This is a genomic window from Inquilinus limosus (genome assembly GCF_051487185.1).
GTDB lineage: Bacteria > Pseudomonadota > Alphaproteobacteria > DSM-16000 > Inquilinaceae > Inquilinus > Inquilinus limosus_F.
The window spans coordinates 112,667-170,337 of record NZ_JAHVDK010000011.1; the positions used below are offsets into that span (position 1 = coordinate 112,667).

A 57,671-nucleotide genomic window follows, 5' to 3' on the forward strand; every position below is an offset into this window, starting at 1 on the left:
GCGATCCGGACGCCGGCCCTGTCCGGCTGCAGCACGCGCAGCCGCACCGGCAGGCGCAGGGGCAGGGCGCGGCCCGGCCGGTCGGTGACGATGGCGACCGGCCCCTCGGCGTCGGTCAGAACGGTCCGCCCCTCCGCCGTCTCGAACCGGCCCAGCCGTTTGGGGATCGCCCACAGGTCCCGGCCGCCGGTCAGGGAGGCAGGGCTGTCCACCCAGGCGGCGGTCACGGTGACGCCGATCCGGCGCCCCAGCCGCACCGGCACGGCGACCACCAGCTCGCCATAGGCCAGATCGCCGCCCGGCTCCCATTCCGCCCACACCGTCGCCAGCAGCGCGGTCCCGCCCCAGCCCAGCGGCCGGGCCCCGGCCGGCAGCGGCCCCGGCAGCGCCACCCGCGGCACCCGCCACAGCGCCGCCTGAACCGTGCCGCGCAGCCGCCAGGGCGGGGGAGGGTAGAGGCCTTCGGTCATGGTATCGGAGAATAACCGAGGCAGACCCGCCCCCAACCCGTCATCGCGAGGAGCGAAGCGACGTGGCGATCCATGGTGCAGCTCGTGCGGCCCTGGATCGCCTCGCCTACGGCTCGTGATGACGGGATTGGGAGTGCCGCCACCTCCGATTCCGAGATTTCAGCCGGCGAGTCCAAAACGCATTTCGATTGCGAAGTTTGCGGCGTCTCCAACTAGGTATTGACGGAAACCGGCAGAAGGACGTCTATATCTAGACATCACGGGCGTTCGGGAATCCGGTGCGCCGACTCATCGGCAAGGCCGGGGCTGTCCCCGCAACTGTAAGCGGAGTGCTCTTCCGTCGTTTTCCGAGTCACTGGCGGGGCGATCCGCCGGGAAGGCGAGGCGGAGGGGCGATTCCCGCGAGCCAGGAGACCGGCCCGTGATCGCATAGAACGTCCTCGGGCGGGGTGTCCCGTTGGTGCGTCGGTCGGGTTGCGTCGGCGTGCCGGCGCGGCGCCGACTCCGCATCTTCGGCCCAGGCCCCTCACGATCATGGGGTTTGCCGATGTCTGTCCTCCTCGAATCCGACCGCGCCCTCGCTGGCGCGCCCGCCGCCCCGGCCGCGCCCCGTGCGCCCTCGAATCAAAGGGGGGCCGAGCCGGCCTTTCAGGTGATCCGCCGCAACGGCGCCGTCACCGCCTTCGACGCCGCCAAGATCTCGGTCGCGCTGACCAAGGCCTTCCTGGCGGTCGAGGGCCCCGGCGCCGCCGCCTCGCGCCGGGTGCACGACATCGTCGAGGGCCTGACCGCCCAGATCGTCGGCGCCCTAACCCGCCGTGCCGACCACGGCCGCACCTTCCATATCGAGGAGGTGCAGGACCAGGTCGAGCTGGCCCTGATGCGCGGCGAGCATCACAAGGTCGCCCGTGCCTATGTGCTGTACCGCGAGGAGCGGGCGCGTGAGCGCGCCGCCGCGGCCAGGGCCGAAGCCCAGAACGGGATGTCCGCGGTCGCGCCGGTGCTGCACGTCACCGCCGCCGACGGCAGTCGCGCGCCGCTCGACCAGGCGCGCCTCGCCCGGCTGGTGGAGGAGGCCTGCGCCGGCCTGGCCGATGTCGATCCCGCCCCGGTCCTGGCCGAGACCCGGCGCAACCTCTATGACGGCATCAGTGAGGCCGAGCTGGCGCTGGCCCCGATCATGGCCGCCCGCACCCTGATCGAGACCGAGCCGAACTACACTTATGTCAGCGCCCGCCTGCTGCTCGACCTGCTGCGGCGCGAGGCGCTGAGCTTCGTCCACGGCCGCCCGGCCCGCGCCACCCAGGCGGAGATGGCCGAGGGCTATGCCGAGTACTTCCCGGCCTATGTGAAGAAGGGCATCGAGGTCGGCCTGCTGGACGCCGAGCTCGGCCGCTTCGACCTCGCCAAGCTGTCGGCGGCGCTGAAGCCCGAGCGCGACCTGCAGTTCCAGTTCCTCGGGCTGCAGACCCTCTACGACCGTTACTTCCTGCAGACCGAGGGCGTGCGCTTCGAGCTGCCGCAGGCCTTCTTCATGCGCGTCGCCATGGGCCTGGCCTTGCGCGAGATCGACCGGGAGGCGAGGGCGATCGAATTCTACGATCTGCTCTCCTCCTTCGACTTCATGTGCTCGACGCCGACGCTGTTCAACGCCGGCACGCCGCGGCCGCAGCTCTCCTCCTGCTTCCTGACCTCGGTGCCGGATGATCTCGACGGCATTTTCAAATCGATCCGCGACAACGCCCTCCTGTCGAAATACGCCGGCGGCCTCGGCAACGCCTGGACCCGGGTGCGCGGCCTGGGCGCCCATATCCGCGGCACCAACGGCCAGTCGCAGGGCGTGGTGCCCTTCCTCAAGGTCGCCAACGACACCGCCATCGCGGTGAACCAGGGCGGCAAGCGCAAGGGGGCGGTCTGCGCCTATCTGGAGACCTGGCACGTCGACATCGAGGAATTCCTCGAGCTGCGCAAGAACACCGGCGACGACCGGCGCCGCACCCACGACATGAACACAGCCAACTGGGTGCCGGACCTGTTCCTCGAGCGGGTCGAGGCCGACGGCCCCTGGACCCTGTTCTCGCCGGACGAGGTGCCCGACCTGCACGACCTCTACGGCCCCGCCTTCAAGACGGCCTACGAGGCCTATGAGGCCAAGGCCGCGCGCGGCGAGATCCGGGTGCACAGGCAGGTCCGCGCCCTCGACCTGTGGCGGCGCATGCTGACCATGCTGTTCGAGACCGGCCACCCCTGGGTGACCTTCAAGGACCCCTGCAACATCCGCTCGCCGCAGGGCCATGTCGGCGTCGTGCATTCCTCGAACCTGTGCACCGAGATCACGCTGAACACCTCGGATGACGAGGTCGCGGTCTGCAATCTCGGCTCGATCAACCTCGCCAACCACGTGTCCGAGCGCGGCCTCGACCGGGCGCGGCTGGAGCGCACCATCCGCACCGCGATGCGGATGCTGGACAACGTCATCGACATCAACTTCTACACCATCCCGGAGGCGCGCCGATCCAACCTGCGGCACCGACCGGTCGGGCTCGGCCTGATGGGCTTCCAGGACGCGCTGCAGACGCTGCGCCTGCCGGTGGCGTCGGAAGCCGCGGTGCGTTTCGCCGATGAGAGCATGGAGGTGATCAGCTTTCACGCCATCTCCGCCTCGGTCGATCTCGCTGCCGAGCGCGGGCGCTACCCCTCCTTCGAGGGCTCTCTGTGGAGCCGCGGCATCCTGCCGATCGATTCCGTCGAGCTGCTGGCCGAGGCGCGCGGCGGCGTGCTCGACCTCGACCGCTCCTCCACCCTCGACTGGACCGGGCTGCGCGAGCGGGTGCGGACCGTCGGCATGCGCAACTCCAACTGCATGGCGATCGCCCCGACCGCGACCATCTCCAACATCTGCGGCGTCGCCCAGTCGATCGAGCCGGCGTTCCGCAACCTCTACGTCAAGGCCAACATGTCGGGCGACTTCACCGTGGTGAATCCCGGCCTGGTCCGCGATCTCAAGGCGCTCGGCCTGTGGGACGAGGTGATGATCTCGGACCTGAAGTATTTCGACGGCAGCCTCGGCGCCATCGACCGGGTGCCGGACGACCTCAAGGCGCTCTACGCCACCGCCTTCGAGATCGACGCCTCCTGGCTGGTCGAGGCGGCGGCCCGGCGGCAGAAATGGATCGACCAGGCCCAGTCGCTGAACCTCTACATCGCCAACCCGAACGGAAGGAAGCTGGACGCGCTCTACCGTCTGGCATGGAAGCGTGGGCTCAAGACCACCTACTATCTGCGGGCGATGAGCGCGACCCATGTCGAGAAATCGACGCTGAAGGGCACCGACGGCAAGCTCAACGCCGTCGCCGCGCCGGCCCCGGTCGCGGCCGCCCCGGCGCCCGAGCCGGCGCCGCTGGTCTGCCCGATCGACGACCCGACTTGCGAGGCCTGCCAGTAGAATAGCAGGACATCTCTCCGAAACGGAAAGAGGCGGCGGTTCCAACCGCCGCCTCGCTTTTTTTGCGTCCCGGTGGCGGTCTCTGCCGGGCGACAAGGCCGGCATCATGCGTTCATACGACGCGCGGCGATCCGGAGCGTGATTTCATCGGCTGGTCTCGATCGCGGTTCGGGAGCTTTATATGGCGATCTCGACCCAGCGCGTGCTCGGCCCCGTCGGGCGCAGAGCTGCCGGCCGGACAAATCGGGCCGGCCCGGGCCTGAGCGGAGCGTCAGTGTCCCGCACCAGGCCCGCCCTCGCGGTCGCGCCGCCCGGCGGCTCGCCCGCGCCACTGGTCGAACACCACCCGCCGGCCCTGCTTGTGGCGCACGGCCATCACGCGATGCGCCGGATACAGGGCACGGCCGGCCTTGGCCAGGGCGAAGAAGGCGCGGCGGTCCGCCGCCGCGGCAGTCAGGATCCAGACGACGTCCCCGCCTTCCGCCAGATCCTCGGCCGGCGGCACGCCGGTGGCCGCGAAGCGGTCGGCGGTCGCGTGGTCGTACAGCGACCAGCCGAGATAACCGACGACCCGGGCCTCCGCGTCGCCAGCCGAGCTGTCCAGGGCAAACAGATAGTGGCCGCGCTGGATCTGCCGACTGAGGGTTCGGATCAGGTCGCTGGAGCGGAAGCTGCCGAACGGCTCGCGCCTGGCCAGGAAATTCGCGGCGAGGCCGAGCGCCAGCCAGGGGCCCGGGATCTTCTTCAGACTGATCGTCATCACAGCCCGCGCGCGTCGTCCCGCCACTGGTCACCGATGGTACCGGACCGCGTCCTGCATGCGCAATGCCGCATCGTTTCAAAGGAATGCCAGCAATGACCTCCCAGACCGTCACCATGTCGAACGTCCAGAACATCGACGGGCTCCTGTCCGGCGTGAGGTGGGCCGGGACGGTGATGACCTACGGATTTCCAACAGCCGCGGCCGATTATGGCGACTACGCCCATAACGTGGATCACGACAACAATCCCTCGACGCCGGCCGTTTCGGTCGATGAAACCGACGGCTTTTCCGCTCTGAACGCCCAGCAGCAGGCTGCGGTGCAGGCCGCCTTTGCCGAATTCCGCGACCTGACGCTGATGTCGGCGCTGCAGCAGGAGCCGGCCGGGGGCGCCGACGTGCGACTGGCTATGTCGACGACGCGCGAGCCCGGCAGCACCACCGCTTACGCGCAGTATCCAGGCAATGATGCGCTGGCGGGAGACGCCTGGTTCAACACCACCGACTACAACACGCCCCGGCTCGGAACCTACGCCTATCAGACCTTCTTCCACGAGATCGGCCATGCGCTCGGCCTCAAGCACGGCCACGAAGCCGACAACGGAAACAACACCGTTCTGAGCAGCGATCGGGACTCGCTCGAATTCTCGACGATGACCTACCGCGCCTATGTGGGCCACTCCGGCAGTGGCGGATACGGCGTCACCGACGGTCATTATCCGCAGAGCTACATGATGCTCGACATCGCGGCCCTGCAATACATGTACGGCGCGGATTTCGCGACGCGTGCTGGCGACACCGCCTATCGCTTCGATCCCGCCACCGGACAGATGTTCGTCAATGGCACCGGGCAAGGTGTTCCGCAGAACAGTGGCGGGATGAACGTCAATGTCTTGTTCCGGACCGTCTGGGATGGCAACGGAAACGACACCTATGACTTCTCCGCCTATGACGCGAGCCGGCAGCTTGCCGTCGACCTGGCGCCAGGCGGCTGGACCGATGTCGATTCCGACAGCAACTTCCAGGCTGCCGATCTGAGGGCCAGCAACCCAGGCACACAGATGGCGCGCGGCCAGGTCTTCAACGCCCTCCTGTTCAACGGCGACACCCGCAGCCTGATCGAGAACGCCATCGGCGGCGCCGGTGCCGACACGATCCGCGGCAATCAGGCCGGAAACCGGCTGGAGGGGCGCGCCGGCAACGACACGCTCGAAGGCTTCGACGGCAACGACGTGCTCGACCAGGGCTTCGGCGGCGGCGGCGCCTATGGCGGCAATGGCGACGACACGATCTGGGCCGGCGACGGGGCCGACACCATCGACGGCGGGGCCGGCTTCGACCTCGTGAACTATTCCCGGTCCAACAGCGCGATCCTGATCCAGCAGCCGAACCCCCTGGATCCTTCCTCCGGCAAGGTCATCGGCGGGTGGGCGACGGGCGACACCATGGTCGGGATCGAGCACGTCATCGGCTCGGCATTCGACGACAGCATACAACTCGGGGGCGACGGCAACAGCATCATCGGCGGCGACGGCAACGACCTGATCGATGGCGCGGGCGGCCGGGACACGCTGTGGGGCGACGCCGGCAACGACACACTCCGCGGCGGCGCCGAAGCGGATCAACTCCATGGCGGCACGGGCTGGGACATCGTGCGTTTCGGATCCGCGGTCACCATCAACCTGGCGACCGGCGCCCACTCCGGCGAAGCCGCGGGCGACACCTTCTTCGGCATCGAGCAATACATTGGCAGCACGGGCGACGACACGATGGTGGCCAACGATGCAGGGGCCGCCTATTTCGTCGGTGGGGAGGGAGTCGACAGCCTTTACGGCGGCGCGCGGGACGACTGGCTGCAGGGCGGCAAGGGCGCGGACGCGCTCAACGGCGGCGGCGGCTCCGATACGGCCTCCTATGCCGATGCGCCGGGCGCCATCATCGCCGAGATGTATTTCAGCGACGGCAGCACCACGGACGGCAAGATCCATGCCGGCGAATGGGGGTACGATACGCTGGTCAGCATCGAGAATGTGGAGGGGTCGCGCTTCGATGACTCGCTCTACGGCGACGAACGGTCGAACACCCTCTGGGGCATGGACGGCAACGACCAGCTGGAAGGTGACGCCGGCGGCAGCCCGCAGGGATCGCACGATTTCCTGCTCGGCGGTGCCGGCAACGACGTCGTCACCATCGGCATCTTCGATCATGCCTTCGGCGGGGCCGATATCGACACCGCGTCCTTCATCGGCGGCCCGGTCTTCATCGACTACAACAGCAACACCTTCCAGATCGGCGGTCTCGGCTTCGAGCTGTACGAGTTCGAGATCTACAACGGCACCGGCGGCGCCGATACGCTGTATGGCGCCAGCCACGGCGAGACGGTCAATTTCGGGGCCGGGAACGACGTCGTTTACGGGCAGGGCGGCGACGATTTCATCTATGTCGACGCCGGGGCGGACATCATGGACGGCGGCGCCGGCCGGGACACCATGGTGTTCGGGCGCGCGATGGTGGCTGACTGGCAGGCGGGCGTGCTCGATGCCGACATCGGCTCTGACTCCTGGCTCAATTGGGAGGCGATCCAGGGTTCCGCCGGCGACGACCGGATCCGCACCAACAGCTGGGGCTATGCCGTCGAGCTGCGCGGCGGGGCCGGCAACGACGTGCTCGCCACCGGCGTGACCGGCGTGGTCAGCGATACGCTCCTGGGCGAGGACGGCAACGACCAGCTCAATGGCGGGGCCGGCGCCGACATCATGCGCGGCGGCGCCGGGAACGACACCTATGTTGTCGACACCGCCGCCGATGTCGTCGACGAGTCGGCCGCCGGATCCGGCGGCATCGACACGGTGCAGGCCGCGGTCAGCTTCAGCCTGGCGGCCTCGACCACGCTGCTGGGCCAGGTCGAGAACCTGGTGCTGCTCGGCAGCGCCAACATCAACGGCACAGGCAACGCGTCGGCCAACAATCTCACGGGCAACAGCGGCGCCAACCTGCTACAGGGCCTGGGCGGCAATGACGTGCTCAATGGCGGCGCCGGGGCCGACACCATGCGCGGCGGCGGCGGGGACGACATCTATGTCGTCGACACCGCAGCCGACATCGTCGACGAATCGGCCGCCGGGTCCGGCGGCATCGATACGGTGCAGGCTGCGCTCAGCTTCAGCCTGCTGGTCTCGGCCAGGCTGCTGGGCCAGATCGAGAACCTGGTTCTGCTCGGCGGCGGGGCCATTAATGGCACCGGCAATGCGTCGGCCAACAACCTCGCAGGCAATGCCGGCGCCAATACTCTGCAGGGCCTGGCCGGCAACGACGTGCTCCGCGGCGGCGCCGGGGCTGACCGCCTAGACGGCGGCGCCGGGATCGACACCGCCAGCTATTACGCCGGCACCGCCGGGGTCGCGGTGAACCTGGCCACTGGCCTCGGCAGCGGCGGCGAGGCGCAGGGCGACACGCTGGTCGGGATCGAGAATCTCTCCGGCAGCCAGGGCAACGACAGCCTGATCGGGAACGCCGGCGCCAATGTGCTCCAGGGCTGGAACGGTGCCGACGTGCTGCGCGGCGGCGCCGGGGCTGATCGGCTCGACGGCGGCGCCGGGGTCGACACCGCCAGCTATTACACCGACACTGCCGGGGTCGGGGTGAACCTGGCCACTGGCCTCGGCAGCGGCGGCGAAGCGCAGGGCGACACGCTGGTCGGGATCGAGAATCTCTCCGGCAGCCAGGGCAATGACAGCCTGATCGGGAACGCCGGCGCCAATGTGCTCCAGGGCTGGAACGGTGCCGACGTGCTGCGCGGCGGCGCCGGGGCTGATCGGCTCGACGGCGGCGCCGGGGTCGACACCGCCAGCTATTACACCGACACCGCCGGGGTCGGGGTGAACCTGGCCACTGGCCTCGGCAGCGGCGGCGAAGCGCAGGGCGACACGCTGATCGGGATCGAGAATCTCTCGGGCAGCCAGGGCAATGACAGCCTAGTTGGGAGCGCCGGCACCAATCTGCTGCAGGGCTGGAACGGCGCCGACGTGCTCCGCGGCGGTGCCGGGGCCGACCGCATGGACGGCGGCGCCGGGATCGACACTGCCAGCTACTACACGGGCACCGCCGGGGTCACGGTGAACCTGGCCACGGGCCTCGGCAGCGGCGGTGAGGCGCAGGGCGACACGCTGGCCGGGATCGAGAACCTTTCAGGCAGCCAGGGCAATGACAGCTTGGTCGGGAGCACCGGCGCGAATGTGCTGCAGGGCTGGAACGGCAATGACGTCCTCACCGGGGCAGGCGGCAAGGACACGCTCACCGGCGGCGCCGGGGCCGACCGCTTCGTCTACGGCAGCACGGCCCAAAGCCCGATCGGGTCAGGAGCCGATCGGATTACCGACTTCAGCCGCGCCCAGGGTGACCGTATCGATCTGTCCGGAATCGATGCCAATGCCGCCGTTGCCGGTAACCAGGCCTTCAGCTTCATCGGCTCTGGCGCCTATACCCGTCATGCCGGTGAGCTGCGCTACGGCGTCAGCAACGGCACCACCACCGTCGCCGGCGACGTCAACGGCGATGGCGCCTCTGACTTCCACATTGTCCTGAGCAGTATCATCGCCCTGGTATCGACGGACTTCGTACTCTGACCGCCCCGCTGTCGGGGCCCGGTCGGCGCCAGCCTGGCCTGCAACCCGGGGCCGCACGTCACCGATCTCGGCCTGAACGACGGCACCACCGGCGACATCAGGCCGCTCGCGGTGGCAGGCTGAGAGAGTGTGCGGCGCCAAACAAGAAAAGGGATGCGCGGCCGGCAGCGCCGCGCATCCCCATCGACCGGACGCGATCTTCCAGCCTAGGAGGGAACGAGACTGTCAGGAGCGGTCTGTCGCGTGCGGTCTTCTCGGACCAACTGTCGAGACGGTTCGACCTGAGGCCTCAGAAGGCCAGGTTGATGCCGGTCAGCAGGTTGGTGGCCTCGAAATCCCGGCCCTCGCGAAAGTTCTGCTTCTCGTAGATGACTTCCGCGTAGGTGTTCAGGCCCGGCGCGAGCGTGTAGGTCAGGTTCACGCCGGCGATGTGGTTGTCCGTCAGGTTCGTGGCGCCGGTGTCGGGCTGCTCAAGGCCGTTGTTGTTGCCGGCCCAGGTGTAGGCGTAGGACACCGAGGTCAGGAACGGACCCCACTGGTAACTCAGGTCGCCGATGACGGTGTCCACCGGCTTGCTGGTCAGGTACAGGCTGGAGTAGTGGGTCCAGTTCACGCTGGCGGCGATGCCGCCCGACTTGACCCGGCCGCCGAGGGTGTAGGCCTCGAGGTCGTGATGCTCCGGATTGTTGTCGGTGGTAACGCCGTTGCCGTAGGCGGCCGTGGCGGCGAGGCGCAGACCGACGCCGCCGCCGATATCGCCGTCCCAGGCTGCGCCGCCGGTCACGACGTTCTCATACAGCGTGCTGCTGTCGTTGATCAGGTCGTTGCGGCCGCCGGGGCCGGCATGGGTCGAGCCGCCCACGACCGGCGTGAAGTCGACGCCGAAGCTGAAGCCGCCGATCGTCGGCGAGGTGTATTTGATGCGCGTGTCGTCGTTCGCCAGGCCGCCGAGATAGGTCGCATCGATCGAGTAGAACTGGCCGCCGCCCAGCGGGAAATCGCCGTCCAGCAGGTCGCCGAAATCCATGCCGCCGGCGCCGATGGCGCTGGCCAGCTCGTCATGGGCGTAGATGTAGCCGAAGTCGTCGGCGACGGTCGGGCCGTCACCGAAGGTGATGGTGCCGAAGCTGCCCTTCACATAGACATAGGTGCGGTCGACCTGGACGCCGTCCCGCCGGTTGACCGAGTCGAAGCGGATGCGGCCGCCGTATTCCAGGCCGGAATCGGTGACGTTCTTGACGTCGAACTGCATCCGCGCGTTGGTCTGGAAATCGTAGTCACGATCGAATTCGGAGTGATCGGTGTTGGAGATCACCAGCGCCGACTGTGCGGCGATGAACCCGCTGATCTTCAACTGCAGACCGGACGTCACGTTCTGATCGGCCGCCGACGCCGGCATCACCCCGATCAATGCGGTAGCGGCCAGTGCCGTACCCCCCAGCAGGACCTGCTTCATTCGCCCTCCCTCTGTCCCCGCACCGACGCGGGGCGCGCTGCACACTCGCGACGCCTGCCGGCCGTGATCCGTGACATCGAAGGCACAGTCGGGTCGGCTTCGTGGCCGCTTTGGCCAAGCGTCTGAGACAGCCGGAACCCTAGTCCCGCCCAAAATCGTAACATACATACAAAAATGTATACTTAGTCGAGACAACAATCTGTTGCCGGCGAGCCACATCCGCCGCTGGTCGCCGGGACGGCGGCCTCCGCAGGCCGGTGCCGCTGGATCATCCCTCCATGCTCAAGAAGGGTCCCGCTCCTGACGATGACGATCAGACAGCAGCGAGAAGCCTCGCGCTCAAGGGCCGCTGGCGCGGGACGGCCGCGGGCTGACGGTCACCGCCTGCCGATGGTCGAGGACAGCGCCGTGCGGACGATCTGCCAAGCGGCCTCGACCAGCCCGGCGGTGACCCGGCCGGCGGCCGGGGCGTCGCCGCGGCGGATGGCGTCGATCATCTGCTGGTTCGCCTCGATCGCGATTGCGGTCATCTCCGTCGACACCCCATAGGCCAGATGCCGGTAGCGCAGCGCCGGCTTCTGCACGATGGCGAGCAGGCGCTGCAGCACGGCGTTGCCCGAGGCCTCGTGCAGCGCCTCGGTCAGCGCGACATTGGCGTCGAAGCAGCGCTCGACGTCACCGGCCTCGAGCGCCGACTTCATGGCCGCCAGGGCGATAGAGAGCTCGCCGGCGACCGCGACCGGGTTGGCCGACCGGGCGGCGCCTTCCGCCGCCAGCGCCTCCAGTGGCACCCGGCAGGAATAGATCTGGTCGAGATCGGCCAGCGACATCGGCGCCACCCGCACGCCCTGGCGCGGCCGGCGGATCACCAGGCCCGTGCCCTCGAGCAGCCGCAGCACCTCGCGCACCGGCGAGCGGCTGATGCCGTAGCGCTCGCACAGCTCCTCCTCCACCAGCTTCGCGTCAGGGGGCAGCTCGCGGAGGATGATCTTGCGCTCCAGGAAGGCGAGGACCGTCTGTGAGAGCACCGGCCGGCGCGGGGTGCCGCTGTCTTCATCCAGGATGGCGGTCTCCATGGTCGCGCGTCAGAATCTCTGGATCTTGAGGCCGAGGACCTTCTCGGTCACCACCACGACCAGCAGCGTCATGACGATGCTGACGGTGGAGACGGCCGCGGCCTCCGGCGTGAAGTTCAGGCGAAGATAATCGAACAGCTGGATCGGCAGGGTCGAGGTTCCGACGTCCTTCAGCAGGAACGAGATCGCGAAGGTGTCGAAGGAGATGATGAAGGCGAACAGGCAGCCGCCGATCAGCCCCGGCTTGATCAGCGGCAGGGTGATGCGGAGGAAGACCTGCCACGGCCTAGCGCCGAGGCTGCGCGCCGCCAGCTCCCACGACCGGTCGACGCCCTGCAGCGAGGCCGAGACGTTCATGAACACGAAGGGCAGGGTGATCAGGACGTGGCCGGTGACCAGCGCGATCAGGTTCCGGGTGCCGATGCCGATCGCGTAGAAGAAGAACAGCAGGGCGATCGCCGTCAGGACCTCGGGCAGCAGCAGCGGCGCCAGCACGGTGATGGGGATCGCCTCCTTCGCCCGGCCGGCATGGCGGGCGTGATACAGGGCGGCGGCGGTGCCGATCGCGGCGGAGACCAGGGTGGCGACCGCCGCGACCTGCAGCGAGGTCCAGATCGCGGTGACGAACACCTCGTTGCGGAAGAACGCCTCGTACCAGCGCAGCGACAGGCCCTGCGGCGGGAAGGCCAGGAAGGCGCCGGCGCTGAAGGAGGCGCCGACCACGACCAGGATCGGCGCCAGGAGGAAGGCGTAGACCAGCCCGCAGAACACCGGAAACAGGATCGGCCGCCGCGGCTTCATGATGCCCATCGCATGCGCGTGGCCCGGGCGAACAGGACGACGCAGAGCCCGCCGGCGAGGCTGAGCATCAGGGCCAGCGCCGAGCCCAGAGGCCATTGGAACGCGTCGGTCAGCGTGTCGACCACGGTCAGGGTCATGGTTTTGACCCGCATGCCGCCGATCAGCACCGGGGTGACATAGGCGCTGAGCGCCAGCACGAAGACCAGGATGCAGCCGGACTGGATCCCAGGCAGGGCCAGCGGCAGGACGATGCGCCGGAACGCCACCCGCCGGGTGGCGCCGAGCGACCGTCCCGCCGCCTCCAACGCCGGGTCGATGGTCTGCAGCGCCGCCATGATCGGCAGGATCATGAACGGCAGGAAGACATGGGTCAGGGCGACGACGATGCCGAGCGTGTTGTACATCAGCGGCAGCGGCGCCAGCGTCAGGCCGAGCGACCGGGCCGCCTTGTTGATGACGCCGTTGTTGCCCAGGAGGATGGTCCAGCCGAAGCTGCGGACCACGATCCCGACCAGCAGCGGCGACAGCACGATGCCGTACAGCACCGGGCGCCAGCGCGACCGGCTGCGCGCCAGCTGCCAGGCGACCGGAAAGCCGATCAGCAGCGTCGCCGCCGTGGTCAGCAGCGCGATCCACAGCGTGCTGCCGAGCTGGGCCAGGTAGTAGCCGTCGGTCAGGGCGCGCTCGTAGTTGCCGAGCGTCAGCCCCGGCCCGTAGGGGGCGCCGGTCGCGGGCGGCCGGAAGCTCATCACCACGATGTTGAGATAGGGCACCAGCAGGAACACGCCGATCAGCACCGCCGCCGGGGCGATCATCAGCCAGGTCCAGGGCAACCGCCTGCGCCGGGTGGTCATGGCGCCTCCGGGACGACCCAGAGCGGCGCGGCCGGCGGCCGGACCGCCACGCGCTGCCCTTCGGCGAAGCGCGTCTGGGTCAGGCTGTGCACCTCGACCTCGCTGCCGTCGGCCAGCCGGACGCGGTAGGTGACCATGCTGCCCAGATAGTAGCGGCCCTCGACCACGCCCTCTGTGGCCGCCATGCTGACGCCGGCAGGGGCGAGGGTGATCGCCTCGGGCCGCAGCAGCGCTTTGACCGTGCTGCCCGGTGCGGTGCCGTTCAGCCCGTCCGCGGCGCAGTCGCCGAACACGGTGCGGATCTTGGCGTCGGTGCCGTCGGCCACGACGATGCCGGGCAGCAGGTTGGCCTGGCCGACAAAGCTGGCGACCCTGGCGTCGGCCGGCCGCTCGTAGATCGCTTCGGGCGCACCGGCCTGGACGATGCGGCCGCCGAACATCACCACGACGCGGTCGGACATCGTCATCGCCTCGGCCTGGTCATGGGTGACGTAGATCGTGGTGATGCCGACCCGCCGCTGCAGGTCGCGGATGAACACCCGCATCTCCTCGCGCAGCCGGGCGTCGAGATTGGCCAGCGGCTCGTCCAGCAGCAGGATGCTCGGCTCGATCACCAGCGCCCGGGCCAGGGCGACGCGCTGCTGCTGGCCACCGCTCAGCTCGCGCGGATAGCGCTCCTCCATCCCGCGCAGCTGCACCATCTCCAGCACCCGGGCGACGCGGTCGGCGATCTCGGCCCGGCCGAGCTTGCGCATCTCCAGCCCGAAGGCCAGGTTCCGGGCCACGGTCATGTGCGGGAACAGGGCGTAGGACTGGAACACCATGCCGATGTCCCGCCGTTCGGGTGGCAGGGCCGAGACGTCGCGCCCGTCGAAGGCGATGCTGCCGTGCTCGGCCTCCTCGAAGCCGGCGATCAGCTTCAGCGTGGTGGTCTTGCCGCAGCCGGAGGGCCCGAGCAGCGAGACGAACTCGCCGCTCGCGATCGACAGCGACAGCCGGTCGACGGCGCGGGCGGCGCCGAAGCTGCGGGTCAGTTCTGAAATGACGACGGCGGTCACTGGAAGGTCCGGTTCCAGCGCTCGGTCATCTCGGTGGCGTTGGCGTTCACCCAATCCCAGTCCCAGGCGAGGATCCGGCTCATCTGCTCGCCATAGACCGGCACGTCGGCGCGCAGATCCTCCGGCACCTCGACCGTGCGGTTGACCGGGGAGACGAAGAACTCCCGCGCCAGCATCAGCTGGGTCTCGGGCGACAGGATGAAGTCGATGTACTTGTAGGCCAGCTCGCGCGCCGGGGCGTTGGCGCAGATGCTGAAGGTCTGGTCCCACATCAAGAGGCCTTCCTCCGGCACGATGCATTCGACCGGCAGGCCCTGGTGCTTCAGCCGCGCGATCTCGCCGAAATCATAGGGCGCGACCACGATCTCGCCGGTCGACATCAGGGTCGACATGTTGAAGTCGGTCTGCAGCACGGGGGACAGCTGGCCCAGCATCTCGAAGGCCTTGTCCAGGTCCTGCGGGCCGCTGCCGAACAGTTTGCCGGTCAGCATGACCATCGCCTTGCCGGCCGAATTGACGATGTTGTAGAGGCCGATGCGGCCCTGGAACTCCGGATTGCTCCACAGATCCTTCCAGGATTTCGGCGGGGTCTGGACCAGGTCGGTCCGGTAGCCGAGGCCGAGCGGCGAGATCATGCCGACGGCGGCCCAGCCGTCGCCGGTCTGGGCGATCGGGTACAGGTCCTTGTAGTGGGGCACCAGCGAGAGGTCGAACTTCTCGAAATAGCCCTCCTTCCGCAGCAGCGAGGCGAAGACCTCGTTCATCATCACCATGGAATAGGGCGGGTGGTCCTTGCCGGCCGCGCGCAGGGTCGAGGTGAAGGTGCGGCCGAAGCCGATGTCGAGCTTCGCCTTGGCGCCAGTCGCGGCCTCGAAGGCGGGCACCAGGCTCTGGCGCCAGAACGCCTCCCAGACTCCGCCATAGGTGGTGATGACCAGCTCCTGGGCCGCGGCCGCCAGGGCCGGGTAACGCAACATGGCCGGGCCCATGAGGGCTGCGCATGCCATGACAACCTGCCGACGGGTGGGCTGCATCTCTCTGGTCTCCGCTGTTCGTGGCCTCGCTGTGGACCGCCGACCTGGGCGGCGCCTCCCCGGGGACCTCTGCCGGGTCCCTTCATTGCGTTCAGGATGCTTTCTTGCGGTACTCGTAGTTCTTGTTCAACCGGTCGAGCAGGTAGTCGCCGTAGCGAACCGGCGGGTGGCGCGGAACCTCGCCCGGCGTCAGGAGGGCGGCGGGGCAGTCGACCACCGTGTCCATCGACGGGTCGTAGAAGAAGGGCTGGGAATAGCGCTCGCGGCCGCTGAGGTTGAGCACCCGGTGCGGGGTCGAGGCGAAGCGGTCATTCGACCAGCGCGCCAGGATGTCGCCGACATTCATCACGAAGGTGTTCGGGATCGGCGGCGCCGGGATCCACTCGCCGGCGCGGTTGCGCACCTCGAGCCCGCCGACGGAATCCTGAGCCAGCAAGGTGATGAAGCCGTAGTCGGTGTGCGGGGCCGATCCGAACAGACCCTCCTCGCGGCGCTGCTCCGGGTAGTGGAGAAGCCGGAGGAACAGCGTCGGCCGGTCGAAATGCGGCAGGAAGTAGGTCGGCGGCAGGTCCAGCGCCTCGGCGATCGCCACCGCCATGTCCCGGCCCAGGGTGGACATCGCCCGCATGTAGTCGAGCGCCGCCTGCCGCAGCTCCGGGATCTCCGCCGGCCACTGGTTCGGGCCCTGCAGCGGCTCGCCCAGCGCCGGGTCGTCCTCCGCCAGGTCATGCATCACCATCAGGGATTCGCTCTGGTTCGGCTTGGTAACCGTGGCGACGGAGGAGGTGACGATGGTCGAGGTGCTGAACGGCATGTAGCCGCGATGTGCGTCGTTCATGCGAATGCGCAGCTTGGCCTCGGCCGGCAGGTCGTGGAACCGCACCGACAGCCGGTGCAGCCGCTCGCCCAACTCCGCCGGCACGCCGTGATCGGCCAGATAGACGAAGCCGATGGTCTCCAGCGTCCGGCGCAGCTCGGCCACCGTACCGGCGCGGTCTTCCGACTTGCCGCCGCGCAGCGGCGACACGTCGAGCACCGGGATATTCGAGAATTCTCCCCGACCCATGCGCAAGCTCCCCTGTTTCGGATATTTGTATACAGAAACTCGTTTCTGTATACATTTTTCTAACAAGCAAGGAGGCGGGTTTGCGCGAAACCATCATCATCGACACCGATCCGGGGCAGGACGACGCCTTCGCCATTCTGCTGGCGCTGGCGTCGCGGGAGCTCGAGGTGCTCGGTCTCACCACGGTCGCCGGCAACGTTCCCGTCGCCGTCACCGCCGCGAATGCCCGGCGGGTCGTGGAATTGGCCGGGCGGCCCGAGATCCCGGTCCGGGCCGGCTGCGAGCGGCCGCTGCTGCGCCCCGCCCGCTTCGCCGAGGAGGTGCACGGCAAAACCGGCATCGACGGCTGGGACTTCCCGGCCCCGGCGCGGCCGCCGGAGCCCGGCCACGCGGTCGACTGGATCATCGAGACGCTGCTGGCCCGGCCCGACGGCGCCACCACCCTGGTGCCGATCGGGCCTCTGACCAACATCGCCATGGCGCTGCGCCGCTGCCCGGCCGTCATCCGGAAGATCCGCCGCATCGCGCTGATGGGCGGTGGCTTCTTCCAGGGCGGCAACATGTCCCCGGCGGCGGAGTTCAATATCCTGGTCGATCCGGACGCCGCCGCCATCGTGCTCGGCGCCGGCATCGACCTCGTCGCCGTACCGATCGACTGCACCTATGCGGCGCCGACGCCGGACAGCTGGATCGCGGATCTAGAGGCGCTCGGCACTCGGGTCGGGGCCGCCGGCGCCGGGATGATGCGGTTCTTCCAGCGCTTCGGGAACGAGAAATACGGCACCGCCACGCGGCCGCTGCACGACGCGCTGGCGGTCGGCACTCTGCTGTGGCCGGACCTGTTCACGGGACGGCGCTGCAATGTCGAGATCGAGACGGCATCGCCGCTGACCCTCGGCATGACCGTCGTCGATTGGTGGGGCATCTCCGGCCGCCCGGCCAACTGCCTGTGGCTGACCGGATGCAATGCGCCGATCTTCTACGCGCGCATGCTGGAGCGTCTGGCCACGCTCGGCTGATGCCCGGGCGATCGATGCGCGCGACGCCTGAGGCGTCGTCGATCGCGGTTTCGACGGATCGAATACCGCTTGAAGAAGCTCCGATATGCTCCAGATCTACAATCTGGCCTAAGTGGTGGAACCGCCCGGCGGGATGCCAGCTTCTGCCGCTCTCTCTCGGCCATGAGGTCTCGCTCCACGCCCGGCGGCCGGATGGCGGGCTGCGCCGCATCCGCATCCTGCCCTAGGATTCGGTCCGCGATGCCATGACACTCCCGCCTGTGCATCGGGCCGGCACGCCACCGGCTGACCTCGGAGGTCTCCATGCCCGCGCCGAACAGCCCGCTGCTCCTCGACCTGTACCAGTTCACGATGATGGCGGCCTATCTCGAGCACGGCATGACGGCGCCGGCGGTGTTCGAGTTCTTCGTCCGCAAGCTGCCGGCCCGGCGCGGCTTCCTGATGGCGGCCGGGCTCGAGCAGGCCCTCGATCATCTCGAGGGGCTGCGCTTCGGCGACGACGATCTGCGGTATCTGGCGCAGACCAATCGGTTTTCCGCTGACTTCCTGAATTACCTGGCCGGCTTCCGCTTCTCCGGCGATGTCGACGCCATGCCGGAGGGCACGGTCTTCTTCCCCGACGAGCCGGTGCTCCGCGTGACAGCACCGCTTCCGGAAGCCCAGATGGTCGAGACCCGCCTGGTCAATCTGCTGCAGTTGCAGACGGTCATCGCGTCCAAGGCCGCCCGGATGGTGCTGGCCGCGCCCGGCAGGCGGCTGGTGGATTTCGGCCTGCGCCGCGCCCATGGCGCCGAGGCCGGGCTGCTCGCAGCCCGGGCTGCCTATCTCGCCGGCTTCGCCGGCACCGCCACGCTGGCGGCCGAGCAGCGCTTCGGCATTCCCGCCTTCGGCACCATGGCGCATTCCTTCATCCAGGCCCATGACGACGAGAGCCTGGCCTTCGAGCGCTTCGCCCGGGCGCGGCCGCGCGACCTGGTCCTCCTGATCGACACCTATGACACCGAGCGCGGTGCGCAGCGCGTCGTCGAGCTGGCGCACCGGCTGGCGCGGGACGGCATCACCGTCCGCGGCGTGCGGATCGACAGCGGCGATCTCGCCGAGCACGCCCTGAAGGTGCGGGCGATCCTCGACGCCGGCGGGCTGGGCGGTGTTCGCATTTTCGCGAGCGGCGGGCTGGACGAGGACGATCTGCAGGCCTTCACGGCCCGGGCGGTGCCGATCGACGCCTACGGGATCGGCACCAGCCTGACGACCTCCTCCGACGCCCCGGCCCTCGACTGCGCCTATAAGCTGCAGGACTACGACGGGACGCCGCGCCGGAAGCGTTCGGAGGGGAAGGCGACCTGGCCCGGCCGGAAGCAGGTCTGGCGCCGATACGACGCCGATGGAGTCCTCGCGGGCGATGTCGTCTCGCTGGAGGCGGAGCAGGCCGACGGTCGGCCTCTGCTGCAGCCGGTCATGCGCGGCGGGCTTAGGCTGGCCGGCCTGCCGACGCTGGAGGAGGCGAGGCGACACGCCGTCGGCGAGCTCTCCTCTCTGCCTGCCGCTCTCAAGCAACTCGAGACTGCGGCGCCCTCCGTCAGGATCAGCGAGGGTCTGCAAAGGCTGGCCGAGGCTTGCGATCGCCGGGACCCGCTCGCGCCGCGGTGAGAGAGCAGGCCCCGCCGGGCTCAATCCGACATCAGCACCTGCGCGACCGAGACGCTGACGGACCCTGGTCTCAGGAAAGAATGGATCAATATTCCTTCAGGATTCGTTCCGGCCGATTTCCTGAAGAGGCGATGGTTCATGCGCCCGCAGACCGTGATGATCGCCCTGGTGCTCGTGATGTCCGGATGCGGGCAGGGGTCGCCGCCCCAGGTCGAGATGTCGACCGAGGTTGCGGCCGAGTTCGAGCGCCTGAGGACCGATTTGATCCGGGAGGTTCCGGACCTGATCCCGGATACGGCCGAGAGCGAGCGCCGGTGGGTGGTCCTGGCCGAAAGAGCCGTCGCGGCGGGCCGCAGGCCGATCGTCCGGCCGCAGCTGCTGATCATCGTCGACCGTGACCCGGCCGTGCAGGAGATGCGTATCCTGCTGGCAAACCCGTCCGGCGCATGGCGGAGCCTCGGGGGTACCAGGGTCTCCACCGGACAGGAGGGTCGGCACGGCTATTTCCTGACGCCGACCGGCGTGTTCCCGCACACCGATGCCATTCTCGACTGGCGGGCCGAAGGCACGTTCAATGCCAACAATATCCGTGGCCTCGGGCTCGAGGGCATGCGCGTGTGGGATTTCGGGTGGCAGCGCGCCGAGCGGGGTTGGGACGGCGGGGAGAGCGATATCCGGTTGCTCCTGCACGCGACAGATCCGGACACCCTCGAGCAACGCCTCGGACAGGCGGCTTCGAAGGGCTGCGTGCGCATTCCCTCGGCGATGAACCGCTTCCTGGACCGCCATGGCGTGCTCGACGCCGACTATGAGGCGGTCGCAAGGTTCGACAGCCGCATCGAGGCCCTGCTGCTTCCCGACCGCAGGCCGACGCCACTCGCCGGGAACATGCTGGTGGTCGTCGACTCCGGAAAGATGTCGCAGGCCTGGGCCACCTCCCGACCCGGAGGGTGACATAGGCTCTGCCGGTGCAGCGGAGCGGGTTGGTCCTCGGAGGATCGGCTTGACGGGCGTCAGCCGACACCATCCGGGACCGGGGACGGAACCAGCACGGCCGCCCCGGTCAGCCGGCCATCGCGGAGCCGGGCCAAGGCTTCGTTCGCCTGGTCGAGCGGCACGGCGTGGGTCTCGATGCGGATCGGCACCCTCGCGGCCACCGCCATGAAGGCTTCGGCATCCTGGCGCGTCAGGTTGGCGATCGCTCGGATGCTCCGCTCGGGCCACAGCAGCGCATAGGGGAAGCGCGGGATATCCGACATGTGGATGCCGGCGCAGATCACGCTTCCGCCTTTCCGGACCGTCCGCAGCGCGGCCGGCACCAGGTCGCCGACAGGGGCGAAGATGATGGCGGCATCGAGGGGCGCCGGCGGCGTCTCGTCGGACCCGCCGACCCAGGCGGCGCCGAGGCGCCGGGCGAAGGCCTGGGCATCGCTGTCGCCGGGCCGGGTGAAGACCGCGACCTCTTGGCCGCGATGATGGGCGATCTGGATGACGATGTGGGCGGAGGCGCCGAAGCCGTAGAGGCCGAGTCGTGGCGCGTCGCCGGCCAGGCGCAGGGTTCGGTAGCCGATCAGCCCAGCGCAGAGGAGGGGAGTGGCCTCGATATCGCCGTAGCGCTCCGGGATCGGGACGCAGAACCGCTCATCGGCCCGCGCGTATTCGGCATAGCCGCCATCGAGCTGATAGCCGGTGAAGCGCGCGCTGTCGCAGAGGTTCTCCTGGCCGCGATGGCAGAATTCGCAGCTGCCGCAAGCCCAGCCGAGCCAGGGCACGCCGACCCGGTCGCCGATCCTGAACCGGGTGGCGGCGCTGCCAAGGGCCGTCACCCGGCCGACGATCTCGTGTCCCGGCACGACCCTGGGCTTGGGCGAGGGCAGCTCGCCATCGACGACATGCAGATCGGTGCGGCAGACGCCGCAGGCCGAGACGCGGATCACGATCTCGGTCGGGCCCGGGACCGGGAGCGGCAGGTCCACAGCTTCGAGCGGCGCCCCCGGCCGTATCAGAACCATCGCCTTCATGGGCATGTCCTCGACGGCATTTCGGCCGGCGTGACGACCGGCCAGCCGAGCCGGCCCAGGTAGCGCAGTGTCCGGAAGACCAGGGTCGATGCCGGGCAGTCGCAGGCGAAGCCGGCCCAGTCGGCGGGAGGCGCCGCGCGGCGTCGCTGCTGTTCGAGCACCGCCGGGGTGGCGTCCGACGCGTCGCCGATCCGGGCCGACAGCCGGGACGCCAGGACGGCGTCGGGCGCATCCAGCCAGAGCCCGGTGAACGGCACCCGCCGGCGATCCGCAACGGCCCGGATCGCGTCCCGTTCGGCCGCCTCCAGGAACGTGGCGTCGGCGATCACCGTACAGCCCGCGGCCAGCAGCCGGTCGGCTTCGCGGCACAGTGCGTCATAGACCCGAGCGGTCTGCGCCGGGGCGTAGGCGCTGTCGGGCAGGCGCGCCTCGGGCGCCGTGCCGTGCAGACGCTTGCGGATGACATCGGAGCGCAGGATGCGGGCCCCCAGCGGCAGGCCGGAATACGGGGCGAGATGCGCCGCGAGCGTCGATTTGCCGGTGCCGCTGACCCCGCCGATCGCCAGAAGCCGCGGCCGGCTGACCTGCAGCAGATCGCCCGCGAGCGAGAAATAAGCCGTGGCACGGCGACGCGCTTCCAACCTTGCGGCATCGTCGGTCGACCCGCCTGCCATCGTCGCCTGGACATGCGCGCGGATGGCGGCGTGGATCGACAGGAACAGCGGCAGCAGGGCGGTTCCCTCCGCCTCGTCCGGCATCCGGTCGAGATAGCGGTTGAACACGGCGCTGGTGAGGTCGCGATGCGACCGCTCGATCAGGTCCATCAGCAGGAAGGACAGGTCATAGAGGATGTCGACGCAGGCGAGGCGGTCGGAGAACTCGATGGCGTCGAACAGGATCGGCGCGCCGCGCCACAGCGCGACGTTGCCGAGATGGAGGTCGCCATGGCCGCGACGCACGCGCCCCGACCTCCGGCGGCTGTCGAGCAGCCCGCGATGCCGGGAGGCTTCGTCCAGCGACCACTTCGTCAGCCGGCTGATCGCCGCCGCCTCGAACAGCCCGGCGCCGAAGCGTGCCAGGTTGCCGCCGTTCTCGTCGATGATCCCGGCGATCGCCGCGTGCCCGCCATGCTGCGGCTCCGCGGGCAGCGACTGGTGGAACTCGGCGATCCGGTCGGCGAGCTGGCGCATCAGCTCGGGGGTGAGCTGACCGCGCCTGGCCAGGCTGTCGAATTGCCCCGATGCGTCGAAGCGCAGCATCACCAAGAGCCAGTCGACGATGGCGCCGTCGCCGCCGAGGGTGAGGCCACCCGAGGGAGCGCGGCAGACCGGCAGCACGCGCAGATAGATCTCCGGCGCGGTGCGCCGGTTCAGCTCGAGCTCCTTCTCGCACGCGGCGTGCCGCAGCTCCGGCGTGGCGTAGTCGAGATAGCTGAAGCGCACCGCCTTCTTCAGCTTGTAGGCGTGCCCGCCGGCGAGGAAGACGATCGAGGCATGCGTTTCCACCCGTTGAACCGAGGCCACGCCATAGGCCTCCGGCTGCGACAGAAACGCGATCACCTCTCGCTGCGGGTCAGCAGGCATCGAAGCCTCATCCATACAAAGGAGATGGTGCCGGCCGACAGCGCGGGCGACCTTGCGCTGGATCATTCGACGCTGTGGCTATGCTCCAGGGAGGGCATCGGTCAGTGATAGACGAAGAGCGGCACCGTGCCGTGACGCAACAGCGTGCCCGTGCAGGAGCCGAGCAGAGCCTCGCGCCAGCCGCGATGACCGAAGGCGCCCATGACCAGCAGGCCGGGTTCATAGCTCTGAAGCTCCGAAAGCAGCACCTGGGCCGGATCCTCGTCGGATCGGATGCCGACAGTGTCCGCGCGAATGCCGTGCAGGCGTAGAAAGTGGGCGCCTCTCCCGGCGATCGCCTCCGCCTTCGCCTTGTCGCGGTCGATGGCGATCACTCCCGTCGGGATGTCTGGAAACAGGCCGAGGAGCGCGTAGAGCTGCAGCGCGCGCATGGCCGGCAGGCTGCTGTCATAGGCCACCAGAACGGCCGAACCGCGAGGTGGAGAAGGAGGGACCACGACCAGCGGACGCGGGAGATTCTTCACCAGCCGCGCGACGGGGTCGCCCAGCACGGCGTGTTCGTCCCGATGGAAAGTGACATCCCGGCCGATGACGATCAGGTCGTGGATGTCAGCGGCCTTGCGCAACTCCTCGTAAGGCTCCCCGCGATATTCCTCCGTGGTCGACCGGACCGCGAAGGTCCGGCAGCGTTTCTCGAATTGCCTGAGGACAGCCCGGCTCCGCTCCTGTGCTTGCTTCAGCAGGGCGACGTCCTTGGCGAATTTGTAGTAGGTGCCGCCGATCGGGATCGCCTCGGGGGCGGTCAGGAAGGGAACGTCGATCACGGATACGCCGCAGATCGATACGCGGTGGCGCTTGGCCAGATCCAAGGCGACGGACTCGGCGCGGCTCGACGCTTCGGTCGTGTCGAGGCCAATCAGCAGATTCTTGAGCATCTTGCATACCGGGGCTTGTTCCCGTCCGCTGGCCCACCGGTACGATCGGGGCCATGAAACAGGATACACCCGCGCACGCCCGCGCCCTGAAGGCGCTGGTGAAGGGAAGCGCCGCCGCCGTCTCGTGGGGTGGCCGAAACGGAAAGAGGCGGCGGATGGAACCGCCGCCTCCCTTGCTCCCTTTCCGGGCCGCCGATCAGAGCACGAAGTCGGCTCCCACCAGGGTGACGAACCCTCTCAGCGTGATGTGGAAGTCCGACACGCCGTCCCCGTTGACGTCGCCGGCGATGGTGGTCGTGTCCGACGAGAGATGGGCGAAGCGCAGCTCGCCGGCGTGGTGGCTGTACGTGGCCGAGCCGATGAAGCTGAACGCCTGGTTCCCCGCCGTGCCGGTGTCGGCATCGATCCCGGAGAGATCGACGCGGTCGCCCTGCGCGTGGCTGAAGTCGGTGATCACGTCGGCGAGGGCGCCGACGACGCTGTCGCCGATGGCCGAGAAGTCGAACACATCGGCCCCGGCACCGCCGGACAGCGTGTCCTTTCCGGCGCCGCCGTCGAGCGTGTCATTGCCCTCATAGCCCCAGAAGACGTTGTCGCCGGCATTGCCGATGAGCGTGTCGCCGGCCCTGCCGCCGCTGACCCTCTCGATGCTGGCATAGGTGTCGCCTTCCGCCTCGCCGCCATGGCCGACGCCGGCCGCGAGATCGACCGTGACCGCCTGGCTCAGGCCGAAATAGCTGGCCCGATCGATGCCGGAGCCGCCGTCGAGAGCGTCGGCGCCGGTGCCGCCGCGGAGAATGTCGTCCCCGGCGCGGCCGAAGAGGGTGTCGTTGCCGGCGCCGCCTTCGAGCGTGTCGTCCCCGGCCTCGCCGATATTCGGCATCACCGGCGGGGGCGGGGCCACGGAGACGTTCAGCTCATAGGTCGCGCCGTCGGGGACGGCCTGTTCGGGCTCTCCCGTGTCGTTGTTGTATTGCCCGACCACGATGTAGTAGTCGCCGGTCTCCGCGACCTTGAAGGTGAACTGCGAGTCCGTCCGGCGGGCGGAGCCGGGATCGTTTCCGCCATCGTCGTTGAAGGCGACCACGGTGCCGTCGGCCCGCACGAGCCAGAGGAAGCTGTCGCTCAGCCCGGCCGAGGTGTGGTCGATATCGGCGGTGATGATCGACCCCGCATTCACCGTCAGCTTGTAGTAGCCCCCCTCGCCGTTGCCGGTGGCGTTGACCGTGGTGTGCGGCAGGGTGGTCGCGTCCACGATGTCGGAATCGGCGACGAGCGAGAAGGCGTTGGTCAGGTCATGGGCGGCGGCGACGGAGTTGTTCGTCGCATCCGGCCCCAGCGTGGCATAGCCGTCGCCCATGCCGATGCCGGAGACCGGGAAGGGGATGAAGTCGCCGTCCAGCGTGTCGCGTCCGGCGCCCCCCTTCAGGACGTCGTCGCCGCCCTGGCCCACGAGCCTGTTGTCGCCGGCATCGCCGGTGAGACGGTCATCGTGCCCGGAGCCGGCCAGGCCTTCGATCGAGACATAGGTCTCCTGGTGCGTGCTGGCGTCGCCGAGAGCGACGGTGACGCCCGTGGTGCTGCCGTAGTAGGCGGCCATGTCGAGGCCGGCGCCGCCGTCGAGCGTGTCCGCCCCGCCGCCTCCGGCCAGGGTGTCGTCGCCCGCGGCGCCCGACAGGACGTTCACGCCCGCATTGCCGATCAGGGTGTCGGCGAATTTCGAGCCGATGACGTTCTCGATATTCACCAGCCGGTCGTACTGGTGCGTCGTCGTGGTGTCGCCTTCACCGTCGCCGCCGCTGGCGGTGCCGGCCGCGAGGTCGACGGTCACGCCTTCGGTGGCGGGCGTCCGCGGCGGGCCGAACATCGGCTGGCGCTCATCGAGCGTGTAGTCGGCCGTGTCGATGCCGTCGCCGCCGTCCAGGAAATCCGCCCCGGCGCCGCCGATGAGGGTGTCGTTGCCGGCGTCGCCGTTCAGGACGTCGCCGTCGCGGGCGCCCTCGAGCTTGTCGTCGCCGCCGCCGCCGCTGAGCACGTCGCCGCCGCCGAGGCCGAGGAAGTAATTGGCCTCGGTGCCGCCGATGAAGCGGTCGATGCGGTCGTCCGACCCGATCAGGTTCTCGATACTATAGAAGGTGTCGCCCGAGGCCGTGCCGCCGCTGGCGACATTGGTCACCAGGTTGACCAGCAGCTGGAACGGGCTCTCCAGGCTGAAATCGACCGTGTCGATGCCGTCGCCGCCATAGAAGACGTCGACGCCGGCCATGCCGCGCAGGATATCGTCACCGGCGCCGCCATAGAGCAGGTCGTTGCCCTGGCCGGCATTGATCGTGTCGTTGCCGTCCTCGCCATACAGCCGGTCGGCGCCGTCATTGCTTTCCGGCCCGTCATCCGGCGGCAGGGTGTTGTTGCGGTCGCGGCTGTCCTTGCTGTCCAGGCCGCCGACAATCAGGTCGTCGCCGGCGCCGCCATGGATCTCGTCGGCGCCGTTGCCGCCGTCGATCTTATCGTCGCCGCCGCCGCCCAGCAGCTCATTGTCGCCGTCATTGCCGATGATGATGTCGAGGAAGTCGCTGCCGACACCCTTCTCGATGTAGTACTGCGTCGCGTCGGCGTTGTGGCCGTCGAAGATCGCGACGTTCCAGCTATGGCCGTTGACGCTGGAGAAGCGGCCCTCGCGCAGATCCAGGATCGTGCTGGCGGTCGACCCCGAGAAGTCGATCGTGTCGTGGCCGCCGGTGTCGTGGACCACGAAGCCGATGTCGTGGGTTGGCCCGTCCGCCGTCAGGGTGTAGCCCAGCCGGGTGCTGCCGAAGCCGTAGACGTCGTCGCCGGTGTTGAGCTGGATGTCCTGATAGGTCCGCTCGCCATTCGCGTCGACGGTGGAGAAGAAGCGCCGGATGACGGCCTCGATATCGGCGATCCCGGGCGTGGTGTTGGTCCAGGCCGTGGTGCCGCCGGTGTCGATGTCGTCGAAATACGACATCACCGAATAGCGCTGGCTGTCATAGACCCATTTGGCGTCATTGTAATAGGTGATCTGCGGGCCGCCGGGGCCGCCGTAATTGTAGAAGCCCGGATGGTTCAGGCCCCATTCATGGCCGAATTCATGGATGAAGGTGTTGAAGATGTAGCCGCCCGGCTCGGTCGCGTTCGGCTCGGTGTCGTGGAAGCGCTGCCCGACGCTGACGTAGCGGCCGGCGGAAAAGGCGCTGCCGTCGCTCGGTTCCCCGAGCTCCGGGCTGACGACCTCGAGATAGTCGGTGTCCGGGTCGTAGGGCCTGTCGGTGACGATCTCGAACTGCAGCGGCGTCACCGCCGACCACATCTCCAGCGCCCCGATCGCGGCCTCCATGTAGTCCGGATGGTCGGCGAGCTCGGAGACGTTCACCACGATCGGCGACTGCGCCTGCTCGGGCGTCAGCGGGCGGCTCAGCGCGCCCAGATAGTTGAGATAAGTCTCGTAATTGGTGTCTTTGCCATAGGGATTGTCCGGCGTCTGGTCGATGTTCTGCCAGTTCTGGAGATCTTCCGGACTGATCGTGAACGATCCTGAAACCGCCACGCCTCCCGGCGTGGAGTGCTCCTTGCTATAGCCTGTCTGGCACAGGATGCACATGTCTTGCTCCCCCTATTTTCTGACACGGCAATGGATTCGGCGACGCTGATTCAGTCGCGGGACCGATTCCCGCTGATGAATGCAGCGTCGGCTCCAGCTGAAGCGTCAGTTCATCCGTACGGAACTGGGTCGGAGGCCGTGCCGGATCCGCTCCGTTGCGGCGCTCCGGGATGCGCTCAGCCTGCGGCCGGCGCATCACCGTGCCGGCATCGGCCCGGGCACGGCGGTGGTGAGGAGGTACATCGCCACTCGGGGGTGTGTGTGGGCGCCAAAACGCGACGCCGCGACTGTCCCGACGTGGATCGAATGCTCATGGCGGTCGATGTCCCCCTGTTTGCGATGCGCAGCCTTGCCGGGATGCCGGGCCGAAACCCCTCCCGCTTGATTTTCCGGTCCAACCGTCACGGCCATCTCTTGACGGACACCAATGCCGACGACGGTTTCACCGATGTCCACCCCATATCCGGAGGTGGAACGCGATTCAGCATCTCGACTGTCTACGCACCTATAGTCGCCATCCTTCGGCAATGTCGCGCGCATCGCAATCAAAAAATTTTCTTACTTCTGGTTATATCCTTATGTTTCGTTCGTATGCATACATCGTTTGCACAGTTTAATATGCAATTCTTCTCAAATTCATTCTATTTGGCTTTGATTCGATGGTGTGAGTCAGTCAAAATGACTTCATATTGCTTGCCAATCCGCGGACGGCACTCGGGGACAGCGAGGACGCCGGCGGCGAGTCGGCGCAAGACTTCGCGGCGGCGAATCCCGGTTCGGCGGCGTAACCTTCCGCCACTTCGGTTCCGGCGGTTCTGCCGGGCCGAACTCCCGCGGACGCTACCCTTAGCGTGTGGCCTTGCTGCAAGCGGCAACATCTTGTAGGTTTTCCAACCCTGCGTCGCTGGCCGAGACCACGATGCCGGCATCCCATCATCGCCGTGTGCCCAGGAAAACCACGCCCATGACCATGCTCGACTGGTCCGACACCACCCCCGCCGCCGCGCCGGTCCGGTCGCCGCGGGCCGATGCGCCCGCCGCCGACGCCACCGGCCTCGGCGCCATCGACCGCGCCGGGGGCCGGGTCAGCATCGACGACAAGGCGATGATCAACTGCCGCGCCGACGTGAACCAGCTGCTGCCGATGAAGTACCGCTGGGCGTGGGAGAAGTACCTGGCCGGCTGCAACAACCACTGGATGCCGACCGAGGTCTCGATGCAGGCCGACATCGCGCTATGGAAGTCGCGCGACGGGCTGACCGAGGACGAGCGCCGGGCGGTGAAGCGCAATCTCGGCTTCTTCGCCGCCTCGGAATCGCTGGTCGCCAACAACATCGTGCTGGCGATCTACCGTCACCTGACCAACCCCGAATGCCGCCAATATCTGCTGCGCCAGGCCTTCGAGGAGGCGGTGCACACCCACACCTTCCAGTACGTGGTCGACAGCCTGGGCCTGGACGAGGGCGAGCTGTTCAACATGTACCGCGAGGTGCCGTCGATCACCGACAAGGCGGCCTGGGCGCTGGACTACACCCGCAACCTGTCCGACCCGTCCTTCCGCACCGGCACGCCGGCGGCGGACCAGGCCTTCCTGCGCGACCTGGTGGCCTTCTACGTCGTGTTCGAGGGCATGTGGTTCTACACCGGCTTCGCCCAGATCCTGTCGCTCGGCCGGCGCAACAAGATGGTCGGCATCGCCGAGCAGTACCAGTACATCCTGCGCGACGAGTCGATCCATCTGAACTTCGGCATCGACGTCATCAACCAGATCAAGATCGAGAACCCGCATCTCTGGACCGGCGAGTTCCAGCAGGAGCTGCGGCGGATGCTGGCCGAGGCCTGTGAGCTCGAGGTCGCCTATGGCCGGGACACCATGCCGCGCGGCTTCCTCGGCCTGAACGCGGCGCTGTGCGAGCAGTACATGCACTTCATCGCCAACCGCCGCTGCGCCCAGCTCGGCCTGGCCCCGGTCTTCGCCGAGGCCGAGAACCCGTTCCCCTGGATGTCCGAGGCGATGGACCTGAAGAAGGAGAAGAACTTCTTCGAGACCCGGGTGATCGAGTACCAGAACGGCGGCGCGCTGAGCTGGGATTGATTTCTCGGGGCGAGACCCGCCGAAGTGGTGTGTTGCCGCCGGCCTGAGCTGGCCATAGCCTGCAGGGCTGGAACAGCGGGCGGGGCAGGGGGATGCAGCGCATCTTGATCCTGGGCGCGGGGTTCGCCGGGCTGTGGGCCGCGGTCGGTGCGGCGCGGGCGCTCGATGCCCTGAGCATCGGGCCCGACCGGGTCGAGGTGACGCTGGTCAACCGCGACGCCTGGCACTGCATCCGCGTCCGCAATTACGAGGCCGATCTCGATGCGATCCGCGTGCCCCTGGCCTCGGTGCTCGACCCGATCGGCGTCCGCCGGGTCGAGGGCGAGGTGACCGGCATCGATCTCGGGCAGCGCAATGTCCGATGCATGATCTCGGGGGAGGGGGCGACGCTGCCCTATGATCGTCTGGTCTTTGCGCTCGGCAGCCGCCTCGTCCGGCCGGCGATTCCGGGGCTCGCGGAGAACGGCTTCGATGTCGACACCTTCGCCGGCGCCAGCCGCCTCGTCGACCATCTCGCCGGGCTCGCGGACCGACCGGCGGCGGCGGGTCGCGACACCGTCCTCGTCGTCGGCGCCGGCCTGACCGGCATTGAGGTCGCGACCGAGATGGTGGACCGGCTGCGCGCGCTCCCCGGCCGGGTGATCCTGGCCGACCACGCGCCGCAGGTGGGCTCCGATATGGGCGACAGCGCCCGGCCGGTGATCGAGACCGCCCTGGCTGCGCTTGGGGTCGAGACCCGGACAGGAGTGTCGGTCGCGGCGGTGGATGCCGAGGGGGCGACACTGTCGACCGGCGAGGTGATCCCCGCCGCGACCGTGATCTGGTGCGCCGGCATGCGGGCCAGCCCGCTGACCGCGCTGTTCCCTGTGGAGCGCGACCGGCTGGGCCGGCTGCCGGTCGATCCGACCATGAAGATTCTCGGCCTCGAGGCCGAATTCGCCGTCGGCGATTCGGCGCGGGCCATGGTCGACGACAGCCATGCCTCGGTGATGTCCTGCCAGCACGGTCGGCCGATGGGCCGCTTCGGCGGCTACAACGCGGTCGCCGACCTGCTCGGCCAGCCGCTGCTGCCGATGCGGATCGACTGGTACACCACCATCCTCGATCTCGGTTCCTGGGGGGCCGTCTACACCGAGGGGTGGGACCGGCAGGTGGTGACGCAGGGGGCGGCGGCGAAGCAGACCAAGCGGCTGATCAACTGCCAGCGTATCTACCCGCCGCTGTCGGGCGGCCGGCGCGCCATTCTCGATGCGGCCGCCCCGGTCATCCAGGCTCCGCCGCAGCGGTTCCGCTGACGGTCAGGCGCGATCCACCAGCGCCGCATCGATGATGGCCGCCATCCCGCTGGTCGGGGCGGAACGTCGGCCTCGCCGGATCAGTTGCACAGGCATCCGCCATCCAACGCTGGAGAGACCGATGCTGACCGGCCTTCATGCCGTGATCTACACCCGCGACGCCGAGGCGGACCGTGCCTTCTTCCGGGACGTGCTCGGCCTGCCGTCGGTCGATGCCGGCGACGGCTGGCTGATCTTCGCGGCGCCGCCCGCCGAGATCGCCTGCCATCCGGCCGACGCCAACGACCGGCACGAGGTCTTCCTGATGTGCGACGACCTGATGGCCGAGATTTCCCGGCTGGGCGCGAAAGGCGCCGGCTGCGAGCCGGTCAGCGACGAGGGCTGGGGCCTTCTGTCGGCCATCCATCTGCCCGGCGGCGGTCGGCTCGGCCTCTACGAACCGCGCCATCCGGTTCCGCCGCGGGCGGGCTAGCCGAGCTTCACCAGGGCCGAGGCCGCGGTCTCGTCGGTGATCAGGCCCTGCAGCAGGCCGCGCCGCAGCACCGCGCGGATCGCCGGCACCTTGACGGAGCCGCCGGCGATGGCGACAGCGGGCCGCTTGGCGACGGAGTCGAGTGACAGGCCGACCACCCGGTCGCGCAGCGGCGAGGCCAGGACCTGGCCCTCGGCGTCGAGGAAGTTGCCCAGCACCTCGCCGATAGCGCCGGCCTGCCGCAGCGCCTCGTATTCGCCGCGGGTGATCACCTTGTCGTGCAGCACCGGCGCGCTGTCGTCGAGCTGGCCGATGCCGATCAGGATCGCGTCGGCCCGCGCCGCCAGCGCCATGATCTCGCGGAACGGCTTCTGCTCCTCCAGCACCCGCCGGTCGTCGGCGCTCTCGGCGATCAGCGGCGCCGGCATCAGGAAGCGCTGGGCGCCGAGCCGGTCGCCCAGCCGCATCACCACGTCGAACGGGTTGTAGGAGGAATCGCGGGCGATGTTGCCGGTGACCGACACCACCCGGTGCTGCGGCCGCGGCGACGACGCCATCTCCTCCACCGCCGCGCGCACGCTGCGGCCGTTGCCGACGCCGATCACCAGCGGCTTGTCGGTGTCGACCAGCCGCTCGATCCAGGTGGCGCCGGCGATGGCCAGCGCCGGCAGGTTGGCCTCGGCCGGCGCCACCGGGTCGGCCGGCACCACCTCGCAGAAGCGCAGGCCCCAGCGGCGGGCGATGCGCTCGCCCAGCTCCATGCAGGCGGCGATCGGATGGTCGATGCGGACCTTGACCATGCCCTCCTGCGCGGCGAAGGCCAGCAGGCGCTGCGCCGCCATGCGCGAGACGTTGAGCCGGCGTGCGATCTCGTCCTGGGTCAGGCCCGAGACATAGGACAGCCATGCCGCCCGTGCCGCCTGATCGCGCTTCCTCTCCGCCTGATCCATCCCCGGCATCCGCCACGCTCCGCGCCGTCCGAACGGCCTTTCCCAACATCTCCCCCGATCGGGCGTCCGGCGCAACGGTGGCGTGCAGCGATTGCGGATCGCCGGCGCCGGAGTCGCGGCGATGATGCCTGCTCCGGCTCGTCTCGAAAGGCTTGACCGCGGCGCGGCGGAACGGTCCATTCCGGCCGGAAGGAAGCATGGCCCGAATCAAGAAGCGGGCAGGCGAGTGAAGGGGCAGATGATGATTCGTTGGGCCTTGGTCCTGGCGCTGGCGTTGGCGCCGCATGTCGCCACGGCCGCCACCCACCCGACGCCGGTGCCGCCGGAGGACAAGGTCCACGCCCAGCTGCGTGAGGCGCTGGAACGAGCGGAAGCGGAGCTGGCCTCGGCGCCCTCCGCCATCCCCGTCGGCTCCGCCCTCAAGCCCAGCGCGGTCGATCCACGCGTGCCGCTGCTGCGCCAGCGGCTCGACGCCTTCGGCATCGAGACGCCCGAGCCGACCCTGCCGACGACGGTTGCGGCCGTGGCGGCGACGACGGCCGTCGATGCCACAGAGCCGCAGGCGACCCCGGCCACCGCGGTGGCGACGACGCCGGAGGATCTGGTCGGCCCGGTGGCGCCGGCCACCCTGGTCTATGACGAGGCGCTGGCCCGGCGGGTGAAGCTGTTCCAGTCGCGCTGGGGCCTGCGCGACGACGGCGTGATCGGCCGCCGCACGCTGCGGGCGCTGAACTTCACCCCGGCGGACGAGGCCAGGGCGCTGCGCCAGACGCTGGCCCGCTACCAGGCGCCGCCGGCGCGCGGCAAGTCGATCACAGTCAACGTCCCGACCGCCGAGATCATCGCCTTCGAGAACGGGGTCGAGGTGCTGCGCACCCGCGCCGTGGTCGGCTCGCCTCTGACCCAGACGCCGCTGATCCAGTCCAACATGTTTGCGGTCAAGTACAACCCGGACTGGACCGTGCCGCCGGGCCTGACCAAGAAGTACAAGGCGCAGATGGCGGCCGGCCAGTACGACGAGATGCGCAAGCACGGCGTGGTGGTGAAGACGCCGGAGGGCCAGACCTTCGACCCGGCCCAGGTGCCGCCGGAGCTGGTCGGCACCATGGGCTGGAAATTCTGGCAGCCGCCGGGCGACGACAACGCCCTTGGCCTCCTGAAGTTCGAGCTCGACAACGACCAGGCGATCTACCTGCACGACACCAACAACCGGAAGCTGTTCGCCACCGACAACCGGGCGGTGTCGAATGGCTGCATCCGGGTCGAGAACTATCTCGGCCTCGCCGCCTGGGTGCTGGGCACCGACATCGCCTCGGTGGATGCCGCGATCGCCACCGGCAAGACCCATTTCGCCCGGGTGCCGAGCCGGATTCCGGTTCGCATGACCTATTACATGGCCTATCCGGACCCGACCGGCGGCATCCGCTACGGCGAGGATGTCTACAGCATGGCCGAGGGCGGGTAGGGGAGGCGCCGCAGTCCCGCGGACTGCCTCCCCCGCCCGGCCGCTACAGATAGAAATCCGTCGCCAGCAGGGTCGCGGTGCCTTCGACGCGGATCGCGAAATCGGCGGCCGCGTCGCCGTTCACGTCTCCCTCGACCAGCAGCGCGTCGCCGGAGACTGCGACCCGGAGCTCCCCCGCCTGTCCCGTGAACGGGTCGCCGCCGATGAAGGCGAACGGCGTGTTGCCGTTCGACGCGTCGCCGTCGGCGTCGATCGGCCTGAGGTCGATCTTGTCGCCGTCGAGGCTGTTGAAATCGACGATGGTGTCCTGGCCGGCAGGGGCCACCGTGCTGTCGCCCACCGCCTCGAAGGTGAACAGGTCGGCGCCGGCTCCGCCGGACAGGATGTCGGCTCCGGCCCGTCCCGTGAGCTGGTCGTTGCCTCCGGCGCCTGAGAGAGCATTGACCCCGGCATCACCCCGCAGCATGTCGCCCATGGCGGAGCCGGTCAGGTTCTCGATGCTCGCCAGGACATCGCCCTGAGCGTCGCCGAACCGGATCTGGCCGGTGCCGAGATCGACCGTCACCCCGAGGAGCGACTCCAGATAGCTGGCCGTGTCGCTGCCATCCCCGCCGATCAGCCTGTCGGCGCCGGCGCCGCCCTCGAGCACGTCGTCGCCGCCTTCCCCCTTGAGGGTGTCGGCACCCGCCGCGCCCGCCAGCGCATCGTCGCCGAGCCCGCCCCACAGGCCGTTGGCGCCGGTATCGCCGGTCAGCGCGTCGTCGTGATTGCTGCCGACCAGGTTCTCGAATCCCGACAGCTCGTCGCCCTCCGCCGCTCCGCCATGGCCGACCCCCAGCCCGGCATGCACCTGGACGCCGCCGGAACTGTCGGTATAGATCGCGGTGTCGATCCCATCGCCGCCCTCCAGCTGATCGGCGCCCTCGCGCCCGGTCAGAAAATCATTGCCGGCGCCGCCGCGCAGCCAGTCGTCGATCGCGCTGCCCGTGATCTTGTCGTCGAAGGCCGATCCGATCGCGCCGTCGAGGCCGATCAGCGTGTCGCCGTCGGCGTCGCCGCCGGCCGCCGTGCCGTTGCGGAGGTTGACAACGACCGCGGTGGCGTTGTCGGCGTAGGAGACGGTGGCGGCGAAACGCTCCCGCGGGGGATCGGGCAGCAAGGAGCCCTCGATTGCCAGCCGATCGGCGCCGGCGCCGCCGATCAGGATGCTTTGCGCGAGGCGGGTGACATGGAGACTGTCGTCGCCGGCGCCGCCGATCAACGTGCCTCGCCCGCCGATCTCGTCGTTGCCGTTCCCGCCATCGGCGGTGCCTCCGAACACGCTCAACCGATCATTGCCGTCTCCGCCCTGCAGGTCGGTCCCGCTACCGCCGCCCAAGGAATCGTCGAAACCCGACCCGATGACGGTTTCGATGCTCGACTCCGGGGCAGGCGACCACGACGCACCTGTCGCGAGACCAGCGAAGCTGAGCGTGTCGTCGCCCAGGCCGCCGTAATACAGGTCATTGTTGAAGAGGCTGCCGGGACTGCCGAGCAGCAGGTCGTCGCCGTTGCCGCCATAGAGCACGTCGAAGCCGGCGCCGCCCGTGAGCGTGTCATTGCCGCCGCCGCCATAGACATAGTCATCCCCGCCGGCACCATCGATGGTGTCGTCACCCTCGGTCGCCAGCGGGATGTCGTTGTAGCCGGGCGCCGGCCCGTACTGCGGCGGGTGGATGAAATCGCGGCCTTCTGTCCCAATAATGTTGGCCATGGATCTCTCCTAAATGAATATGAAATATTGCCTAAAATACCGCGGTTCGCCCATTCGCCAACGCCGAGTTTCTGAAAGACTATTTCGTCTGGTTGTAATAATCATCCGTATTGTGATTCATGATCTATCCCGTCGCCAGCACAGGACTGCCAGTGCCACGCCGGCGAGGGTGACGATAGCGCCGGCCGGGTAGAGCGCGGCGGGGCCGGCGCCGCTGTCGATCACCCGGCCGCCCAGCCAGGCCGCGGCGGCCGCGGCGACCTGGAAGCCCGAGGCGTTCAGCGCGATGCCCAGGGCGGGAGCGGCGCCGGCGGTGGCCAGGACGCGGGTCTGCATTCCCGGGATGACGGCGAAGGCCAGGGCACCGATCGCGAACACCAGGATCGCGGTCGGGACCTGGAGACGGCCCACGAGACCGCCCAGCGCCAGCGCCGCCGCCAGGGCCGCCAGCAGCCCGATCAGCGACGGCATCAGCGCGCGGTCCGACAGCCAGCCGCCCGCCAGGTTCCCCAGCGTCGCGCCGACGCCATAGGTCAGCAGCAGCGCCGGTACGGAGGCGGCCTGGAAGCCGGCGACCTCGGTCAGCAGCGGCGCCAGATAGGTGAAGACCATCAGCACGCCGGCATTGCCGGCCGCGGTCAGGGCCAGGGCCAGCTGCAGGTCGCGGCGCCGCAGCACGCGCAGCTCCGCCGCCGCCGATCCGGTCGTGGCGGCGCTGCGGACGGGCACGAGCCGAACCATCAGCGCCAGAGCCAGGGCCGTCAGCGCGGCGATGGCCAGGAAGGTCGCGCGCCAACCGAACAGCTGGCCGATCGCGGTGCCAATGGGCGCGCCCAGGATCATGGCGAGGTTGAAACCCAGCGCCACCTTGGCCACGGCCGAGGCTTGCCGGCCGGGCGGCGCCAGCGATGCGGCGACGACCACCGCCATGGCGAAGAAGGTGGCGACGACGAGGCCGCTGACCGCCCGCGCGGCCAGCAGCACGGCGTAGCCCGGCGCCGCCGCCGCGGCCAGGTTGCCGGTGACGAAGACGGCCAGCAGCCCGGCCGCCAGCGGCTTGCGCGGCAGCCGGACGGTCAGCAGCGTCAGCACCGGCCCGCCGACCACCATGCCCAGCGCATAGGCCGTCACCAGATGGCCGGCCGCGGAGATCGGCACCGACAGGTCGGCCGCCACCTCCGGCAGGATGCCGGCGATGACGAATTCGGCGGTGGTCAGCGCGAAGGCGCACAGCGTCAGCGTCAGGATCGACAGCAGCGCGGGCGGCTCGCGCCGCGCGGTCCGGTCGGCGGCGATATCCATGTCGGTCTCGGGTCTGGACGTGTCGGCCCGACCCTAGCCGGGGCGGCGGTTGTCAGATATGACAGAGGCCCCTCCTTTTCTGCCAAGGTGCCGCCATGCAGACACGCCTCACCATCGCCTTCGTCCTGTTCGACCGGGCTCTCGGGTTGAACGTCACTGGCCCGGCCGAGGTGTTCGGCATGGCCGACCATCTCCTCGGCGGCGGCCGCTACGACCTGCAGGTGCTGTCCGAGGCTGGCGGGCTGGTCCGCACCACCTCCGGCCTCGCCGTCGACACCCGGCCGCTCGGCGCGCTCGACCTGTCGCGGCTGGACACGCTGATCGTGGTCGGCGGGGAAGGGGCCGCGGACTTCTCCGTCGAGGCGCCGCTGATCGGCTGGATCCGGCGGGCGGCGGGGATGGCGCGGCGCGTCTGCAGCGTCTGCAACGGCGCCTTCCTGCTGGCCGCGGCCGGGTTGCTCGACGGCCGACGGGCGGTGACCCATTGGTGCGAGGTGCCGGCGCTGCGGGCCCGCTACCCGCAGGTGAAGGTCGAGCTCGACCCGATCTATCTGCGCGACGGGCCGGTCTGGACCTCGGCCGGGATGTCGGCGGGGATCGACCTCGCCCTCGCGCTGGTCGAGGACGACCACGGCCGCCGCGTCAGCCTCGCCGTGGCCAAGGATCTGGTGGTGTTCCTGCGCCGCTCCGGCGGCCAGGCGCAATTCAGCGGCGCGCTCGCGGCGCAGACCCGGCTCGGCGCGGCGCCGCCGCGGCTGGCGGAGCTGCCGGCCTGGATCATGGACAACCTCGCCGCCGACCTCTCGGTCGAGGCCCTGGCGCGTTTGGTCGGCATGGCCCCGCGCAGCTTCGCCCGCGCCTTCGCCCGCTGGCACGGCGGCACCCCGGCCCGGCTGGTGCAGGAGCTGCGCCTCGAGGCGGCGTGCCGGCATCTCGAGGAGGGCGCGATGCCGGTCAAGCGCATCGCCGCCCTCTGCGGCTTCGGCGATGAGGAGCGCATGCGCCGCGCCTTCCTGCGCCGCCTCGGTGTGCCGCCGGCCGCCTATCGCGAGCGGTTCGGGAGGCAACCGTGGTCGAGGAAGGGGCTCCGGGACGTCCGCGTGGCCCCTTGACTAAGTTGGGAGCTAGGCGCGCTTGCCTCGCAGATGGTCGAGTATGACGACCAGATAGAACACGATAACCCCGCTGATATCGAAAAGAAAACCTACAAAGGCCCATCCTATAATGCTTCTGCTTTCTCCTTTTGCCAGATATCCGCATATAATGGCGAAGATGATATTGAAAAATACTAAGACATTTTCAATTAAGTTCTGATCCAGTACGTATTGGTGTATTTCTTCGATCTGCTGTTCCGACGTCCAGTCCGCCAATACGGTGGTGCAATAGAAGGCGAGGGCTGACGCAAGAGCAATGAATCGCAGAATGCTCATCAGAAAACTCCAGGAACCTGCGGACGGTCGTCGCCGCAGGAATGATTTGAACGATCGCAGAAACTCTCGTCTTGTGTCGAGCCGCTGGCGGTCTCATGAGGGTGACCGTCGGCGCTGGCCGTCGAGGTCGAGCACCGCCGGCGCCGCCATGATGACGGGCAGGTAGAAGTCTAAATCGCTCCTCTCGGCCCGCGGGCAGACGGCGTCGTACAGCGCAGCGAGATCGGTGTCGGAATAGTGCAGGTCGACCATGCCGCCGAGTATGCCGACCGGAGCGGATCGGAACAATCCGGGCTAGGACGCGCCCCGCCCCAGAGCGAACACGAACAGCGTCCCGATCCGCTCGTAACCCACGTGGGGATAGAGCAGCGCCCCCGCGTGGCTTGCGGTCAGCACCGAGCAGGCGGAGCCGCGGGCCCGGTCGTCCCGCAGCATCCTCGCCAGCAGCGCCCGGCCGATGCCGCGGCGCCGGTGCGCGGGATCGACATACATGTCCGCACACCACGTCGCGCCCGCGGCATCCACGCTGCGCACGCGGCCGACGATGCTTCCTCCGTCGAGCGCCACATACTGGCGGAACGGGGCGTCGTCGCCGAGCAGATGGTCCGCGATCGGCCGGGTCCGGGTGATCTTCCCCAGCTGCGACGCCAGCCCGGGGGAGGACACGCGCTCGATCGCGACGGGAGACGGCGGCGCCGGAATCCGGTCCAGCCGCTGCACGAAGAAGCCTTCCGTTCCGAGCAGCCGATAGCCCAGGGCCTTGTAGGCGGCTCGGGTCGGCTCGTCCGGCTCGCCGTCAGTGACCAGGGCGCAGACGAAGAAGCGCCCGCGCGCGTGCTGTCGCGCTGTCGCATCCACCTCAGCGGGGGCGACGTCATGCGCGATCCACTCCTCCTTGCGATAGTCGCGGGGGTTCCGGCGCGGCGCATCGCGCATCAGCCACAGCGGCCCGACGCGGCTGACCTCGTAGGGAAAGGTGTGGCTCTTGCCGGCGGCGTGCCCGCGCACGAACACCTCGATCGCGAACTCGATCCCCGGCCTCTCCATCGCGGCAGCCTACCGTCGCCCGCGGGCCGGAGACAACCTGTCCGCGGGCTGCGCCGGGGGCGGGCCTGGCCCTATTTCTCCGCCGCGATCGTTTCGCCCGCCCATTCTTCGGGCGGCGGCTGGCGCTCGTGCTCGGCGATGCGCAGGGCGTAGAGATCGTACACCGCGGACAATGCCGGCTCGATCTCCAGACATCGCCGGAAGCCCTCTCGTGCCTCGTCCCAGCGGCGGGCGCGATAGGCGGCGAGCGCGGCGGCATGGTGGGTCGCCAGCGCCCGATAGGTGCCGTCCTCCACGCTGCGATGGGCCAGCAGGGTGAAGACCGTCACCGGCTCCGTCCGGCCCTTGACCACCAGGCGGTCGAGCTCGACCAGCGCGGCCCGGCCGTCCAGCGCCCGCGCCGTTTCCGGCCCGATCACGGTGGCGACGCCGTAGCGCTTGCACGCACCCTCCAGCCGCGAGGCGAGATTGACGCTGTCGCCGAGCGCCGAATAGTCGAAGCGCCGGGCCGAGCCCATGTTCCCGACCACGCAGGCGCCGGTGTTGATGCCGATGCCGATCGCGATCGGGCTGGTCATGCCTTCGCGCTGCAACTCCTGGTTCAGCGCCGCCGTTTCCGCGAGCATCCGGCGGGCGGCCTCGACCGCGTGGGCGGCGTGGTCCGGGTCGTCCAGCGGCGCGTTCCAGAACGCCATCACGCAGTCGCCGATGAACTTGTCGATGGTGCCGCCGGTCGCCAGCACGGCCTCGGACAGCGGCGTCAGGATCCGGTTCAACAGCCGGGTCAGGCCCTGCGGGTCCTGCTGCATCCGTTCCGCCAGGGTGGTGAAGCCGCGGACATCGCAGAACAGCACGGTCAGGACCCGGGTCTCGCCGCCGAGCTGCAGCTGGCCGGGATCCTGCGCCAGGCGTGAGACCAGGGAGGGGGCGAGATAGTGCTCGAAGGCACGGGTGACGCGGCGGCGCTGCGCCTGCTCCCGGGCGAAGCCGTAGCTGCCCTGGATGATGATGGCGGCGGTCGTCCCCAGCGCCGGCAGCACCGGCGGCAGCCAGATCCGGCCGAAGCGCAGCAGGGCATAGCTGCCGGCGGCGATGGCGATCGTCAGCAGCGCCAGGGTGGCCAGCGCCGGCACCGGGCCGAGGCGGCGGGTGCCGAAGCAGGCGACCAGCAACAGCACGGCCAGCACCGCCGGCGGCAGCCAGCGCGGCGCCGGCGCGATCCACAACCCGTGCACCAGGTTGTCCAGGATGGTGGCCTGCACCTCGGCCCCGGCGGTCAGGCGCCCGGTCTTCACCGTGGTCGGCGTGGCGAAGGCATCGACGCCGCCGCTGGTGACGGTCGGCGCGGTCTGCAGGCTGAAGCCGACGATCGCGGCCTTCCCGGACAGCAGGCCGGGCGGCAGCATCGTCTGCGGCTCCAGCGCCTGGTAGTAGGACACGGTCGGATAGCTGCGCGGCGGCCCGAAATATTGCAGCAGGGCACCGGGCGGCGGCACGGCATCGCGTCCGGCCAGGCGCGCCAGAACCGCGGCGAAGGGATCGGGCACGTTCGGCAGGCGCCGCAGCACGCCGTCGGGGTCCAGGTCGACCGAGGCGACGCCCGAACGGGCGCCACCGGCCAGAAGCTGCGCCAGCGGCTCGGTCCGGATTCGCTGCTCGAACCGGTGGTCGGCGATCGCGGTGATGTCGGCGGCCAGCACCGAGTCGCCCGCCAGGGCCGCGGCCAGGGCCGCATCCTCCGCCGGCTGCGACGGCTCGGCGAAGACGATGTCGAAGCCGATCGGCCTGGCGCCGGCGCCGCGCAGGGCCTGAACCAGCCTGGCATGGGTGCCGCGCGGCCAGGGCCATTGCCGGCCGATCTCGGCGAAGGACGGCTCGTCGATCGCCACGATCACGGCGCTGTGCTCGGGCGGCCGCGGCGGGTCATAGGTGGAGAACAGGTCGAAGGCGCGGTTCTCCACCACCTGCCAGTCGTTCGACGCGCCGAGCGGCAGCAGCACCGCGAACAGCAGCGCCGCCAGCAGCAGCGGCGGCCACAGGCTCCCCTCGATGCCACGCCGCGCCATCGCCTAGAAGCGGATCGACGCGGTGGCGGCGACCAGCCGTCCCGGCGCCTCCACCCCGAAGGCGGTGTCGTAATCCTCGTCGAACAGGTTGCGCACCACGAAGCCGAGGGCGATCCGCTTGTCCAGCGGCTCCCAGCTGATCGCGAGATTGGTGCTGCCGAAGCCGTCGATCTCCGGCAGCCCCGGCCCGCTGGACTGTGGCCCGGCCCAGACCCGCTCGATCTGCGCCCGGATCTGCAGCGGGTGCACCCAGACGGCGCCGATCCGGGCCGTCCAGTCCGGCACGAAGGGGATGCGCTTGCCCTCGCCGAGGCCCTCGGTTACCTCCGACCGGATCAGCGAGGCCGAGCCGTAGACGCCGATGCCGCCGTCGAACCAGACATTGCCGGCGGCGGTGACCCGGTCGGTCCGGCCCCGCTCGACCTCGAGCGTGACCAGCTGCGCCGAGGGATAGGCGAAGGAGAGGTTCTCCAGCTCCTGATGCTGCCCCTCCAGGCTGGTGAACAGATGCGGGCTCCACTCCGCCTCCCAGCGGACGGTGTAGCTGGTGGCGACGCCGCCCGTGGCCAGAGGCAGCGTGTCCGGCACGATGCCGACGGTGTCGACCGGGGCCAAGGTCAGGTTGCCCGGCGTCTCGGCGCCGCGCTGGACCGCGGCGCGCAGCCAGTGCCCCTCGGCCGGCGACCAGGCCACGCCCAGCCGCGGCTCCAGCACCACGTCGGGCACCGGCCCGCCGTCGCCGGCGCGGACGATGCCGGTGCCGAAGTCGATCCGCAGGGCGGGGGAGGGTGTCCAGCGGCCATAGGCGAAGACCCGGCCGAGCGTCTGGTCGGTTTCGCTCCGGGTCACGTCATGTGCCCGGTCGGTCTGCACCTCCCGACCAAAGAGCTTGATCGAGGTCCAGGCGGTCTCATCGACCGACAGCGTCGACCGCGTGGACAGGACCTCGAACCCGTACTGGACCGTGATGTCGCCCGCGCCCCACGCGTGGGCCAGGCCGCCCATGGTGGTGTCGATGCGCTGCTTGACGATGTCGTCGACCCGCAGGTCGTAGCTGACGATGTCCGGGAAGTTCGGGTCGGGGATGTCGAACAGCAGCGTGCGGTTGAAGTCCCGGCGCTCGACATGGCTGCGCTGGACCATGGCGGTCAGGCGGCTGCGCTCGCCGAGGCGGTAGCCGAAGGCCAGGCCGCCGGAGACGGCCCGGCTGCGCTCGCTGGCGAAGGGCGAGGGCGTCAGCGACGTTCCGGCGATCTCGCTGCCGGCGTCGCCGCCGTCGATCCAGGCCGCGAAGCTGCCGCCCAGCCCCAGGCGCCCGGCGATGCGGGCGGAGCCGCTCCAGCTGTCGCTGTCGTCGCCGTGGTCGTCGCCGTCATTGTCGACCCGGGCGAAGCTGGCCCGGAAGGCCAGCGGGATCGGGGCGATGGTGTAGCCGTCGATATCCACCCCCTCAGTGTGGCCGATCGTGTCGCCGACGGTGACGAAGCCGCCGGTCAGCTGTGCGTCGAGGAACGGCCGGGGCAGCAGGTCCGTCCGGCGCTGCCGCGACGAAGCCAGGGTGGGGTCGAGCAGCAGTGACTGGATCTCCGCCGACAGCGCCACCCGGTCCGGCACGGCGGGGTCGGTGCCGAAGACGGTCGGCTGGGCGATGACCGAGCGGCCGAGATAGCTGGCGGCGCTGAACGGGTCGTCGGTCCGGTCGTTGTAGTAGCGACCCCAGTCGAGCAGGCCGAGATTGGCATAGGCCGCCAGCAGCGGCGGCCCCAGCCGGTTGCCGAGATTGGCGGTGCTGAGCGCCACGCTGCCCTGGTTGCTGCGGGCCGCGATCTCCCGCGCGTTGCGGATTGCCTCGTCCGCCTCGGCCTCGTCGAAGGCGATGATGGTCCGCATGCTGGGGACCATCGGATCGTTCGGGTCCAGCCGGTCGGCATTGTCGAGCGTCTGCTTCGCCTGATCGGTCCGGCCCAGCGCGTATTGCGCCGCGGCCAGGCCCTGCAGGTTCTCGGAGGAGGCGGGATTGGCGGCCGAGGCGGCAAGGAACTTCTCCAGCGCGCCGTCGACGTCGCCGGTCTCGAAGGCCAGGATGCCTTCGCCCACCAGGGTGATACCGGACTCGGGATCGGCCGCCCGCGCCTGGTCCAGCAGCGCCCGGGCACGGCCGACCATGCCGGCCTCGAGATAGATCACCGCCCGGTTGACCAGGACGTTGGCGGCGTCGGGATCGAGCGCGGCGGCCCTGCCCAGGGCGGCATCGGCCTCGACCAGCCCGCCGCGGATATCGTGCAGCATGCCGAGGTCGTTCCAGGCCTCGGCATCGCCCGGGGCCTCGCCGGTGGCTCGGCGCAGCAGCGCCAGCGCACCGTCCGGGTCGTTGGCGAAGGCGACCTTGTAATTGGCCGCCATGCGCAGGGCTTCGGGATCGTCCGGATCGATCGCCAGCGCCCGGTCGACCGCCTGCCGCATCCCTTCGCGGTCGCCGAGCACCTGCGCTGCCGTGGCCTCGCCGACGGCGATGTCGAGATCGCCGGGGAAACGGCCGGCGCCCGACTGCAGGGTGGCGTAGGCGGCCGGCAGGTCGCCCCGGATCGCCTGCAGCCAGGCCAGCCCTTCGACCGCGACGGGATCGTCGCTCGCCGCGAGCTCGCGTTCCATCGCCGCCGGGTCGCCGGCCCGACCGGATTTCGTTCCCGCGAAGAAGCGGCCCATCCGGGCCAGCAGCCGGATCCGGCCGGTGCCAACGGCTTCGGCGGCGGCGAAGGCGCCGGCGGCCTCATCGTCGCGGCCGGCCCGGCCGGCCATGATGCCGTCGAGCAGGTCCGCCCGGGCCGTCTGCTCCGGCGTCAGCGGCCCGGCCGCCCGGGCCCGGGCGAGGGCGGCGGCCGCCGCCGCGGGGCCCTCGATCTCCAGCCCCGCCTCGGCCAGGGACAGCCAGTCCTCCGCCGAACGCTGCGCCTCCAGCACGGCGGTGACGCGGCGATACATCTCCCGCCGGCCGCGGGAGGTCGTGTCCGACGCGGGAAAGGCGTCGAACACGGCGCCCGGCGCCAGCCAGAACAGCATCTGCTCCCGGTCCTTCGGCGTGGTGACGATGATCTTGGCCGGCGCGCTGCCGACCGCCGCCACCGCCGCCTCGCCGCGGCCGACGCTGACCCGCCCGAACTCGTTGCTCAGCTCGACCACGCCGGACAGCACGACCAGGGTGGTCCTACCGTCCGGCCCGACCGTCAGCGACCAGTCGGTGCCGCGGATCGCCGCGGTCGCGGCCGGCGTTGTGATCTCCACGCCGCCGCCCCCGGTCACGGCCCGGGCCCACACCGCCCCGGAGTCCAGCTCCATCCGCGCCGGGCCGCCGTCGCCGCCGACCTCGCGGACCAGCAGCTGCGAGTTGTTGTGGACGCGGATCTGCGTCTGGTCCGCGAACAGGATCGCCAGCCCGCCCAAGGGGCCGGTGCGCAGCGCGTCGCCGCCCAGCAGCACCTGCTGCACCTCCACGTCCTGCCAGAGCTCCGTGGCGGTGAAGCGGATCTCGGATTCCCCGGCGGTCTGGATGACGGCGCCCGCGGCCCTGCCGTCGCGCGGCACGATCGCGGCATCGGCTGTGTCGAAACAGAAGAGAGGAAGAGCAAGACTCAACATGCTCAATGAAATCCGCCGAAGAACGGGGCGGTGCATCGAATATTCTCCATCAACAATACGCTTGTGGCCGCGCCGAAGAACGCTGACGGGAGCGCCGCCGGCCGGTCGAATTCGAAACAATAGAATCGAAAACCCCCTCGATCCCCCTACATTCAGGGGGGCAAAGCCGTTCCGTCAATATCGTTCCGCACGCGGCTCGCCGCCGAGCCTGGCCTCCGGCGCGGCGGGGCTGTCAGGCTGCGGGCAGGGACATGATCGGGAGGACAGTGTCGTGACGCTGACAATTCTTCCGGTGACGCCCGATCTGTGGCCGGCGCTGGAGGATCTGTTCGGTCCGTTCGGCGCCAGCAACGGCTGCTGGTGCATGCATTGGCGGATCGGCCGCGCCTATTGCCGGCGGCCGCGCGAGCAGAACCGGGCGGCGTTGCGCGAGATCGTCGAGCACGGCCCGCCACCCGGCCTGCTCGCCTTCGATGGCGACCGGGCGGTGGGCTGGTGCCAGCTCGGGCCGCGCGACGAGCTGCGGTGGCTCGAACGCACTTGGTGGTTTCGGCGGGTGGATGATCTGCCGGTCTGGTCGATCTCCTGCTTCTATGTGCGCCGGGGCTGCCGCCGGCAGAACGTCATGGCGCAGCTCGTCGCCGCGGCGCTGCCGGCGGCGAAGCGGGCGGGCGCGCCGGCTCTCGAAGCCTATCCGGTCGACACCGGCGTGCCGGGCAGCACGCGGAACATCTTCACCGGCACGGCCTCGACCTTCCTGCGCGCCGGCTTCACGGAGGTCGCCCGCCGCGCGCCGGCCCGCCCGATCATGCGCCACGACCTCAGGGTGATCGCGGGGTAGCTCGTCTCACGCCGCCGCGATGCGCCGGCCCTTCAGCTCGAAGCCGCCGCCGTCCAGCCGGTGCAGGGCCGGGGCCGCCGCCAGCAGCTCGCGGGTGTAGTCGTGCTGCGGCCGGTCGAACACCGCGTCGCGCGGCCCCGCCTCGACGATCTTGCCGGCCTGCATCACCGCCACCCGGTCCGCCACCTGTTCGACCGCGCCCAAATCGTGCGACACGAACAGGCAGGCGAAGCCGTAGCGGTCCTGCAGCGCCCGGAACAGCTCCAGGATCTGCTTCTGCACCGTCATGTCGAGCGCCGAGACCGGCTCGTCGGCGATGACGAAGGCCGGGCGGCGGATGATCGCCCGGGCGATCGCCACGCGCTGGCGCTGTCCGCCCGACAGCTGGTGCGGATAGCGTCGGGCATGATCGGGCGACAGGCCGACATCGATCAGCGTCTCGGCCAGCCGCTCGGCCTTCTGCCGGGCGGTCATCTCCGGCACCAGCCGCAGCGGCTCGGCCACGATCGGACCGACACGCATCCTGGGGTCGAGCGACGAATAGGGATCCTGGAAGATCATCTGGCAGTTCAGCCGGTGGTCCCGCGCCGCGGCGTCCCGGTGGTCGCCATGCACGTCCCGACCGCGGAACAGGATGCGGCCGTGGCTGGGCCTCAGCAGGCCGACGATGGCGCGGCCCAGCGTGGTCTTGCCGCTGCCGCTGCCGCCGACGAGGGCCACCGTCTCGCCCGGATGGATCGCCAGGCTGACCCCGTCCACCGCCCGCTTCGGCGGGGTGCGCGAGAACAGGCGCTGCCGGCCGGCATGGTCGATGGTCACGTCCTCGACCGCGATCAGCGGCTCGCCTTGGTCGGCCACCGGCCGGGCGGGGCCGCGCTTGGGCAGCGCGTCCAGCAGCTTGCGGGTGTAATCGTCGCGCGGGCTGAGCAGCACCTGCTCGGTCGGGCCGCCGTCGACGGCGCGGCCGTGCTGCAGCACCACGACGTGGCGGGCGTAGCGCGCCACCATCGCCAGGTCGTGGCTGATCATCAGCACCGCGGTGCCGTTCTCGCGCGTCAGCTCGACCATCAGGTCCAGCACCTCGCGCGCGACCAGCGTGTCCAAGGCCGTGGTCGGCTCGTCGGCGATCAGCAGGGCCGGCTTCGTCAGCATCACCGAGGCCAGCATGATCCGCTGCCGCATGCCGCCCGAGAACTCGTGCGGGTAGGCGGCCAGGCATCGCTCCGGATCAGCGATGCGGATCCGCTCCAGCATCGCGAGACTCCGGCGCCGGACCTCGGCATCGTCCAGGCGCAGATGCAGCTTCAGCGCCTCCGCCATCTGCCGGCCGATGGCCATCGACGGGTTCAGCGACACCATCGGCTCCTGGAACACCATGCCGATGCGGGCGCCGCGGATCTTCCGCAAGGCGCGGGGCGGCAGCCCCGCCAGGTCCTGGCCATCGAAGCGGATCGACCCGCCGATCCGCTGCATCGGCGGCGGCAGCAGGTCCAGCACGGCGCGCGCCGCCATGGTCTTGCCGCTGCCGGATTCGCCAACCAGCGCCAGCATCTCGCCGGCCGGCAGCGCGAAGCTGAGATCGTCGACCACCACCGGGCCGCCCTCGCCGGCGCGGATGGTGAGGTGCTCGACCGAGAGGAGAGGGGTCATCGCTGCATCCTCGGGTCGAGGCGGTCGCGGATCGCGTCGCCGAACAGGTTGATGCCGAGCAGGGTCAGGGAGATGCACAGGCCGGGGAAGATGCCGAGCCAGGGCGCCGTGCCGATATAGGGCCGGCTGGCGGCCAGCATGTTGCCCCAGGTGGCGGCCGGCGGCGGCACGCCAAGGCCGAGGAAGCTGAGCGCGCTCTCCGACAGCAGCACCCAGCCGAACATGCTGGTGGCCAGCACGGTCAGCGGCGCGATGCAGTTCGGCAGCACGTGCCGGGCCATGGTGTACAGCTCGGAATTGCCCATCAGCTGCGACGCCTCGACGAATTCGCGGCTGCGCACCGACAGCACCGTGCCGCGCACCACCCGCACCACCGAGGGCATGTAGGCCAGGCCGAGGGCCAGGATGATGCCGTATTTGTTGGCGCCGAGGATCGCCATGATGCCGAGCGCCAAGAGGATGCCGGGGAAGGCCAGAAGGGCGTCATTGAACATCATGATCACGCGGTCGACCCAGCCGCGCAGATAGCCGGTCAATACCCCGATCAGCGTGCCGCCGGTCACCGCGGTGGCGACGGTCAGGAGGCTGATCCAGCTGCTGGTGCCGGCGCCGCTCATCGCCCGGCTCAGCACGTCGCGGCCGAACTCGTCGGTGCCCAGCCAATGCGCGGCCGAAGGCGGCTTGAACCGCGACAGGATGTCGATCTTCAGCGGGTCGTAGGGCGTCCACACCGCGCTGACCAGCGCGGTCACCACGAGCGTTCCGATGATCAGCCCGCCGATCGCCGCATTGGCGCGGATGCGCGGCCGTGGGGCGGCGATAGAGGAGGGGGAGTCAGCCTGTGCGCTCATGCCGTCACCCGCGGATCGAACAGGGGGTAGAGGAGGTCGACGACAAGGTTGACCACGACATAGATGCCGGCGACGAACAGCAGGCAGCCCTGCACCACCGGATAGTCGCGGGCATAGATCGAATCGACCAAGAGGCGGCCGAGGCCGGGGATGGTGAACACCGTCTCGACCACGGCGATGCCGCCCAGCAGGTTGCCCAGGATCAGGCCGATCAGGGTCCAGGTCGGGGCGAAGGCGTTGCGGAAGGCGTGGCGCCACAGCACCGCCCCCTCCGACAGGCCCTTGGCCCGGGCATGGGTGATGTATTCCAGCCGCATCACCTCGATCGTGCTGGCCCGCGCCATGCGGGCGACGACGCCGGTCTCGACCAGTACCAGCGTCGCCACCGGCATGATCATGTAGAGCAGCGCGGCGCCGGCATCCTCGGCGAAGGGGACGTAGCCGATCACCGGCAGCCACTGCAGCTTGAGGCCGAACAGCAGCAGCATCAGCAGGCCCAGCCAGAAGCTCGGGATCGACAGCAGCAGCGTGGCGCCGGAGATGACGGCGAGGTCCAGCGGGCTGTCCTGCCGCCAGGCCGCGACCATGCCGGCCGGCACCGCCACCAGGCTGGCCAGGGCCACCGCGACCAGCACGATGGTGGCGCTGACCGAGAAGCGATCCAGGATCAACGGCAGTACCGCCTGGCCGGTGCTGATCGATCGGCCGAAGTCACCCGACAGCACATTGCCGAGCCAGTACAGAAACTGCACCGGGATCGGCTGGTCGAGCCCGAGCGACCGGCGCAGATCGGCGATGGCGGACGGGTCCGCCATGTCGCCCAGCATCAGCGTCACCGGGTCGCCCGGGATCAGGCGGATCAGGGCGAAGACGGTGACGGCGACGATCAGCAGCGTCGGCACCGCCATGCCCAGGCGCTGCAGCAGGAAGCGAATCATCGCAGCCTCCCTCGACCGGGTCGGTTCAGTTCTTGATCGCCACGTTCCACAGCCGCGGCTTCGACGCCACCCAAGGCTTGTAGCCTTCGAGCCGGTCGGAGATCGCGGCGATCTCCGCGCCATTGTAGGTGACGATCAGCGGCACGTCGGCGATCTGCATCTGATGCAGCTTGTCGAAGATCGCCTGGCGCTGCTCCGGGTCGCCGATCACCATGGCCTCCTGGATCAGCTTCAGCGCCTCCGGGTTCTCCCACACCTTGCGCGGCTGCTTGTCCTTGGGGCCGGAGATCATCTCGTAGCTCAGCGCCGGGTCCATCCGGGCGGAATAGCTGAACGACATGGTCTGGTAGTCGCCGGAGGTGTAGCGGTCCAGCTGGGCGCCCCAGTCCAGCACCTCCAGCTCGATGTTGATGCCGGCCTGCTGCGCCAGGGCCTGGGCGAGGATCGCGGTGTCGTAGACGCTCTGGTATTTGCGGTTGACCAGCATCTTGATCGGCTGGCCGTGGTAGCCGGCCTCGGCCAGCAGGCGCTTCGCCTCCTCCATGTCCCGGCTGTAGCCCTGCTCCTCCACCTCGGTGTGGTAGGGGCTGGCGGTCGGGACCACCGAGGGGTTGGGCGGTGCGGTGCCCATCGTCGTCGCCTGGGCGATCTGCGAGTTGTCGATCGCCATGGCCAGCGCCCGGCGGATGCGCACATCCTTCAGCAGGGGGTCGCGGGTCTGGAACAGGATCGCACTCATCGACAGGGTCTGCGCCAGCTCGGTGTGCACGCCCTTCTGGCCGTCGATCTCGGCCTTGTCGGCGACGCTGACATCCGGCACCAGATCGATGTCACCGGACAGCAGCGCGGTCTTCGCCGCCGCCGGGTCGCCGATGATGTTGAAGCGCACGGTCTCGGCCAGCGCCTGCTTGCCGCCGGTGTAGCCGTCGCGGTCGCCGCCGCGCGAGGCGTAGCCGTCGAAGCGCTTCAGGGTGACGTACTGGCCGGGCTCCCACTTCTCCAGCCGGTACGGGCCGGTGCCGATCGGGGCGATCCATTTGCCGTCCGGGCCGACCGAATCCGGGTGCAGGATCGCGCCCTCGGCGCAGTCGGTCCGGGCCATGGTGGTCAGGAACAGGGCGCTCGGCGCGTTCAGGCGGAACACCACCGTCTTCGGGTCCGGCACCTCGACCGCCTCGATCTTCATCCGGCCGCGGCCGTCGAACTCCGGCAGGCAGCGCCACTCGGTCTTGGGGTCGAGCCAGCGCTTCCAGCTCCACACCACCTCGGCCGAGGTCATGGGTGCGCCGTTCTGGAACTTCACCCCGTCGCGCAGCGTGAAGGTGTAGGTCTTGCCGTCGTCGGAGACGGCGACGCTGTCGGCCAGCATCGGCCCGACCGTGGCGTCCTCGCGATAGGCGACCAGGCCCTCGACGACATGCAGGATCACCGCATCGGTGTTGTCGTCGCGCTTGGTGCCAGGGTCGGTGCTGCGCAGGTCGCCATTCAGCGCCACGCGGATGGTGTCGGACGGCGGCGCCGCCCAGGCCGGAATGGTCGTGGCGAGCGCCGCCGTGAGCGCAAGAAGGGACAGTCTGGTCATCAGGGCCTCCCTGTGTTGAGGCGATGCGAAGGGCCGGGCGGTTCAGGCCGCGTTCTTGGTCCGGCGGGTCAGGTCGAGCGAGTAGGTGGTGAAGGTCCGGTTCAGCGCCGGCAGGGGCGCCACCTCCATGACGCCCTCTGCCGGGCGCATGATCACCATCGCGACCGTGGCCGACAGGTTGTTCCGCTGCGACGGGCGCGGCGGCCGGCACACGGCATAGGGCGTGCCGAAATCGTCGAAGAAGGCGGCCTTCATGTCCTCGGCGGTCAGCTGGCCGCGCTTGGCCCCGAGGTGCTGCTGCACCCGCCAGTCGCGGTAGTAGCTCTCGGGCGAGCTCGGGATCCCGGCCTCCTTCAGCTTCGACAGCGCGACCGGGCTGCGCCAGTGGTTGGCGTGCACCAGCAGCCCGTCTTCCGGATAGAGGGGGAAGGTCTCGTCCGGCGCGCATTCGAAGTCGATGGCGAAGCCGCCGGCGTTGCTCAGGATCATGTTGTTCGAGGCGGATTTCGGCGTCACCGCCACGATCCGCATCGACAGGGCGAAATGCTCCTGCTCCAACGCCTTGCGCCGGATCAGCGGCAGCGGCACGCCGACCCCCAGCTTGTAGTCGCGGTCGGATTCCAGATAGTTGGCGGTGATCGCGGTGCCGACCGAGTTCAGCCCGTTGCGGGCCAGGCCGCCGGCCTCGGTGAAGGTCAGCACATCCGGCCCGTCCTCACGCCGCACCCGCAGCACGATCGCGGTCTCGGCGCATTCCGCCCGCCAGTCCCAGTTCTGGCCATGGATCAGCTGGCCGTCGGCGCTGGCCGACCCCAGGATCACGGCGCCGGTGCAGCCGTCGGGATCGTCCTCGACCAGGCCCTTCCGCCGGTGCGCCAACTGCATCACCTCGGTGCGGCAGTTGATCAGCGCCACCGCCTCGAACTCCAGCTCCACCCCCTCGGCGATGCCGCGCATCTCCTCGATCAGCTCCGGCGCGAACGCCTCCATCTTCGGCACGAAGTCGGCGACGAAGCCGCGGATCTGCGCCCAGTCGTAGCCGAGATCGCGCAGCTGCCGGGCATAGACCTCGACGCTCTTGCGCGTGCGGTCGGCCGCGGCGGCGCCGTATTGCCGGCCGCGCTCGCGCGGCGTGCCGTGGATGTCGACGAAGGGAAAAGGCGTCATGATCGGCGACCCATTGTCATCGGATGGTCACACCGTAATGTGCTTTGTGGAGACGAAAAACACATTTTTCAGGCATGCTGTGAAGTCGAAAGAATTTTACGTGCCCGTTGCGCGTGCTTTTCCCGCGCCGCGCGATGGCTATCATGAGGGTGTGAAAGCGTGGAGCACGGCGTGACGGCAGCGGTGGAAGCGGCGGAGCGGGCGAGCCCGCTGCAATTGGAACTGGCCCGGCAGATCGTCGAGCGCATGCGCGACGAGGGCTGGCCGCCTGGCACGCGCGTGTCGGAACAGGCGTTGGCCCGGGCGCTCGGCGTGTCGCGCTCGCCGATCCGCGGTGCGCTCGACCTGCTGGTCGCGCGCGGCGTGCTGGAGGCGGCGTCCGGCCGCGGCTTCGTCGTGCTGCGCCGGCCGGAGGGCGACGAGATCGCCAAGCTGATCCCGCGCTCGGAGGGCGAGGAGGTCTACGTCGCGATCATGACCGACCGCGCCAATGGCCGCTTGCCGCAGGAGGTGTCGGAGGCGGAGCTGATCCCGCGCTACGGCGCCTCGCGCGGCGTGATCCGCAAGGTGCTGATGCGCTTCGCAGCCGAGGGGCTGGTGCAGCGCCAGCGCGGCCATGGCTGGCGCTTCGTCGACTCGCTGGAGACCGACGAGGCGGTGGCCGAGAGCTACCAGTTCCGCATGGTGGTGGAATGCGCCGCGCTGCGGCAGCCGGGCTTCCGCGTCGACCGCGAGCGGGTGCAGCAGCTGCGCCGGGCGCATGAGGACATCCTGGCCCGCGCCGCCGGCGGCGTCGGCACGGACGAATGGTTCCGGGTCAACACCGCCTTCCACGAGATGCTGGCTGCCTCCTCCGGCAACCGCTTCTTCCTGCAGGCGGTGCGACAGCAGAACGCCCTGCGCCGGATGCAGGAATACGCCGATTTCGTGCAGCTGCCGCAGAGCCGGGTCGAACAATCGTGCCGCGAGCATCTGGCGATCCTCGACGCGCTCGAGGCCGGCGAGATCGAATGGGCGGCGGCGCTGCTGCACCGCCATTTGGCCCTGGCCGCCGGCACCTATGCAGGCGAGGCCGTGGAGGGCAAGCCGCGGGCCGAGCTGAGCGCATGACGGGAGCGAAGGCATCCTACCGGATCCGTCCGGGCCGCCCGGACGAGGTCGAGACGGTCCGCGCCATCGAGGTCGCGGCGGCGTCGCAGTTCCGCGGCATCGGCCTGCCGCAGATCGCGGCGCTTGAGCCGGCGGAGCGGCAGGAGGTGCTGCTGCGGGCGCGGGAAGGGCGGCTGCTGGTCACGGTCGACGCCGTCGACCGGCCGGTCGCCTTCGCCCTGTTCGGCGAGGTCGACGGCACGCTGCATATCGAGGAGCTCGACGTTCATCCCGACCATGCCCGGCGCGGCCTGGGGGCGGCGCTGATCGACCGGATCGAGGCCGTCGCCGGCGACCGGGGGCTGCCGGAGCTGACCCTGTCGACCTTCCGCGACGTGCCCTGGAACGCGCCCTACTACGCCCGGCTCGGTTTCGTGCCGATGCCGGACGAGGAGCTCGGCCCCGGCCTCGGCGCGATCCGCGACATGATCGCGGCCAGGGGCATCGACATCATCCCGCGCCTGTTCATGCGGCGGCCGGTGAGGGCGTAGCTTCAAGCTGGTCTCAGGATGGATGGGCCGACGCCGCCCCCTCACCCGAAATCGCTGCGCGATTTCGACCTCTCCCCAAGGAGAGGTGAAGGGGGCGCTAGCTGATATTCCCCTCTCCTCGGGGAGAGGGAGGGGCCCATTCGCGGCAGCGAATGGGAGGGTGAGGGGGATCGCGCCGAGACCTCAGAACGCCGTCAGCCCGGCGACATCGCGGCCGAAGGCGGATTGCGGCTCCGACGCCGGGAAGTCCTCCGCCCGTTCGCGCCGGGCGACGCAGCCGGAGACCTCGGCCGCGATCGCGGTCCAGGCGGCGCCGCGCCGCAGCGAGTCGAGGAAGCACCGGTCGTAATAGGTGTAGCGGTCGTCGGCGCCGCAGCCGAAGGACGGCCGGTCGGCGCGGGCCGCGGTCAGGACGATACGGTCCGGCGTCGTCAGCGCCGGCGTGTCGGTATAGATGCCGGAGTAGCAGCCGGAGGTGACCAGGACGGTCGGGCGGCCGGCGCAGGCGCGGTCCAGGGCCTGCGCCAGGTAGGCCGGCGGGATCACCGCATCCTCGGCGGCGACGAACAGGCCGTAGCCCTCGGCGCCATGCGAGGTGATGTAGACGAAACAGCCCGTGTCGGCGGGGCCGGCCAGACCGGCGATCCCGGCATCGACATTCGCCTTGGTCGCAACCGAATCCGGCCGCCGGGCGTCGGCCTTCAGCACGGCGATATCGCCCGCCGCCACCCCGAAGGACAGCAGCTTGCCCCGCAGCGCGTCGACCCCGTTGTCGAACACCGGCTCGGCGTCGTCGGCGGCGACCAGCAGTGCCTTCCAGCGCTGCGGCGCCTCCGCCGTGGCGGGGGAGGGGGAGGAGGCGGCCTGCTCCACGCAGCCCGACAACAGTGCCGCGAGGACGGCCATGCGAAGCGGTGCCGCGCGTCTCATTCGCCTCCTCCGAATCATCCGACCCGGACTTACCAGGCGCCGGTGTTCGGCATCGACGCCCAGGGCTCTGCCGGCGCCTTCGCCTCGCCCTTCTGCAGCAGCTCGATCGAGATGTTGTCGGGCGAGCGGACGAAGGCCATGCGGCCGTCGCGCGGCGGCCGGTTGATGGTGACGCCCGCCTTCTGCAGCTTGTCGCAGAAGTCGTAGATGTCATCGACCTCATAGGCCAGGTGGCCGAAGTTGCGGCCGCCGGTGTAGACCTCGGGGTCCCAGTTGTAGGTCAGCTCGATCGGCGCGTCCTCCTGCCCCGGCGGGGCGAGGAAGACCAGCGTGTAGCGGCCCTTCTCGTTCTCGGTCCGGCGGGTCTCCTTCAGGCCCAGCAGGTCGCGGTAGAAGTGCAGCGACTGCTCCAGGTCGGTCACGCGGACCATGGTGTGCAGGTATTTCATCGTCATCCTCCGAAAGGGCGCGGCCGTCGCGATGGCGGCGTGTGTCGGATCGTCGATCGGCGGGAGTCCGGCAAGCGCGGAAGGCGGACCGGATTCGGAACCGCGCTACAATCGTCGCCCGGCGCCGGTCTGGCAAGCCGGTCCGCCCTCGGGCCGGCGATCAGCCGCGCTCGGCCGCGACCGCCCGGCGCAGCGCCGCCTGGGCCAGAAGCCGGGTCGAATCGAGCGTCGGCAGCGGCGAGTTCGCATCGTCGATGATCAGCGGGATCTCGGTGCAGCCGAGGATGACGGCGTCGCAGCCCTCGTCCTTCATCCGCCCGATCACCCGCTGGAAGCAGGCGACGCCTTCGGGCGTGAACCTGCCGTAGACCAGCTCGTCCATGATGACGCGGTTGGCCTCCTCGCGCTCGGCGGGCGTCGGGCGCAGAACCTCCAGCCCGCGCACCGCCAGCTTCTCCGGATAGACCTCGCTGTCGACCAGCCAGCGCGTGCCGGTCAGGCCAAGCCGCCGGAAGCCGCGGGCGACGGCCTCCTCCGCCACCACCTCGGCGATATGCAGCCAGGGCAGGGGCGAGTGCGGCAGCACCTCGGGCATGGCCTGGTGGATGGTGTTGTCGGGGCAGATCAGGAAATCGGCGCCGATCCGCGCCAGCTTCTCGGCCGAGGCGAGCATCAGCCGCGCCACGCCCGACCGGTCGCCGCGCTCGAGGCAGGCGACGTAGTCGGCGAGGGACGGGGTGTGCATCGACACCTCGGGATGGGCGTGCGGGCCGAGCAGCCGCGCGCCCTCCGTGCAGATGGTCCGGTAGCAGAGCGCCGCGCCTTCGGCGGAGCAGCCGACGATGCCGATATGCTGGGGCATGGGACTCCCGGTGCTTCACGAAACGCCACCTCGGATTATCGCCGACGCCGCCATCAGCTTCCAAGCCGGAGAAAACCTCGTGACACCGCATATCAAAGGTTGTGATCGGCGCCTTCGATCATAAATGATGGAGGCCGTGTCGGCCCGGCCGATGCATCCCCGACCATCTCTGCTTCCGGAGGCCGAGGCGCATCCATGCCGCACGACACCCCCCTGATCGCCACCATCGTCGCCGGCCTCGGCCTCGCCTTCATCTTCGGTGCCATCGCCAACCGGCTGAAGGCGCCGCCGCTGGTCGGCTATCTGCTGGCCGGCATCCTGGTCGGCCCGCACACGCCGGGCTTCGTCGCCGATCAGGCCCTGGCGCCGGAGCTGGCGGAGATCGGCGTCATCCTGCTGATGTTCGGCGTCGGGCTGCATTTCTCATTGAAGGACCTGCTGTCGGTGCGGGCGATCGCGGTACCGGGCGCCGTGGTGCAGATCGGCTTCGCCACCGCGCTCGGCCTCGGCCTGGCCCTGGCCCTCGGCTGGACCGTGGCCGGCGGGCTGGTCTTCGGCCTCGCTTTGTCGGTCGCCTCGACCGTCGTGCTGCTGCGGGCGCTGCAGGAGCGCCGGTTGGTGGAGACCGAGCGCGGCCGCATCGCCGTCGGCTGGCTGATCGTCGAGGATCTGGCGATGGTGCTGGCGCTGGTCCTGCTGCCGGCGCTGGCCGGGCTGGTGAATGGCGGCATTGATGTCGGTTCGGATCCGCTCGCCGTCTCCCTCGGCCTCGACCTGGGCGTCGGCGGCATCCTGGCGCTGACCTTGGTCAAGGTCGCCGCCTTCGTCGCGCTGATGCTGATCGTTGGCCGCCGGGTGATCCCCTGGCTGCTGCACTATGTGGCGCACACCGGATCGCGCGAGCTGTTCCGCCTGGCGGTGCTGGCGATCGCGCTCGGCGTCGCCTTCGGCTCGGCCAAGCTGTTCGGCGTGTCTCTGGCGCTCGGTGCCTTCTTCGCCGGCATGGTGCTGAGCGAGTCCGAGCTGAGCCACGCCGCGGCGCAGGAGACGCTGCCGCTGCGCGACGCCTTCGCGGTGCTGTTCTTCGTCTCGGTCGGCATGCTGTTCGACCCGACCAGCCTGTGGCGCGACCCGCTGCCGATGCTGGCGGTGGTCTTCATCATCGTCATCGGCAAGTCGGTCGCGGCCTTCGTCATCGTCCGCGCCTTCCGCCATCCGGTGCCGACGGCGCTGCTGATCTCCGCCAGCCTGGCGCAGATTGGCGAATTCTCCTTCATCCTGGCCGAGCTCGGCGTGAAGCTCGGCCTGCTGCCGGAGGCGGGGCGGGACCTGATCCTGGGCGGCGCGATCCTGTCGATCCTGCTCAACCCTGTCGTGTTCAACGCCTTCGGCCGGCTGCGGCCGCTGCTCGAGCGTCCGGCGCCGGCCCCTGCGGCCGAGGAGGCACCGGCGGTGGTGGAACCCGGCCCGGCCGCCGAGGCGCCGCCCCCGGCCGAGCCGGCCACGCTGGAGGAGCCGGCGGTGCCGACCGCGCTCTCGGATCACGTCGTGCTGGTCGGCTATGGCCGCGTCGGCAGCCTGATCGGCGCAGCGCTGCAGGCCGCCGGCCGGCCGTTCCTGGTGATCGAGGATGCCGACCAGCCGATCACGCGGCTGCGCGAGGCGGGGATCGAGACCATCATCGGCAACGCCGCGGTGCCGGAAGTCCTTGGGCTGGCCAACCTGCCGGGCGCCCGGCAGCTCGCCGTCGCCGTCCCCAACGCCTTCGAGGCCGGCCA

The 57,671-nt window shown here is 69.6% G+C and carries 44 protein-coding genes and 1 riboswitch (2 of these 45 running past the window's edge); of the genes, 14 read left to right on the top strand and 30 right to left on the bottom strand.

Annotation, left to right across the window (positions count from 1 at the left end; all coding sequences use genetic code 11):
• Positions 1-470: the 5' portion of an acetoacetate decarboxylase family protein gene (locus tag KXR53_RS14645; protein ID WP_437375916.1), read on the bottom strand. The gene continues 142 nt to the left of window position 1, outside the view; 470 of the gene's 612 nt are visible here — the first part of the coding sequence; its start codon is at positions 468-470; its stop codon lies beyond the left edge, outside the window.
• Between the two features lie 244 nt (positions 471-714).
• Positions 715-907, top strand: a riboswitch (cobalamin riboswitch).
• A gap of 110 nt (positions 908-1,017) precedes the next feature.
• On the opposite strand from KXR53_RS14645, the gene KXR53_RS14650 reads away from it, so the two are divergent.
• On the top strand, positions 1,018-3,915 hold the full coding sequence (locus tag KXR53_RS14650; protein WP_437375917.1) for a ribonucleoside-diphosphate reductase subunit alpha: 2,898 nt from the start codon (positions 1,018-1,020) through the stop codon (positions 3,913-3,915).
• A gap of 271 nt (positions 3,916-4,186) precedes the next feature.
• Here KXR53_RS14650 and KXR53_RS14655 read toward each other — a convergent pair whose 3' ends face one another.
• Positions 4,187-4,675, bottom strand: coding sequence for a hypothetical protein (locus KXR53_RS14655; RefSeq protein WP_437375918.1), 489 nt, complete (start codon positions 4,673-4,675; stop codon positions 4,187-4,189).
• Positions 4,676-4,770: 95 nt separating this feature from the next.
• Between KXR53_RS14655 and KXR53_RS14660 the strand changes: the two genes are divergently transcribed.
• On the top strand, positions 4,771-9,300 hold the full coding sequence (locus tag KXR53_RS14660; protein ID WP_437375919.1) for a M10 family metallopeptidase C-terminal domain-containing protein: 4,530 nt from the start codon (positions 4,771-4,773) through the stop codon (positions 9,298-9,300).
• Positions 9,301-9,589: 289 nt separating this feature from the next.
• On the opposite strand, the gene KXR53_RS14665 is transcribed toward KXR53_RS14660, so the two are convergent.
• The 7 genes from KXR53_RS14665 to KXR53_RS14695 all read right to left on the bottom strand — a co-directional run bounded on the left by KXR53_RS14665 (position 9,590) and on the right by KXR53_RS14695 (position 16,645).
• Entirely contained in the window at positions 9,590-10,756 is a 1,167-nt protein-coding gene (locus KXR53_RS14665) for a porin (protein WP_437375920.1), read from the bottom strand.
• 377 nt (positions 10,757-11,133) lie between these two features.
• Positions 11,134-11,832 (bottom strand): GntR family transcriptional regulator, encoded by a 699-nt coding sequence (locus KXR53_RS14670; RefSeq protein WP_437375921.1) that lies wholly within the window; start codon positions 11,830-11,832, stop codon positions 11,134-11,136.
• Positions 11,833-11,841: 9 nt separating this feature from the next.
• Positions 11,842-12,633 carry an ABC transporter permease gene (locus tag KXR53_RS14675; protein ID WP_437375922.1) on the bottom strand — a complete coding sequence of 264 codons (792 nt, stop codon included), beginning with the start codon at positions 12,631-12,633 and terminating at the stop codon, positions 11,842-11,844.
• Positions 12,630-13,487, bottom strand: a complete 858-nt coding sequence (locus tag KXR53_RS14680) for an ABC transporter permease (RefSeq protein ID WP_437375923.1) — start codon at positions 13,485-13,487, stop codon at positions 12,630-12,632. Before KXR53_RS14680 ends, KXR53_RS14675 begins: the two co-directional genes overlap by 4 nt.
• Entirely contained in the window at positions 13,484-14,545 is a 1,062-nt protein-coding gene (locus KXR53_RS14685; protein ID WP_437375924.1) for an ABC transporter ATP-binding protein, read from the bottom strand. The genes KXR53_RS14680 and KXR53_RS14685 overlap by 4 nt, the downstream gene beginning before the upstream one ends.
• Entirely contained in the window at positions 14,542-15,522 is a 981-nt protein-coding gene (locus KXR53_RS14690) for an ABC transporter substrate-binding protein (protein ID WP_437375925.1), read from the bottom strand. Before KXR53_RS14690 ends, KXR53_RS14685 begins: the two co-directional genes overlap by 4 nt.
• A gap of 148 nt (positions 15,523-15,670) precedes the next feature.
• Positions 15,671-16,645 carry an isopenicillin N synthase family dioxygenase gene (locus KXR53_RS14695; protein ID WP_437375926.1) on the bottom strand — a complete coding sequence of 325 codons (975 nt, stop codon included), beginning with the start codon at positions 16,643-16,645 and terminating at the stop codon, positions 15,671-15,673.
• 80 nt (positions 16,646-16,725) lie between these two features.
• Here KXR53_RS14695 and KXR53_RS14700 point away from each other — a divergent pair, with 80 nt between their 5' ends.
• The 3 genes from KXR53_RS14700 to KXR53_RS14710 all read left to right on the top strand — a co-directional run bounded on the left by KXR53_RS14700 (position 16,726) and on the right by KXR53_RS14710 (position 20,268).
• Positions 16,726-17,664, top strand: coding sequence for a nucleoside hydrolase (locus tag KXR53_RS14700; protein ID WP_437375927.1), 939 nt, complete (start codon positions 16,726-16,728; stop codon positions 17,662-17,664).
• Positions 17,665-17,967: 303 nt separating this feature from the next.
• Positions 17,968-19,314, top strand: coding sequence for a nicotinate phosphoribosyltransferase (locus KXR53_RS14705; RefSeq protein WP_437375928.1), 1,347 nt, complete (start codon positions 17,968-17,970; stop codon positions 19,312-19,314).
• A 138-nt stretch (positions 19,315-19,452) separates the two neighbouring features.
• Positions 19,453-20,268, top strand: a complete 816-nt coding sequence (locus KXR53_RS14710) for a hypothetical protein (protein WP_437375929.1) — start codon at positions 19,453-19,455, stop codon at positions 20,266-20,268.
• A 59-nt stretch (positions 20,269-20,327) separates the two neighbouring features.
• Here KXR53_RS14710 and KXR53_RS14715 read toward each other — a convergent pair whose 3' ends face one another.
• From KXR53_RS14715 to KXR53_RS14735, 5 genes are all read right to left on the bottom strand, one after another.
• Positions 20,328-21,335 carry a zinc-dependent alcohol dehydrogenase family protein gene (locus KXR53_RS14715; protein ID WP_437375930.1) on the bottom strand — a complete coding sequence of 336 codons (1,008 nt, stop codon included), beginning with the start codon at positions 21,333-21,335 and terminating at the stop codon, positions 20,328-20,330.
• A complete protein-coding gene (locus KXR53_RS14720) occupies positions 21,332-22,918 on the bottom strand; it encodes an AAA family ATPase (RefSeq protein WP_437375931.1) in 1,587 nt (528 codons plus the stop codon). The genes KXR53_RS14715 and KXR53_RS14720 overlap by 4 nt, the downstream gene beginning before the upstream one ends.
• A gap of 101 nt (positions 22,919-23,019) precedes the next feature.
• A complete protein-coding gene (locus KXR53_RS14725; protein ID WP_437375932.1) occupies positions 23,020-23,853 on the bottom strand; it encodes a universal stress protein in 834 nt (277 codons plus the stop codon).
• Positions 23,854-24,049: 196 nt separating this feature from the next.
• Positions 24,050-27,472, bottom strand: a complete 3,423-nt coding sequence (locus KXR53_RS14730) for a M10 family metallopeptidase C-terminal domain-containing protein (protein WP_437375933.1) — start codon at positions 27,470-27,472, stop codon at positions 24,050-24,052.
• Positions 27,473-27,667: 195 nt separating this feature from the next.
• A complete protein-coding gene (locus KXR53_RS14735) occupies positions 27,668-27,928 on the bottom strand; it encodes a hypothetical protein (RefSeq protein ID WP_437375934.1) in 261 nt (86 codons plus the stop codon).
• Positions 27,929-28,436: 508 nt separating this feature from the next.
• On the opposite strand from KXR53_RS14735, the gene KXR53_RS14740 reads away from it, so the two are divergent.
• From KXR53_RS14740 to KXR53_RS14750, 3 genes are all read left to right on the top strand, one after another.
• Positions 28,437-29,567 (top strand): ribonucleotide-diphosphate reductase subunit beta, encoded by a 1,131-nt coding sequence (locus KXR53_RS14740; protein ID WP_437375935.1) that lies wholly within the window; start codon positions 28,437-28,439, stop codon positions 29,565-29,567.
• A 92-nt stretch (positions 29,568-29,659) separates the two neighbouring features.
• Complete coding sequence (locus tag KXR53_RS14745) at positions 29,660-30,862, top strand: NAD(P)/FAD-dependent oxidoreductase (RefSeq protein WP_437375936.1); 1,203 nt, start codon at positions 29,660-29,662, stop codon at positions 30,860-30,862.
• 121 nt (positions 30,863-30,983) lie between these two features.
• Complete coding sequence (locus tag KXR53_RS14750) at positions 30,984-31,334, top strand: VOC family protein (RefSeq protein WP_437375937.1); 351 nt, start codon at positions 30,984-30,986, stop codon at positions 31,332-31,334.
• Here KXR53_RS14750 and KXR53_RS14755 read toward each other — a convergent pair.
• A complete protein-coding gene (locus KXR53_RS14755) occupies positions 31,331-32,284 on the bottom strand; it encodes a sugar-binding transcriptional regulator (protein ID WP_437375938.1) in 954 nt (317 codons plus the stop codon). The genes KXR53_RS14750 and KXR53_RS14755 overlap by 4 nt on opposite strands.
• Before the next feature lie 238 nt (positions 32,285-32,522).
• Here KXR53_RS14755 and KXR53_RS14760 point away from each other — a divergent pair, with 238 nt between their 5' ends.
• Positions 32,523-33,749 (top strand): L,D-transpeptidase family protein, encoded by a 1,227-nt coding sequence (locus KXR53_RS14760; RefSeq protein ID WP_437375939.1) that lies wholly within the window; start codon positions 32,523-32,525, stop codon positions 33,747-33,749.
• Positions 33,750-33,792: 43 nt separating this feature from the next.
• Here the strand turns inward: KXR53_RS14760 and KXR53_RS14765 are convergent, their stop codons facing one another.
• Together KXR53_RS14765 and KXR53_RS14770 are read right to left on the bottom strand one after the other, a co-directional pair.
• Positions 33,793-35,502, bottom strand: coding sequence for a calcium-binding protein (locus KXR53_RS14765; protein WP_437375940.1), 1,710 nt, complete (start codon positions 35,500-35,502; stop codon positions 33,793-33,795).
• A 117-nt stretch (positions 35,503-35,619) separates the two neighbouring features.
• Positions 35,620-36,804 (bottom strand): MFS transporter, encoded by a 1,185-nt coding sequence (locus KXR53_RS14770; protein WP_437375941.1) that lies wholly within the window; start codon positions 36,802-36,804, stop codon positions 35,620-35,622.
• A 95-nt stretch (positions 36,805-36,899) separates the two neighbouring features.
• Here KXR53_RS14770 and KXR53_RS14775 point away from each other — a divergent pair, with 95 nt between their 5' ends.
• Positions 36,900-37,916: a GlxA family transcriptional regulator gene (locus KXR53_RS14775; protein WP_437375942.1), complete on the top strand. Its 1,017-nt coding sequence runs from the start codon at positions 36,900-36,902 to the stop codon at positions 37,914-37,916.
• Positions 37,917-37,928: 12 nt separating this feature from the next.
• Here the strand turns inward: KXR53_RS14775 and KXR53_RS14780 are convergent, their stop codons facing one another.
• The 5 genes from KXR53_RS14780 to KXR53_RS14800 all read right to left on the bottom strand — a co-directional run bounded on the left by KXR53_RS14780 (position 37,929) and on the right by KXR53_RS14800 (position 44,983).
• A complete protein-coding gene (locus KXR53_RS14780; RefSeq protein ID WP_437375943.1) occupies positions 37,929-38,234 on the bottom strand; it encodes a hypothetical protein in 306 nt (101 codons plus the stop codon).
• A gap of 93 nt (positions 38,235-38,327) precedes the next feature.
• Positions 38,328-38,486: a hypothetical protein gene (locus KXR53_RS14785; RefSeq protein WP_437375944.1), complete on the bottom strand. Its 159-nt coding sequence runs from the start codon at positions 38,484-38,486 to the stop codon at positions 38,328-38,330.
• 42 nt (positions 38,487-38,528) lie between these two features.
• A complete protein-coding gene (locus tag KXR53_RS14790; RefSeq protein WP_437375945.1) occupies positions 38,529-39,281 on the bottom strand; it encodes a GNAT family N-acetyltransferase in 753 nt (250 codons plus the stop codon).
• Positions 39,282-39,352: 71 nt separating this feature from the next.
• Positions 39,353-41,347, bottom strand: a complete 1,995-nt coding sequence (locus tag KXR53_RS14795) for a CHASE2 domain-containing protein (protein WP_437375947.1) — start codon at positions 41,345-41,347, stop codon at positions 39,353-39,355.
• 3 nt (positions 41,348-41,350) lie between these two features.
• Positions 41,351-44,983 (bottom strand): TonB-dependent receptor domain-containing protein, encoded by a 3,633-nt coding sequence (locus KXR53_RS14800; protein WP_437375949.1) that lies wholly within the window; start codon positions 44,981-44,983, stop codon positions 41,351-41,353.
• 271 nt (positions 44,984-45,254) lie between these two features.
• On the opposite strand from KXR53_RS14800, the gene KXR53_RS14805 reads away from it, so the two are divergent.
• Entirely contained in the window at positions 45,255-45,824 is a 570-nt protein-coding gene (locus KXR53_RS14805) for a GNAT family N-acetyltransferase (RefSeq protein WP_437375950.1), read from the top strand.
• A 6-nt stretch (positions 45,825-45,830) separates the two neighbouring features.
• On the opposite strand, the gene KXR53_RS14810 is transcribed toward KXR53_RS14805, so the two are convergent.
• The 5 genes from KXR53_RS14810 to KXR53_RS14830 are packed head-to-tail and all read right to left on the bottom strand — an operon-like array spanning position 45,831 to position 52,012.
• Complete coding sequence (locus tag KXR53_RS14810) at positions 45,831-47,474, bottom strand: ABC transporter ATP-binding protein (protein ID WP_437375951.1); 1,644 nt, start codon at positions 47,472-47,474, stop codon at positions 45,831-45,833.
• Positions 47,471-48,325 (bottom strand): ABC transporter permease, encoded by an 855-nt coding sequence (locus tag KXR53_RS14815; protein ID WP_437375953.1) that lies wholly within the window; start codon positions 48,323-48,325, stop codon positions 47,471-47,473. Before KXR53_RS14815 ends, KXR53_RS14810 begins: the two co-directional genes overlap by 4 nt.
• Positions 48,322-49,263 carry an ABC transporter permease gene (locus tag KXR53_RS14820; protein ID WP_437375955.1) on the bottom strand — a complete coding sequence of 314 codons (942 nt, stop codon included), beginning with the start codon at positions 49,261-49,263 and terminating at the stop codon, positions 48,322-48,324. Before KXR53_RS14820 ends, KXR53_RS14815 begins: the two co-directional genes overlap by 4 nt.
• A gap of 25 nt (positions 49,264-49,288) precedes the next feature.
• A complete protein-coding gene (locus tag KXR53_RS14825) occupies positions 49,289-50,845 on the bottom strand; it encodes an ABC transporter substrate-binding protein (protein WP_437375957.1) in 1,557 nt (518 codons plus the stop codon).
• A 42-nt stretch (positions 50,846-50,887) separates the two neighbouring features.
• Entirely contained in the window at positions 50,888-52,012 is a 1,125-nt protein-coding gene (locus tag KXR53_RS14830; RefSeq protein ID WP_437375958.1) for a C45 family autoproteolytic acyltransferase/hydolase, read from the bottom strand.
• Between the two features lie 171 nt (positions 52,013-52,183).
• Between KXR53_RS14830 and KXR53_RS14835 the strand changes: the two genes are divergently transcribed.
• Both KXR53_RS14835 and KXR53_RS14840 read left to right on the top strand, forming a co-directional pair.
• Positions 52,184-53,122, top strand: coding sequence for a GntR family transcriptional regulator (locus KXR53_RS14835; RefSeq protein ID WP_437375959.1), 939 nt, complete (start codon positions 52,184-52,186; stop codon positions 53,120-53,122).
• Positions 53,119-53,652, top strand: coding sequence for a GNAT family N-acetyltransferase (locus KXR53_RS14840; RefSeq protein WP_437375961.1), 534 nt, complete (start codon positions 53,119-53,121; stop codon positions 53,650-53,652). The genes KXR53_RS14835 and KXR53_RS14840 overlap by 4 nt, the downstream gene beginning before the upstream one ends.
• A gap of 183 nt (positions 53,653-53,835) precedes the next feature.
• Here the strand turns inward: KXR53_RS14840 and KXR53_RS14845 are convergent, their stop codons facing one another.
• The 3 genes from KXR53_RS14845 to KXR53_RS14855 all read right to left on the bottom strand — a co-directional run bounded on the left by KXR53_RS14845 (position 53,836) and on the right by KXR53_RS14855 (position 55,893).
• Complete coding sequence (locus KXR53_RS14845; protein WP_437375963.1) at positions 53,836-54,582, bottom strand: C13 family peptidase; 747 nt, start codon at positions 54,580-54,582, stop codon at positions 53,836-53,838.
• Positions 54,583-54,611: 29 nt separating this feature from the next.
• Positions 54,612-55,031, bottom strand: coding sequence for a VOC family protein (locus KXR53_RS14850; protein ID WP_437375964.1), 420 nt, complete (start codon positions 55,029-55,031; stop codon positions 54,612-54,614).
• A gap of 160 nt (positions 55,032-55,191) precedes the next feature.
• Positions 55,192-55,893 (bottom strand): aspartate/glutamate racemase family protein, encoded by a 702-nt coding sequence (locus tag KXR53_RS14855; protein ID WP_437375966.1) that lies wholly within the window; start codon positions 55,891-55,893, stop codon positions 55,192-55,194.
• Positions 55,894-56,088: 195 nt separating this feature from the next.
• On the opposite strand from KXR53_RS14855, the gene ybaL reads away from it, so the two are divergent.
• Positions 56,089-57,671: the 5' portion of a YbaL family putative K(+) efflux transporter gene (gene ybaL, locus KXR53_RS14860; RefSeq protein WP_437375967.1), read on the top strand. Its footprint extends 211 nt past the window's final position; only the first 1,583 of its 1,794 coding nucleotides appear in the window; its start codon is at positions 56,089-56,091; its stop codon lies beyond the right edge, outside the window.

Coding starts and splice junctions, on each gene's coding strand:
- KXR53_RS14655 (WP_437375918.1), bottom strand. CDS start 4,675: ATGACGATCAGTCTGAAGAAGATCCCGGGCCCCTGGCTGGCGCTCGGC.
- KXR53_RS14725 (WP_437375932.1), bottom strand. CDS start 23,853: ATGCTCAAGAATCTGCTGATTGGCCTCGACACGACCGAAGCGTCGAGC.
- KXR53_RS14795 (WP_437375947.1), bottom strand. CDS start 41,347: ATGGCGCGGCGTGGCATCGAGGGGAGCCTGTGGCCGCCGCTGCTGCTG.
- KXR53_RS14690 (WP_437375925.1), bottom strand. CDS start 15,522: ATGTTGCGTTACCCGGCCCTGGCGGCCGCGGCCCAGGAGCTGGTCATC.
- KXR53_RS14665 (WP_437375920.1), bottom strand. CDS start 10,756: ATGAAGCAGGTCCTGCTGGGGGGTACGGCACTGGCCGCTACCGCATTG.
- KXR53_RS14710 (WP_437375929.1), top strand. CDS start 19,453: ATGCGCCCGCAGACCGTGATGATCGCCCTGGTGCTCGTGATGTCCGGA.
- KXR53_RS14750 (WP_437375937.1), top strand. CDS start 30,984: ATGCTGACCGGCCTTCATGCCGTGATCTACACCCGCGACGCCGAGGCG.
- KXR53_RS14740 (WP_437375935.1), top strand. CDS start 28,437: ATGACCATGCTCGACTGGTCCGACACCACCCCCGCCGCCGCGCCGGTC.
- KXR53_RS14695 (WP_437375926.1), bottom strand. CDS start 16,645: ATGGGTCGGGGAGAATTCTCGAATATCCCGGTGCTCGACGTGTCGCCG.
- KXR53_RS14765 (WP_437375940.1), bottom strand. CDS start 35,502: ATGGCCAACATTATTGGGACAGAAGGCCGCGATTTCATCCACCCGCCG.
- KXR53_RS14780 (WP_437375943.1), bottom strand. CDS start 38,234: ATGAGCATTCTGCGATTCATTGCTCTTGCGTCAGCCCTCGCCTTCTAT.
- KXR53_RS14830 (WP_437375958.1), bottom strand. CDS start 52,012: ATGACGCCTTTTCCCTTCGTCGACATCCACGGCACGCCGCGCGAGCGC.
- KXR53_RS14855 (WP_437375966.1), bottom strand. CDS start 55,893: ATGCCCCAGCATATCGGCATCGTCGGCTGCTCCGCCGAAGGCGCGGCG.
- KXR53_RS14760 (WP_437375939.1), top strand. CDS start 32,523: ATGATGATTCGTTGGGCCTTGGTCCTGGCGCTGGCGTTGGCGCCGCAT.
- KXR53_RS14815 (WP_437375953.1), bottom strand. CDS start 48,325: ATGAGCGCACAGGCTGACTCCCCCTCCTCTATCGCCGCCCCACGGCCG.
- KXR53_RS14755 (WP_437375938.1), bottom strand. CDS start 32,284: ATGGATCAGGCGGAGAGGAAGCGCGATCAGGCGGCACGGGCGGCATGG.
- KXR53_RS14840 (WP_437375961.1), top strand. CDS start 53,119: ATGACGGGAGCGAAGGCATCCTACCGGATCCGTCCGGGCCGCCCGGAC.
- KXR53_RS14790 (WP_437375945.1), bottom strand. CDS start 39,281: ATGGAGAGGCCGGGGATCGAGTTCGCGATCGAGGTGTTCGTGCGCGGG.
- KXR53_RS14705 (WP_437375928.1), top strand. CDS start 17,968: ATGCCCGCGCCGAACAGCCCGCTGCTCCTCGACCTGTACCAGTTCACG.
- KXR53_RS14745 (WP_437375936.1), top strand. CDS start 29,660: ATGCAGCGCATCTTGATCCTGGGCGCGGGGTTCGCCGGGCTGTGGGCC.
- KXR53_RS14720 (WP_437375931.1), bottom strand. CDS start 22,918: ATGCCTGCTGACCCGCAGCGAGAGGTGATCGCGTTTCTGTCGCAGCCG.
- KXR53_RS14850 (WP_437375964.1), bottom strand. CDS start 55,031: ATGAAATACCTGCACACCATGGTCCGCGTGACCGACCTGGAGCAGTCG.
- KXR53_RS14770 (WP_437375941.1), bottom strand. CDS start 36,804: ATGGATATCGCCGCCGACCGGACCGCGCGGCGCGAGCCGCCCGCGCTG.
- KXR53_RS14800 (WP_437375949.1), bottom strand. CDS start 44,983: ATGTTGAGTCTTGCTCTTCCTCTCTTCTGTTTCGACACAGCCGATGCC.
- KXR53_RS14660 (WP_437375919.1), top strand. CDS start 4,771: ATGACCTCCCAGACCGTCACCATGTCGAACGTCCAGAACATCGACGGG.
- KXR53_RS14715 (WP_437375930.1), bottom strand. CDS start 21,335: ATGAAGGCGATGGTTCTGATACGGCCGGGGGCGCCGCTCGAAGCTGTG.
- KXR53_RS14675 (WP_437375922.1), bottom strand. CDS start 12,633: ATGAAGCCGCGGCGGCCGATCCTGTTTCCGGTGTTCTGCGGGCTGGTC.
- KXR53_RS14820 (WP_437375955.1), bottom strand. CDS start 49,263: ATGATTCGCTTCCTGCTGCAGCGCCTGGGCATGGCGGTGCCGACGCTG.
- KXR53_RS14680 (WP_437375923.1), bottom strand. CDS start 13,487: ATGACCACCCGGCGCAGGCGGTTGCCCTGGACCTGGCTGATGATCGCC.
- KXR53_RS14845 (WP_437375963.1), bottom strand. CDS start 54,582: ATGAGACGCGCGGCACCGCTTCGCATGGCCGTCCTCGCGGCACTGTTG.
- KXR53_RS14730 (WP_437375933.1), bottom strand. CDS start 27,472: ATGTGCATCCTGTGCCAGACAGGCTATAGCAAGGAGCACTCCACGCCG.
- KXR53_RS14810 (WP_437375951.1), bottom strand. CDS start 47,474: ATGACCCCTCTCCTCTCGGTCGAGCACCTCACCATCCGCGCCGGCGAG.
- KXR53_RS14825 (WP_437375957.1), bottom strand. CDS start 50,845: ATGACCAGACTGTCCCTTCTTGCGCTCACGGCGGCGCTCGCCACGACC.
- KXR53_RS14650 (WP_437375917.1), top strand. CDS start 1,018: ATGTCTGTCCTCCTCGAATCCGACCGCGCCCTCGCTGGCGCGCCCGCC.
- KXR53_RS14785 (WP_437375944.1), bottom strand. CDS start 38,486: ATGGTCGACCTGCACTATTCCGACACCGATCTCGCTGCGCTGTACGAC.
- KXR53_RS14670 (WP_437375921.1), bottom strand. CDS start 11,832: ATGGAGACCGCCATCCTGGATGAAGACAGCGGCACCCCGCGCCGGCCG.
- KXR53_RS14775 (WP_437375942.1), top strand. CDS start 36,900: ATGCAGACACGCCTCACCATCGCCTTCGTCCTGTTCGACCGGGCTCTC.